Origin of the sequence: Halanaerobium kushneri, from assembly GCF_900156285.1 — a bacterium.
Lineage (GTDB): Bacteria > Bacillota > Halanaerobiia > Halanaerobiales > Halanaerobiaceae > Halanaerobium > Halanaerobium kushneri.
On sequence record NZ_FTNC01000001.1, the window covers coordinates 346,030 to 390,677 of the forward strand.

General features: G+C 33.7%; 45 protein-coding genes and 1 riboswitch (1 of these 46 running past the window's edge). Of the genes, 3 read left to right on the plus strand and 42 right to left on the minus strand.

The window, feature by feature from the left end:
* The 10 genes from BW929_RS01665 to BW929_RS01710 all read right to left on the minus strand — a co-directional run.
* Window positions 1-81, minus strand: the 5' end (the start) of a protein-coding gene (locus BW929_RS01665) for a 3-isopropylmalate dehydrogenase (RefSeq protein ID WP_076543620.1). The gene continues 987 nt to the left of window position 1, outside the view; 81 of the gene's 1,068 nt are visible here — the first part of the coding sequence; the start codon lies at window positions 79-81; the stop codon falls past the left edge of the window.
* On the minus strand, window positions 82-573 hold the full coding sequence (gene leuD / locus BW929_RS01670; protein ID WP_076543621.1) for a 3-isopropylmalate dehydratase small subunit: 492 nt from the start codon (window positions 571-573) through the stop codon (window positions 82-84).
* A complete protein-coding gene (leuC, locus tag BW929_RS01675; protein ID WP_076543622.1) occupies window positions 573-1,838 on the minus strand; it encodes a 3-isopropylmalate dehydratase large subunit in 1,266 nt (421 codons plus the stop codon). Before leuC ends, leuD begins: the two co-directional genes overlap by 1 nt.
* Before the next feature lie 92 nt (window positions 1,839-1,930).
* Window positions 1,931-3,451, minus strand: a complete 1,521-nt coding sequence (locus BW929_RS01680; protein ID WP_076543623.1) for a 2-isopropylmalate synthase — start codon at window positions 3,449-3,451, stop codon at window positions 1,931-1,933.
* A 31-nt stretch (window positions 3,452-3,482) separates the two neighbouring features.
* Window positions 3,483-4,469: a ketol-acid reductoisomerase gene (gene ilvC, locus BW929_RS01685; RefSeq protein ID WP_076543624.1), complete on the minus strand. Its 987-nt coding sequence runs from the start codon at window positions 4,467-4,469 to the stop codon at window positions 3,483-3,485.
* A gap of 30 nt (window positions 4,470-4,499) precedes the next feature.
* Window positions 4,500-4,985 (minus strand): acetolactate synthase small subunit, encoded by a 486-nt coding sequence (gene ilvN / locus BW929_RS01690; RefSeq protein ID WP_076543625.1) that lies wholly within the window; start codon window positions 4,983-4,985, stop codon window positions 4,500-4,502.
* Window positions 4,986-4,988: 3 nt separating this feature from the next.
* Window positions 4,989-6,659, minus strand: a complete 1,671-nt coding sequence (gene ilvB / locus BW929_RS01695; RefSeq protein WP_076543626.1) for a biosynthetic-type acetolactate synthase large subunit — start codon at window positions 6,657-6,659, stop codon at window positions 4,989-4,991.
* Window positions 6,660-7,064: 405 nt separating this feature from the next.
* Entirely contained in the window at window positions 7,065-8,720 is a 1,656-nt protein-coding gene (gene ilvD, locus BW929_RS01700) for a dihydroxy-acid dehydratase (RefSeq protein WP_076543627.1), read from the minus strand.
* A gap of 109 nt (window positions 8,721-8,829) precedes the next feature.
* The gene (gene ilvE / locus BW929_RS01705) at window positions 8,830-9,711 is read right to left on the minus strand and encodes a branched-chain-amino-acid transaminase (protein ID WP_076543628.1); all 882 of its coding nucleotides are present in this window, start codon (window positions 9,709-9,711) and stop codon (window positions 8,830-8,832) included.
* A 180-nt stretch (window positions 9,712-9,891) separates the two neighbouring features.
* Window positions 9,892-10,476: a hypothetical protein gene (locus BW929_RS01710; RefSeq protein WP_076543629.1), complete on the minus strand. Its 585-nt coding sequence runs from the start codon at window positions 10,474-10,476 to the stop codon at window positions 9,892-9,894.
* 133 nt (window positions 10,477-10,609) lie between these two features.
* On the opposite strand from BW929_RS01710, the gene BW929_RS15560 reads away from it, so the two are divergent.
* On the plus strand, window positions 10,610-11,380 hold the full coding sequence (locus BW929_RS15560) for a helix-turn-helix transcriptional regulator (RefSeq protein WP_076543630.1): 771 nt from the start codon (window positions 10,610-10,612) through the stop codon (window positions 11,378-11,380).
* Between the two features lie 62 nt (window positions 11,381-11,442).
* Here BW929_RS15560 and BW929_RS01720 read toward each other — a convergent pair whose 3' ends face one another.
* The 20 genes from BW929_RS01720 to BW929_RS01815 all read right to left on the minus strand — a co-directional run bounded on the left by BW929_RS01720 (window position 11,443) and on the right by BW929_RS01815 (window position 29,668).
* Window positions 11,443-13,284, minus strand: coding sequence for a type II secretion system protein GspD (locus tag BW929_RS01720; RefSeq protein WP_076543631.1), 1,842 nt, complete (start codon window positions 13,282-13,284; stop codon window positions 11,443-11,445).
* Entirely contained in the window at window positions 13,274-13,741 is a 468-nt protein-coding gene (locus BW929_RS01725) for a hypothetical protein (RefSeq protein WP_076543632.1), read from the minus strand. Before BW929_RS01725 ends, BW929_RS01720 begins: the two co-directional genes overlap by 11 nt.
* Window positions 13,731-14,285 carry a type IV pilus inner membrane component PilO gene (locus tag BW929_RS01730; protein WP_076543633.1) on the minus strand — a complete coding sequence of 185 codons (555 nt, stop codon included), beginning with the start codon at window positions 14,283-14,285 and terminating at the stop codon, window positions 13,731-13,733. The genes BW929_RS01725 and BW929_RS01730 overlap by 11 nt, the downstream gene beginning before the upstream one ends.
* 1 nt (window position 14,286) lies before the next feature.
* Window positions 14,287-14,793 (minus strand): PilN domain-containing protein, encoded by a 507-nt coding sequence (locus tag BW929_RS01735; protein ID WP_076543634.1) that lies wholly within the window; start codon window positions 14,791-14,793, stop codon window positions 14,287-14,289.
* Window positions 14,783-15,877 (minus strand): type IV pilus assembly protein PilM, encoded by a 1,095-nt coding sequence (gene pilM, locus BW929_RS01740; RefSeq protein ID WP_076543635.1) that lies wholly within the window; start codon window positions 15,875-15,877, stop codon window positions 14,783-14,785. Before pilM ends, BW929_RS01735 begins: the two co-directional genes overlap by 11 nt.
* A 24-nt stretch (window positions 15,878-15,901) precedes the next feature.
* Window positions 15,902-17,047 (minus strand): pilus assembly PilX N-terminal domain-containing protein, encoded by a 1,146-nt coding sequence (locus BW929_RS01745; protein ID WP_076543636.1) that lies wholly within the window; start codon window positions 17,045-17,047, stop codon window positions 15,902-15,904.
* Between the two features lie 24 nt (window positions 17,048-17,071).
* Window positions 17,072-17,524, minus strand: coding sequence for a prepilin-type N-terminal cleavage/methylation domain-containing protein (locus BW929_RS01750; RefSeq protein WP_076543637.1), 453 nt, complete (start codon window positions 17,522-17,524; stop codon window positions 17,072-17,074).
* Between the two features lie 5 nt (window positions 17,525-17,529).
* On the minus strand, window positions 17,530-17,979 hold the full coding sequence (locus BW929_RS01755) for a type IV pilus modification PilV family protein (protein WP_076543638.1): 450 nt from the start codon (window positions 17,977-17,979) through the stop codon (window positions 17,530-17,532).
* 21 nt (window positions 17,980-18,000) lie between these two features.
* Window positions 18,001-19,185, minus strand: coding sequence for a hypothetical protein (locus BW929_RS01760; RefSeq protein ID WP_076543639.1), 1,185 nt, complete (start codon window positions 19,183-19,185; stop codon window positions 18,001-18,003).
* Between the two features lie 5 nt (window positions 19,186-19,190).
* Window positions 19,191-19,649: a PilW family protein gene (locus BW929_RS01765; RefSeq protein WP_159437142.1), complete on the minus strand. Its 459-nt coding sequence runs from the start codon at window positions 19,647-19,649 to the stop codon at window positions 19,191-19,193.
* 5 nt (window positions 19,650-19,654) lie between these two features.
* A complete protein-coding gene (locus tag BW929_RS01770; protein ID WP_234978046.1) occupies window positions 19,655-20,008 on the minus strand; it encodes a type IV pilus modification PilV family protein in 354 nt (117 codons plus the stop codon).
* 23 nt (window positions 20,009-20,031) lie between these two features.
* On the minus strand, window positions 20,032-20,781 hold the full coding sequence (locus tag BW929_RS01775) for a prepilin peptidase (RefSeq protein ID WP_076543642.1): 750 nt from the start codon (window positions 20,779-20,781) through the stop codon (window positions 20,032-20,034).
* Between the two features lie 24 nt (window positions 20,782-20,805).
* Window positions 20,806-21,219 carry a type II secretion system protein gene (locus BW929_RS01780; RefSeq protein WP_076543643.1) on the minus strand — a complete coding sequence of 138 codons (414 nt, stop codon included), beginning with the start codon at window positions 21,217-21,219 and terminating at the stop codon, window positions 20,806-20,808.
* A gap of 66 nt (window positions 21,220-21,285) precedes the next feature.
* The gene (locus tag BW929_RS01785) at window positions 21,286-23,130 is read right to left on the minus strand and encodes an O-antigen ligase family protein (RefSeq protein WP_076543644.1); all 1,845 of its coding nucleotides are present in this window, start codon (window positions 23,128-23,130) and stop codon (window positions 21,286-21,288) included.
* Between the two features lie 30 nt (window positions 23,131-23,160).
* Window positions 23,161-24,372 (minus strand): type II secretion system F family protein, encoded by a 1,212-nt coding sequence (locus tag BW929_RS01790; protein WP_076543645.1) that lies wholly within the window; start codon window positions 24,370-24,372, stop codon window positions 23,161-23,163.
* Window positions 24,373-24,394: 22 nt separating this feature from the next.
* Window positions 24,395-25,465: a type IV pilus twitching motility protein PilT gene (locus BW929_RS01795; RefSeq protein ID WP_076543646.1), complete on the minus strand. Its 1,071-nt coding sequence runs from the start codon at window positions 25,463-25,465 to the stop codon at window positions 24,395-24,397.
* Between the two features lie 25 nt (window positions 25,466-25,490).
* Window positions 25,491-27,167: a GspE/PulE family protein gene (locus tag BW929_RS01800; protein ID WP_076543647.1), complete on the minus strand. Its 1,677-nt coding sequence runs from the start codon at window positions 27,165-27,167 to the stop codon at window positions 25,491-25,493.
* 200 nt (window positions 27,168-27,367) lie between these two features.
* Window positions 27,368-27,453: riboswitch (cyclic di-GMP riboswitch) on the minus strand.
* 8 nt (window positions 27,454-27,461) lie between these two features.
* Entirely contained in the window at window positions 27,462-28,349 is an 888-nt protein-coding gene (locus tag BW929_RS01805; RefSeq protein WP_076543648.1) for a shikimate dehydrogenase, read from the minus strand.
* 116 nt (window positions 28,350-28,465) lie between these two features.
* The gene (locus tag BW929_RS01810; RefSeq protein ID WP_076543649.1) at window positions 28,466-29,158 is read right to left on the minus strand and encodes a Crp/Fnr family transcriptional regulator; all 693 of its coding nucleotides are present in this window, start codon (window positions 29,156-29,158) and stop codon (window positions 28,466-28,468) included.
* Window positions 29,159-29,230: 72 nt separating this feature from the next.
* On the minus strand, window positions 29,231-29,668 hold the full coding sequence (locus tag BW929_RS01815; protein ID WP_076543650.1) for a Fur family transcriptional regulator: 438 nt from the start codon (window positions 29,666-29,668) through the stop codon (window positions 29,231-29,233).
* A gap of 202 nt (window positions 29,669-29,870) precedes the next feature.
* On the opposite strand from BW929_RS01815, the gene BW929_RS01820 reads away from it, so the two are divergent.
* Window positions 29,871-30,125 carry an AbrB/MazE/SpoVT family DNA-binding domain-containing protein gene (locus BW929_RS01820; protein WP_076543651.1) on the plus strand — a complete coding sequence of 85 codons (255 nt, stop codon included), beginning with the start codon at window positions 29,871-29,873 and terminating at the stop codon, window positions 30,123-30,125.
* A gap of 127 nt (window positions 30,126-30,252) precedes the next feature.
* Here the strand turns inward: BW929_RS01820 and BW929_RS01825 are convergent, their stop codons facing one another.
* The 7 genes from BW929_RS01825 to ruvX all read right to left on the minus strand — a co-directional run bounded on the left by BW929_RS01825 (window position 30,253) and on the right by ruvX (window position 35,178).
* Entirely contained in the window at window positions 30,253-30,942 is a 690-nt protein-coding gene (locus tag BW929_RS01825) for a cell wall hydrolase (RefSeq protein WP_084566044.1), read from the minus strand.
* 254 nt (window positions 30,943-31,196) lie between these two features.
* Window positions 31,197-31,418: a DUF4911 domain-containing protein gene (locus BW929_RS01830; protein ID WP_076543652.1), complete on the minus strand. Its 222-nt coding sequence runs from the start codon at window positions 31,416-31,418 to the stop codon at window positions 31,197-31,199.
* Window position 31,419: 1 nt separating this feature from the next.
* Window positions 31,420-32,649, minus strand: a complete 1,230-nt coding sequence (locus BW929_RS01835; protein ID WP_076543653.1) for a peptidase U32 family protein — start codon at window positions 32,647-32,649, stop codon at window positions 31,420-31,422.
* On the minus strand, window positions 32,642-33,286 hold the full coding sequence (locus BW929_RS01840) for an O-methyltransferase (protein ID WP_076543654.1): 645 nt from the start codon (window positions 33,284-33,286) through the stop codon (window positions 32,642-32,644). The genes BW929_RS01835 and BW929_RS01840 overlap by 8 nt, the downstream gene beginning before the upstream one ends.
* 59 nt (window positions 33,287-33,345) lie before the next feature.
* Window positions 33,346-34,368, minus strand: a complete 1,023-nt coding sequence (gene mltG / locus BW929_RS01845) for an endolytic transglycosylase MltG (RefSeq protein WP_076543655.1) — start codon at window positions 34,366-34,368, stop codon at window positions 33,346-33,348.
* Between the two features lie 87 nt (window positions 34,369-34,455).
* Window positions 34,456-34,722, minus strand: coding sequence for a DUF1292 domain-containing protein (locus BW929_RS01850; RefSeq protein ID WP_076543656.1), 267 nt, complete (start codon window positions 34,720-34,722; stop codon window positions 34,456-34,458).
* Window positions 34,723-34,770: 48 nt separating this feature from the next.
* A complete protein-coding gene (gene ruvX / locus BW929_RS01855; protein ID WP_076543657.1) occupies window positions 34,771-35,178 on the minus strand; it encodes a Holliday junction resolvase RuvX in 408 nt (135 codons plus the stop codon).
* A 123-nt stretch (window positions 35,179-35,301) separates the two neighbouring features.
* Between ruvX and BW929_RS01860 the strand changes: the two genes are divergently transcribed.
* Window positions 35,302-36,135, plus strand: coding sequence for an AraC family transcriptional regulator (locus tag BW929_RS01860; protein ID WP_076543658.1), 834 nt, complete (start codon window positions 35,302-35,304; stop codon window positions 36,133-36,135).
* 65 nt (window positions 36,136-36,200) lie between these two features.
* On the opposite strand, the gene BW929_RS01865 is transcribed toward BW929_RS01860, so the two are convergent.
* From BW929_RS01865 to tyrS, 5 genes are all read right to left on the minus strand, one after another.
* Window positions 36,201-38,000, minus strand: coding sequence for an ABC transporter ATP-binding protein (locus tag BW929_RS01865; RefSeq protein WP_076543659.1), 1,800 nt, complete (start codon window positions 37,998-38,000; stop codon window positions 36,201-36,203).
* 107 nt (window positions 38,001-38,107) lie between these two features.
* On the minus strand, window positions 38,108-39,382 hold the full coding sequence (locus BW929_RS01870) for a Gfo/Idh/MocA family protein (RefSeq protein WP_076543660.1): 1,275 nt from the start codon (window positions 39,380-39,382) through the stop codon (window positions 38,108-38,110).
* A 170-nt stretch (window positions 39,383-39,552) separates the two neighbouring features.
* Entirely contained in the window at window positions 39,553-39,813 is a 261-nt protein-coding gene (locus BW929_RS01875; RefSeq protein ID WP_076543661.1) for an IreB family regulatory phosphoprotein, read from the minus strand.
* A 117-nt stretch (window positions 39,814-39,930) separates the two neighbouring features.
* Window positions 39,931-42,567 carry an alanine--tRNA ligase gene (gene alaS, locus BW929_RS01880; protein WP_076543662.1) on the minus strand — a complete coding sequence of 879 codons (2,637 nt, stop codon included), beginning with the start codon at window positions 42,565-42,567 and terminating at the stop codon, window positions 39,931-39,933.
* A gap of 433 nt (window positions 42,568-43,000) precedes the next feature.
* The gene (gene tyrS / locus BW929_RS01885) at window positions 43,001-44,221 is read right to left on the minus strand and encodes a tyrosine--tRNA ligase (RefSeq protein ID WP_076543663.1); all 1,221 of its coding nucleotides are present in this window, start codon (window positions 44,219-44,221) and stop codon (window positions 43,001-43,003) included.
* Window positions 44,222-44,648: the final 427 nt, after the last annotated feature.

Consider the following 44,648-nt stretch of genomic DNA (forward strand, 5'->3'; position numbering starts at 1 on the left):
CAGATACTCTAAAACTTTTATTCCCTGTCGGGTAACCTCTTCTCCAATTCCGTCACCCGGTATATATGCTATATTACTCATCTATACCAGCTCCTTTTTGACATGTTCGATTAAACCGCCATCTTTAATAATTTCCTGCATAAAGGGAGGGAATGGTTCTGCCTGATAAGTCTCACCTGTGCGCATATTTTTAATTTCACCCTGATCAATATCAACTTCCAGCTCATCTCCTGCTTCGGCTGCTTTAACAGCTTCCGGTGACTCTAAGATTGGAAGACCAATATTAATCGAGTTACGATAAAAAATTCGGGCAAAACTTTCTGCTATCACACAGGAAACCCCTGCATATTTAATAGCAAGAGGAGCATGTTCTCGAGAAGAACCGGAGCCAAAGTTTTTACCACCAACAATAATATCACCGTCAGTTACCTCTTCAGCAAAATTTTCGTCAATGTCTTCCATACAGTGAGCCGCTAAATTGGCTGGATCTGATGAATTAAGATAGCGAGCTGGAATAATCACATCTGTATCTACATTATCTCCATATTTAAATACTTTTCCTTTTAATTTCATTATTTAACCTCCTCTGGACCGGCAATATAGCCTTTGATTGCTGATGCTGCCGCCACAGCTGGACTAGCCAGATAAACTTCACTTTTAGTTGAACCCATCCGACCGACAAAATTACGGTTGGTTGTAGAAATAGCTTTTTCACCTTCAGCTAAAATACCCATATGTCCACCCAGGCAGGGTCCACAGGTTGGTGTAGAAACTGCTACTCCGGCATCAATAAAAATATCAAATAATCCTTCATTCATTGCCTGTTTGTAAATCTTCTGAGTCCCTGGAAATACAAGACAGCGAACATTTTCGTTAACTGTATGTCCTTTTAATATTTCTGCTGCTACTCTTAAATCTTCCAGTCGACCATTGGTACAGGAACCAATAACCGCCTGCTGAATTTCAATTTTTTCTTCGATTTCATCCAGCCCTTTGGTATTTTCAGGCAGACTAGGAAAAGCAATCTGAGGTGTGATTTGACTGACATCTATCTCGATTACCTTCTCATATTCTGCATCTGGATCTGCATTAAGTACAGTATAATCACGCTGAGCTTTATCTTTAAGATAGGCTTCTGTTTTCTCGTCTGCTGCAATTAATCCCGCTTTACCTCCAGCTTCAATTGCCATATTAGACATTGTCATTCTGCCGTCCATAGAAAGATTTTCAATTGCTTCTCCTGTAAATTCCATCGCTTTATATAAAGCACCATCTACACCAATTTTCCCAATTGTATATAAAATTAAATCCTTACCACTAACGTGAGGCTTAAGCTCACCTTTATAAATAATTTTAATTGTAGGTGGCACCTTAAACCAGGCTTTACCTGTAGCCATAGCTGCTGCCATATCAGTACTTCCAACTCCAGTTCCTAAAGCACCCAAAGCACCATAGGTACAGGTGTGAGAATCCGCACCAATAATAATTTCACCAGGCAAAGTTAATCCCTTTTCCGGTAGTAATACATGCTCAATTCCCATCTGACCCACTTCAAAGAAATTTGTAATTTCATATTTTTTGGCAAACTTTCTGATCATATTAACCTGCTCTGCTGCTTTAATATCCTTATTTGGAGTAAAATGATCAGGTACAATTGCAATTCTATCCTTATCAAAGACTTTATCCACACCAATTTTTTCAAATTCCTTTACTGCCACTGGAGTTGTTATATCATTACCGAGCACCATATCAACTCTGGCGTTTACTATCTCTCCAGGTTTTAATTCATCCCGATCAGAATGAGCAGCCAGGATTTTTTCAATCATTGTCATTCCCATTTAGTTAATCACTCCTCTTAAATTCCTTATAATATTATAGATTTTTTTAAAATATTCTTAAACAGCCCGAGTAATCTCAGGCTGTTTTGATTTTATTTATTTTTAGTATAAACAAGATACTTATTAATTGCTTCAATGTAGGCGGCTGCACTGGCTTCTGTAATATCAGTCTGAGATGAGTGACCAGTAAAAATTTTGCCATCAATTTCGGCAGCAATAAAAGCCTCTCCCAGTGCATCTTTACCTTCTGTAACCGCATCAATCTTATAAGACATCAGTTTAATATCTTCAATACCAGTTAATTCATTGATAGTCTGGAAAATTGCATCTACCGGGCCATCGCCATTACAGGCGGCCGACTGAATAATTTCGCCTTCCTTTTTCAGTCTAACTGTAGCTGTTGGGAGTAGTCCCTTACCTGTTAATACTGATATATACTCCATTTCATATATCTTTTCGTAATCATAGAGTTCATTATCCAGAAGAGCAATGATATCTGCATTACTGACATTTTTCTTCTTGTCAGCCAGATCTTTAAACCGCTTAAAAAAGCTTTCAAAGCTCTCTTGATCAAGTTCATAATCATATTTTTCCAGAAAATCTTTTAGAGCATGACGTCCGGAATGTTTACCTAAAACCAGTTTGTTATGGTCAAGACCAATGGTTTTTGCATCCATAATCTCATAGGTAGTTCTTTCCTTGATCACACCATCCTGATGAATTCCTGCTTCATGAGCAAAGGCATTAGCTCCTACAATTGCTTTATTGGCCTGCAGAGTAATACCGGTCGAATTAGCTACTAACTTAGAGAGACGAGCAATTTGAGTTGTATCCTGAGTTATATCCAGATTATAATAATCCTGTCTGGTATATAAGGCCATCACAATTTCTTCTAGAGCAGCATTTCCGGCTCTCTCACCAATTCCATTAACTGAAACTTCTACCTGACTTGCCCCATTCTCAATAGCTGCCAGAGAGTTGGCCACTGCAAGCCCCAGATCATTATGGCAGTGAACACTAATTTCAGCCTGATCAATATTAGGAGTCTTTTCTTTAACATCCTTGATCAACTGACCAAATTCTGAGGGCACTGCATAACCAACAGTATCCGGAATATTAATTACTTTTGCACCAACATCAATTACTGCCTTAAAAAGTCGGGCCAAAAAATCAGTACCTGTGCGAGAGGCATCCTCTGCTGAAAACTCAATATTATCAGTATACTGAGCCGCATATTTAACAGCTTCCACCGCATTATTTAATACTTCATCTTCTGACATCTGTAATTTATATTCTAAATGTATTGGCGAAGATGCAATAAAAACATGAATCCTGGGGTTTTCAGCATGCTGCACAGCCTCCCAGGCTCGATCAATATCACTTTTGCGGCATCTAGCCAGAGCTGCTACTTCAACACCTTTTACATTTTCAGCTACCATTTTAACTGCATTAAAATCTCCATCTGAGGAAATAGGAAATCCAGCTTCAATCACATTAACTTTCATCTTGGCCAGCTGTTTGGCAATTGCCAGCTTTTCTTCGGGAATTAAAGTCACACCTGGAGACTGTTCTCCATCCCTTAATGTTGTATCAAATATTTTAACACCTGCCATCATATTCACCACCTTTTATCTGTCCTGCTAACTAATCAATCCAGGACATCATCTTTCTTAATTTACGTCCAACTGCTTCGATCTGAGAATTTTCGTCTTTTTCTGTTAAGGAATTAAATACAGGACGATTTGCCTGATTTTCTAAAATCCATTCTCTAGTAAACCTACCAGACTGAATATCTTTTAATACAGCCTGCATGTTTTCTTTAACATGCTCATCAATTACTCTTGGTCCAGATATCAAATCTCCGTATTGAGCTGTATCCGAAATAGAATCTCTCATAGTAGAAATTCCACCTTCAAACATCAGATCAACAATTAATTTCAGCTCATTTAAAACTTCAAAATAAGCAATTTCTGGCTGGTAACCTGCTTCAACTAAAGTTTCAAAACCGGCTTTTACAAGTGCAGTTGTACCACCACATAAAACAGCCTGTTCTCCAAAGAGATCAGTTTCTGTCTCTTCTTTAAAGGTTGTTTCAATAACTCCAGCGTGAGTACAGCCAATTCCTTTTGCATAGGCTAAACCAAGCTCATAAGCCTTACCTGTATAATCCTGATAAACAGCAAGTAATCCTGGTACACCCTTATCATCTTCATAAAGACGACGAACTAAATGACCTGGTGATTTAGGAGCTACCATAAAGACATCAATATTTTTCTGTGGTACAATCTGATCATAATGAATATTTAAACCGTGGGAAAACACCAGGGCATTTCCTTCCTCTAAATTAGGTTCAATATCATTTTTAAAGACTGTAGCCTGTTTGATATCAGGAATTAAAATTTGAATTAGATCCGCCTTTGCTGCAGCCTCTGCAGTAGTCAAAACTTCAAATCCATCCTCTTCTGCTACCGGCCAGCTTGAGCTTTCTTTTCTTAAACCAACTACAACATTAACTCCACTATCCTTTAAGTTCTGAGCCTGAGCGTGTCCCTGACTACCATAACCAATAACTGCTACTACTTTATCCTCTAAGTACTTTAAATCTGCATCTTTATCGTAATATATTTCCATTCTTATCTTCTCCTTTTATGTTCTTATATTTTATTTAGCTGCCTGTCCTCTACTTAAGGCAACTATTCCTGTTCTTACAAATTCTGCTATACCGAAATCCCTCAAAAGTTCCGTTAAAGCTTCCAGTTTATCTTCAGTACCTGTGGCTTCAATCATTAAACTATCAGGTGCTACATCAACAATCTGAGCCCTAAATGTGTCAGCAATCTGGATAATCTCTGATCGCTGTTTGCGAGTACACTTAACTCTGATTAAAATTAAGTCTCTTTCCACAATAGAATTTTTGTCAAGTTCAGTAATTTTTAAAACATTAATCAGCTTGTGCAGCTGTTTGGTTACCTGCTCTAATACTTTCTCATCACCCTGAACTACAATTGTCATCCTTGAAATCTCAGGATTTTCTGTTTTACCAACATTTAAACTTTCAATATTGAAATTCCGCCGACTAAAGAGTCCGGCAATTCTGGTTAAAACACCGGGCTTATTAAGTACGGAAACTGATAAAATATGTGTCATAAATTATCCCCCTATCATATCTTTTAAGCCGGCACCTGCTGGTACCATTGGATAGACATTTTCTTCTTCCGGAATGTGTACATCTAAAATAGCCGGTCCCTGATGCTCCATGGCTTCCTTTAAGGCACTATCAAGTTCTGATTTTTTATCCACAGACTTAGACCAGATCCCATAAGCTTCTCCCATCTTAACAAAATTAGGAGCCGGAATCTTTGTAGAAGAATATCTTTTTTCAAAGAATATTTCCTGCCACTGCCTGACCATTCCTAAATATTTATTGTTAAAAATAATTACTTTAATCGGAATATTGTAAGTCTGAGCTGTTCCAAGTTCCTGAATATTCATCTGAATACTGCCATCTCCTGCAATCAACACAACCTTTTCTTTCGGCTGTCCAATCTGAGCTCCGATTGCGGCCGGAAGTCCATAGCCCATTGTCCCCAGTCCTCCGGAAGTGATAAATTGACGTGGCTTTTTATATTTGTGGAACTGAGCCGCCCACATCTGATGCTGACCAACTTCAGTGACAATAGTTGCATCACCATTAGTGTATTTATCAATTTCTTCCATAATGTACTGAGGCTTTATAGTCTCTGAACCATCATCTTCATATTTTAGTGGATAATTTTCCTTAAGCTCTTTGATCCGCTGCTGCCAGACTCCATTTTTTTTCGCTTCTATATGAGGAAGCAGTTCTCTAAGTACTGTCTTTACATCCCCCACAATTGGAATTTCTACATCAATATTTTTCCCTATTTCTGCTGGATCAATATCAATCTGAATTATATCTGCCTGAGCAGCAAATTCATCCAATTTACCGGTTACTCGATCATCAAAACGAGCACCAACTGCGATTAAAATGTCGGTCTCCAGAGTCGCCTTATTTGCATATTGAGTACCATGCATTCCCAGCATTTCCAGGGCCAGAGGTTGATCCTCCGGATAAATACCAAGTGCCATTAAAGTTGTGGTTACAGGGATTTTGGCTTTATCGACCATTTCTCGTAATTCCTTTTCTGCCCCTGAGATAACCGCTCCTCCACCTACATATAAAAGTGGACGACTTGCATTATTGATTGCTTTAGCTGCCTTATTAATCTGCAGTTTATGTCCTTCGAAAGTTGGTCTGTAACCAGGTAGATTAACTCGATCAGGATATTTAAACTCGGTAACCGCCTGTGTTACATCCTTGGCCAGATCAATCAGTACCGGTCCTGGCCTCCCTGTACGGGCAATATAAAAAGCTTCTTTAATTGTTCTTGCCAGATCCTTAATATCTGTGACCAAGAAATTATGCTTGGTAATGGGTAGGGAAATACCCGTAATATCAGCTTCCTGAAAGGCATCTTTTCCAATTAAAGAGCTGGAAACCTGACCTGTAAATGCTACTAAGGGCACAGAGTCCATTTGAGCATTGGCCAGTCCTGTAACCAAATTTGTTCCTCCTGGTCCAGAAGTTGCAATGCAGACTCCAACTTTTCCACTGCTGCGAGCATAACCATCAGCCGCATGAACAACTCCCTGTTCATGTCTTCCCAGATAATGTTTTAAATCTGAATTGTAAAGAGCATCATAGAGATTAATAACAGCACCTCCAGGATAACCAAATACAACTTCAACATTTTCTTTCTTTAATGATTCAATAATTATTTCTCCACCATTTAATTTTGGCATAGATTCACCTCCGCTGTGATTTTGAAAAATTAAAATTATAAATAGATACAAAAATAGCCCTGAATACAATTATCCAGGGCAGAAAATTATCTAAGAATCTATAATCGAAAACCGGGTTTAAATTAACTGAAAATTAAATAAACTTCTTCTTTGTTTATTATTTAAAATAAAATTTCAGTAATTTTCAGCTTCTTTAATCCTAGATTAAAAAAACTAAACTCCTATTTCGACTAATAAAATTCTTAAATGAAGCCAACCCTTCTCTACTGCTTGCTATTCTTATAACTTCATTTAATATTCTATTTATATTTTTACTATACTAAATTATGATACTTTTATCAATCATTTTCACAAAATATCTTTGATTTTTTAGATATTTATTACATTTTAGACTATATAATACTTTTAATCAAGTACTGCTCCTTTAGAAGCTGAACCTACTAATTTTGCATAGCGCTTTAAATAACCGCTGATATCCGGGACAAATGGTTCTACTTTATCCATTCTGGCTGCTAATTCTTCCTCTGATAACTCTACTTCCAGAATAAATTTATCCATATCGATATGGATAATATCTCCTTCTTCTAAGGCTGCTATTGGTCCCCCGGCAGCTGCCTCAGGCGATACATGGCCGATTGCTGCTCCTCTGGTAGCACCTGAGAAACGACCATCAGTAATTAAAGCCACACTATCATCAAGGCCCATTCCAGCCAGAGCTGAAGTAGGTGAGAGCATTTCTCTCATTCCCGGTCCTCCTTTAGGACCTTCATTTTTAATAACTACCACATCACCGGGATTAATTTCTCTATTATTAATAGCAGCAATTGATTCTTCTTCACTATTATAAATTCTTGCTGGTCCCCGATGGGACATCATATTATCCGCTACCGCTGCTCTTTTGACAACCGAACCTTCTGGAGCCAAATTACCTTTTAAGATAGCAAGTCCACCTCGATCATGATAAGGATTATCTAAAGAACGAATAATATTATGATCTACAAAATTAATAGCTTTTAAATTTTCTTTCAGTGATTGCCCGGTAACAGTAACTGTATCTAAATTAATTAGATCACCTTTTACCAGCTCATTAATAACTGCATGAATACCGCCAGCTGAATTTAAGTTTTCCATGTGATTTTTGCCAGCTGGAGTTAAAGAACAGATATGGGGTACCTGATCACTGATCTCATTAAACTTATCTAAAGGAAGATTTATTCCTGCTTCATGGGCAATTGCCGGCAGATGCAGAGCTGTATTTGTTGAACAGCCCAGCGACATATCAACAGTAATTGCATTTTCAAATGATTTTTCTGTTAAAATATCAGAAGGTCGAATATCCTTCTCCACCAGTTTCATTACTGCTCTTCCAGCAGCTTTAGCCAGTCTAATTCGATCAGCCTTAACAGCCGGAATTGTTCCATTACCCGGTAAAGCCAGCCCTAATACTTCAGCCAGAGAGTTCATCGAATTGGCTGTAAACATCCCGGCACAGGAGCCAACTCCTGGACAGGCAGAACGGGCTATCTGATCCAGCTCTTCTTCCTCCATCTTACCGGAAGTAACAGAACCGACCGCCTCAAAGACATTGTGTAAGTCAATGGCATTACCACAGTGGCTGCCTGCTTCCATTGGTCCACCACTGATTACAATTGCCGGAATATCAAGTCGAGCTGCTGCCATCATCATTCCAGGTACAATTTTATCACAGTTTGGTATTAAAACCAGCCCATCCAGCTGATGTCCATTAACCACTGCTTCCACTGAATCTGCAATTATTTCTCTGCTGGCCAGAGAATAATGCATTCCACTATGGCCCATCGCAATTCCATCACAGACTCCAATAGTACCAAAAGTTAGAGCTGTACCACCAGCTGCAGTAATTCCGTGTTCAACAGCATCTTTAATTCTGTCTAAATGTTTATGACCGGGAATTATATCATTTGCCGAGTTGGCAATCCCGATTAAAGGTTTATCTATGTCATTATCGTCGAGTCCCAGAGCATAAAGTAATGATCTATGAGGGGCTCTTTCGATACCTTTTTTTATCTTATCACTTCTCATTCTTTTCCTCCTTAATCTACTAACTTCTTTCTGAAAAGCTTATTTATATTCATTATTTAGAATATATCTCATATATTAATACTTAATTATTAAAGGCCCACCTGACAGACTAATCAGTATAAATTTCTTTTCCAGTGGAGTTTGCAATTTCTCTAAATTTTGCAATTAGTTTGGTTGTTTTTGCACCAACTTCACCATTTCCTACTTTACGACTATCTACCTCTACCACCGGAATAACTTCGGCTGCAGTTCCACTTAAGAAACATTCATCTGCGGTAAAAATGTCATGTCTTGTAAATAGCTCTTCTCTAACTTCTAATCCCATTTCTTCAGCTATTTCAAGTACTACTTCTCTTTTAGTTCCTTTTAAAATACCCGCATATTTAGGTGGAGTATAAAGAGTCTCTCCATCAATAATAAAGATATTATCACCCGTACATTCTGCAACATAACCATCACTATTTAAAATAATAGCCTCCGGTGCATCCTGCATATTGGCTTCAATTCGCGCCATAATATTATTTAAATAATTTAAAGATTTAATTCGGGGATTAACCATTTCCGGACCATTCCGACGTGTTGGCACTGTAACAAGTTTTAAACCTGTCTCATATAGTTCTTCTGGATAAAGCTGAATAGCACTGGCAATAATTACAACTGTTGGCTTTGGACACTTACGGGGGTCTAAACCCAAATCTCCTTTTCCACGTGAAACTACTACTCTTATGTAAGCATCCCTTAATTCATTAGCTCTAATTGTTTCTAAAATAGCTGCTTCCATCTCTTCTTTACTCAATGGAATATCAAGCATAATTGTTTTTGCTGACTCATATAATCTTTCAATATGTTCATCCATCATAAAAACTCGACCACTGTAGGCTCTAATCCCTTCGAAAATACCATCACCATACAAATAACCATGGTCAAAAACTGAAACCTTTGCCTGATCTTCCGGAACAATCTCTCCGTTTAAATAAATATTTCTGCTCACTACTTTGTCCTCCTTAAATTTATTTTTATTTTTTAATAAAACTGTCAGCTTTTTTACTATAGAGATAGCATTATATTTAATATTTATTGTCTATAAATTATATAGTTTTCATTTTGAAAAGTCAAGCTTTAGGATAAGAAAAAAGCTCCCGGTTAAGGGAGCAGTAATTTTAAAAATTATTTATTCTTTTTCATTAGCAAATGAGCCTCTAATTTCAAAACCTAAATAATAAATATTATTTAAAGACTCTGTTTCATCAATTAATTCATCTGAGTTATTATAATCTCTGTCATTACTTAGACTTCTATTATAACCAAAAAACATTGTCTTATCTTCTTTGAACTCATAATTGATAAAAAGATCTAAAAGACTTCCTCTCGACTCATCTATATTTCTATAGTCATCATAAGTATATGTTTCCCACGGCTGATATGCATATTTGCTGTGTAGACTCAAATTATCAGATAGAGCCGTATCAAAGACTAAAATATATGCAGTGGTAGTATTATCATAATTATAGTCTTCTGTAGAAGTTGTAAAATCATATTCATTTCTTCCAGTCTTTATTCGTCCAATAATAGGACTAAATCTATATTCTCCTTTTTTAAGATCTCCTGGATCTAATGGTTTAATATAATCCAACTGCCAGTCAGACATCAAAATTGAATCTAAACCATAAAAACCCCCAATTTGTGCATAAACAGCACTATTTAAAAGAATACTAAATAATAAAACTAAGCCCACTACAAGTAATTTTTTTCTCATAAATACTCCCCCCTTTATTTTTTGCAGGAATTTTGTCGAAAATCCTGAATTATATTATATATTGTATAAAGTATAACATTTTATATTTTAAATTAATATTACCCAAAAGTATTATATTTTAGGAGAGATATTTATGAGTTTTAATCAAAAAGAAATAAACTGGAAACTTTTATTTGATTTTATTTATGAAACAGGTAAAATAGTTGATCTTCAATTCTATTCTTATAATTTTTTAAAAAAATTAAATAATATAATTCCTTTTTATGGAGCTAATTTTTTTCTTTTTGATGAAAATGAAGATTTATTACAGGATCCAATTTGTTTTAATATCAGTAAATTAGCACTTAATTCCTATAATGATTATTACCATAAACTTGACGACATAAGAAAAATTGCCTTTAATCAAGTTGAACCAATTAGAAGCACTGATCTAATGAATTATAAAAGTTGGAGTAAAACAGAATACTTCAATGATTTTCTGGCTAAAAATAATCTTTATTACTCATGTGGAATAGATATTCATTTTGAAAATAAACTGTTGGGAACAATAAGCCTTTTTAGAAGCCAGAAAGATAACAATTTTACTTTAACTGATTTAATTTATTTAGAATTAATAAGTAAGCAATGCTCTAACCATTTACACAAATTATTTACCATTGAAAATTTAAAAAATAAAAAGTCTAAGAGAAAAAATAGTTTATTGAAAATCGCAGCCAATAGGTACAATCTTACTAATAGAGAAAGGGAAGTTTTAAAATTACTTATTGAAGGTAAAAATAATCAGGAAATAGCTGAAAATCTTTTTATTTCAGTAAATACAATAAAAAAACACCTCAGTAATATTTTTAATAAAACTGAGGTGAATAACAGAACTGAACTTACTTCTATGATTTTTAAATTTTAATATTATCATCAAATAAATTTAAATTATCATATATCGATGCTTAATTTATTATTAAGTCTTTTTTATTCTTTATTTAAAATCGCTTCTAATTCTTCAGGAGTTAACTCCTCAAATTCCTTTTCAGACTTGTTACTATATTCTTCAAGTATTTCATCTTTAGTTTTTTCATTAGATTTATTTTTTTCGAGATTTACTTCATTTTCATTATTAACCTTTTCATTTTTATTATCTTCTGGATCTTCATTAAGATTCAAATCGGTAGAAATTAAATGTTTAGAATTATTAATTCCTTCTCCATGTTTTAATATTTTGGGCCTGACAAAAATAATTAACTCTGTTCTATCATTTTCATCCAACCTCGACTTAAATAGTTCTCCTATAATAGGTATATCTCCAAGTAATGGAATTTTGGTTACTGAACCATTTTTTTCGGTTTGAATTAAACCTCCAATGGCAAACATTTCACCATCCTGTAATCTTAATTTAGTTTTTACACTCCTAGTACTGGTAGCAGGTGGAACCTGTGAATCAGGATTAATTCTTGTAAAATTACTCACTTCAGGTTCAATACTTAACTCGACCTCATTATTTTCAGTTATCCAGGGAGTAAATAGAACTTTTACTCCAGCTTCAGCATATTCATAAGTTATACTGCTTGAACCATCATCGTTTATTTCTTTTACCGGATATGGTTCTTCATCTAAAATAGACATAGTAGCTTCTTCCCCATTTAAAGTCATTAATCGAGGATTTGCTAATGTTACAGAATTACTGTTCTGATCTAAAAGTCTAAATAGCTCTGGCCAGGTATAATTAATTCCATCAATATTTCCATCAGAATCTTTTTCAAATTCTATTGTTGAAAAGTTTTCGAGACTGTCAATACCAATCTCTCTCGATAAATCAGCTCCAATTTCTTCTACTCTAATTTCAATCATTACTTGATACTGAGGTACATTAATTTTTTTAACAAGATTCACTACATTATTCAACTTATTTTTAGCTCCATTAATTATTATCTCTTTGCGCTTTGCATTAACATGAAGCTTAATATCTGGATAAAATTTTTCCACTATTTCGGTAATCTGTTCTGTATCAACATAATCAACTCTAATATTTCTTGTTTCTGGTTCTAAACTATTATCATAAGTTTTGGCCATTGAGATTGCAGCTTCAACATCCTCTTTATTTCCACTGATAATAATTTTATTTGTTAAAGGATTTGATCTAATTGAAAGTTTAGAATTAATATTTTTTAATTTATCACTTAAATCTGATATTTCAGCATTAATAACCTGATAACTATTAATATACTTTTCTTCTTTGGCTTCCTCAGCAGCTTTTACAGATTCTGCCTGGGCAATTTCTTTTTCTTTCTTTTCCTGAATCACTGCTGACGAATCAAGTCGATTAATCATTTCCTTAATTTCATTAATCCTTGATTCTTCACCTTTTAAAATAAATTGTCTTCTAACTGAGTCAGCTGTAATCTGAGTTTCAGGGAAAATTTCTCTAACAATAGTCCCAATATTATCAAAGTCAGCAGATTCCACCTTTACAAATTCTGTTTTAATATTTGCATAAATACTATCAAGTCTTTCAGGTGCCGCAACCACGACAGTATTTTCGTCCCATTTGTAGCTTAACGCTCGAGTTTGAGTAATTAAATCAAGAGATTTTTCAAACGTAATATCTTTTAGACTAACTGTAATATTACCTGATACGTTACTGTCAGTAATTAAATTAACATCTGCAACTTCTGCAATGGCACGTAAAACATCTACAACCTCAGTATTTTTAAAAGACATATTTTCAATCTTATCCTGTGGTCCTGCCATAACCCCCAAGGAAAAAGCAAAAACAAAAACCAAAGTAAAAATAAGTAATCTCTTTTTATATTTCATCAACTTCCCCTCCAATCTTTAACCGAAGTTTAAATCCGCGATTTTGAACTATCACACTTTCTTTTTCTATAGAGATAATCTGATAATCATTTTCTTTATAATTTCCACGGATAAGTTTCATACTTCCTCCGGTATTTAGCAGTGCAACTTTTTCTTTATTACTGCTGATAATTCCATTTAAAGAAAATGGAAGTTCTTTTTTTACATCTTCAACTGTTATTTTAGGTGGTGCAAATTTAGTTGTTTGTCCACTGCCAGAATTTTGAACTGCTTTGTTCTGATTCTTTGGAACAGTATCCTGGTCTGCTTCAATTTTAGGTTCTGAAAATTCAATAAAAGGATTTCTAAATTCTTTCCCACTATAAATTTCTTGATTTTGATTTTCAGCAAGGACAGAAAAAGAAGAAATAAATATTATCAAAACTAAAATAAATATTATTAAAATATTATCCTTCATCTGTCTCAACCCCTTTACGTAATAATTTCTCATCTACAAGGCGGTCATGGTATAGAGCTTTCATCGAAATCAAAACTCCCTGCTCACTTCTGCTTATATTGACATCTCTAAATTCAAACCAGTAATTCCACTCTTTAAAATCTTCCAATAGATTACTAACTTCTCTAAAACCTCCTGTAATATTGACCGACATCGAAATATTATCCTGATTTTCCGTTGGTCGATATAATTTTAATTCTAAATTATTTGCTTTAGCAATTTCCCTAAAATCAATTAATAAATCAATAATATCTTTATCTATATATTCTCCTCTACTCTCAATTTCAGCTATAATGTTCTTATATTCTTCTTTAATTTCTGGTAATCTTCTAGCAAAAGACATTGCTATATCTAAACGATTTTCTCTATTATTTCTCTGATTCTTTAAAACAGATATTTCATTTTTTAAAGGTTGATAAAAATAAAAATAGTAAACTGCAATGAGGGCAATCACAAATGCTAAAACTAGTAATACTTTCTCTCTTCTACTTAAATTATTAAACATCTTATTCGCCCCCCTCAACTAAATCAGCAGTAATAATAAAACTTACTACCTCCTGTTTTTCAAGTGTATTTAAATTTACATTACTAAAATATGGAGATTCAATTAACGATTGTCTGAATTCTCTTAATTCTTCACCAACTATAGTTCTACCTCTAATATTTAAAGAACCCTGTTGTAAAGAAAAATTATCAATAACACCACGTAATGGTGTTATATAACCAAGAGCTTCAATGGGACCATCCCAGTTATAATTAGGTACTGTAGGAGTTTCCTTCAATTCTTTTACTACTTCTTCGTACTCTTTAAACTCCTCTTCTAAAGGTAAATAATATTCTAAACGACTTTCAATATTATTTATCTGGCTCTGCAAATACTTACTTTCTGAAATTAGAGAATACTGAATAATTCCAATCATCATGATTGGAATCAAAACAGATAATAATAATGCAACTCCAAAAAAATCAAAAGTTATTTTCTTTTTTTCCTCTTTTATTAGATTAATCCTCATCTGCTATCACCTCACTCACTCCGAGGCCAATAGCCACTGCAAGTTCATTTTTGCATTCCTCACAATATTTATCATGTTTAATCGCATAATTTGTATTAATAAAAGGATCTATTTCAATAATTTCTATATCTAAATCCTCCCTCAATAACTCTCTTAAACCTTTAAGTTTTGATCCACCACCAGTTATAAATACTTTAGTTATTTCCTGGCCTCTATTTCTTGTATTAAAATAATCAAATGATCTGGTTAATTCTGCAGACAAGGTAGAAGCCAGTTCATTTAAACGATTATCTTCACCCAGTGCTATATCTAATTGAATTTCATCGATTAATTCCTGCTGGTTTTTATCTTCAGTTTCATCAGCACCTAAACCTTCTTCAAATTTTCTTTCTTCCGCAGCATCATACTCATTGCCCTGTATTTCCATTAAAGTTTGAGTAAAGTGATTACCACCAGTATCAATTGTGCGAGATAAATAAATATTATTCTTATCAGCAATTGTAATTTGAGTTGCGGAAAAACCAATATCGATCACAGCAATAATATTATCACATAAATTTTGATATTCAAGTAATGAAATTAAAGCCATAGGTTGTGTGTTAACAACAGATACTTTAATATTATTTCTTTCAAATGGAGCTAAAAGATTATCAATAATATTTTTCTTGACTGCTGAAATTAAATATTTAACTGTATCTTCGTCTTCTTCCACCTTAAAAAAATCAATTGCAGCATTTTCAACCGGATAAGGAATTTGCTCATCAGCTTCCCATTTTAAAGACTCCTTAATCTCCTTTTTATCCATCTTAGGCATCTCAATGTTACGAATCAAAAGTTCATTACTCGGGACTGCCGTAATAATATAATTGGTTTTTTTCTTAAATTGATCTAGTATATTTTTAATTTCTGCAGCCAGTAAAGATTCGTCCTTAATCACTCCATCTGCAATTGTATCGCGAGGCAGCTTCTGCAGCTTGGTATCAAGAATCTTAAAACTTTTATCTCTGGTATTCTTAATCTGTGCTGCTTTTAAAGCATAAGTACCAACATCAATACAGGTATAAATATTATTTTTAAAAAACATTTTGCCCACCCCATTTCTACACTTTTATAATTCATTCCAGCTTATAATATTAGACACTGTATACTCTCCTGAACCCTCCTCTAAAGATATCTTCTCATTTAAACGATCATAAGCTGTTCTGTTATAGATAAAATCACCATCTTCAACTGCATTTGGATTACCCACATCAAATGTTCCCTCTGCATAAATAATCCCTTCTGTATAGGGTAAATTGCCGTTATTTTCCATGTAAATATCTCCCTCAGAATAAATAAACCCCTTAACAGAATTACTATTACCAAAAAATATGTTTCCTTTGACAATAATAGAATAAAAGTCATCGGTTCCCACGTTAATCTGAACATTATTACCAATTTTTAAATTCCCATAAATAACTAACAAACCATTTCCATCAAAATTATGATTTAGTTCAACATCACCATAAATATGAGTCTCCTTTGGAGTCCCATTATTATCTAATAAATAGCTATAATCATCTTCATCCACCACAGATAAAGTATCAATATCAGGAAATGAAGGTGTATTGCTATAATAATCCAGACCTTCAAAACTTCCAGTGTCCATAGAATTATCTTTTTCTGCAAGTGCAATATTAAAATCCGCCTCAAAATAACTTGAAATATTAGCATAGCTTTTATAAATCGGTTCCCCTGATAAATAAGTAATCTCCTTATTTTTCGTAGCTTCAATTACTGGAGCTGCAATATTACCATCTACTGTAATATTATTTCCATAAGTTATTTTATTAGCAGTAATTGCGTTTGTAAAAGCATCTAATAATATCGGATATTCTACTGATACACCTTTTTCGATATCATTACTTTTGGCAGTAGAATTAAATATTATTGTATTAGTATTAACTAACCAATTTAAAGAAAGTAGTTCTGAATTACTGAATTTTTGATTAAACTTATTTAAATCATCTTCTGAAATTGAATTATTGGTGATTTTTTCATCTGAATCTTTATAATTTAAAAAACTAAAAATTTCTGTCCCAAAAGCAACTCCACTTTCAGCAGTATAGAAAGCTCTACTTGAATCTCTATTATTTCTATAAAATGATAATTGAGAGGAAATTAGGTTAGTCATGATTCCAACTAAAATTAAAAGCGCTGCAAGAATAACAATCCCCAGTACCAGAACATATCCATTCTCATTATTAACTTTCATAATACCTCATCCTCCTCATGATAACTATTGGACTCGGGGATAAAAAACATTTGTAAAAGTAAAAACCGCTGTTTTGCTTGGATTAAAGATTTTTGCATCTAAATATAATTTATTATCATTTATAGTAAAAATAATTTCTTGAAATTCTAAATCACTAATTTTTCTAATATTAGAACCGTTATCTATAACTAAATTATTACCAGTTAAATAATAGCTCGTATTAGAATTAATAACCAATTCATTATTATTAATGATAGTTAAATCTGATATTTGAAGTGGTCTAATAGAATGAGCAAGCCGGGAATAAACTAAATCTTGAGCTCTCTGAACTTCAATTCTTTCATTATTAAAATTTAATACTTTTACGCCCTGAAAATAAGCAGAATAAATTGCAGTAGATATTATTCCTAAAATAGCAATTATTAAAATGATTTCAATTAAGGTGATTCCTTTCTGAGTAAAAAATAACTTTTTCATATTTTTCACCCTACCCTCAAGAAAGTTTCTACTGAATAATTATTATTTCCATTATTCCAGCTTATATCTATTACAACTAATCGAATATCATTTAAATAAACATCTGTAGTCTGATCTATATTGGTAAAATCGTTATACTCTATAAGATTTTGATCTAAATATTTTAAAGTCATTTCTAGATCATAATCATCAGCATATAAAGTATAGTTACTGCTTAAATTACTTTCGATCTCACTCTCTAAATTATCCAAATCACTCTGAGTTTTATATTCCCCAGTCTTAAGCACCTCGATAGTATTATTAACAATATCATGAGATTGAGATAAAACTTCACTTTGACTTATATGACCAATACTATTAGTAAAATAATTTGAAATTGGAAAAAATGCTATTGTTAAAATTACAATAGCTGCCATAACTTCCACAAGACTGAACCCACTACATTTTTTATTCATTTTATCAGCCTTCTTTCTTAATTAACTTTCTTCCCAACTCATAATACTAACTGTACTCCCATTACTACTCCCTGAAGAATTTGCGAAAATTTCATTCAAATCAATATCATATTTGTCTGCTATCTGATTGAATACCTCAATATATCCCTTATCATGAACAAATTTACCTCCATGATTCAAATTTGAATTGTGATCTGTAAATAAACTTCCTATAATTTCATAATCACCAGAATTAGTATTAATATTATTATCTGTCATCAATAGTCCTTTAAAATTATTAACTTGTGGATTAGCATTTTGAGAAAAATAAACTAAAGAATAACTATCCAAATAACTATTATTTGAATAATTAACATTAAATTGTTTTTGATTTGCATTTAAATTACCATCTACAATTAATACTCCATTTCCTTTAATCAAAACATCTTTATTTAAGGTCATGTTATTATTAACATAAACGATTTTATCTTCTAAGTCTAATACTGTTTCCCCATTAATCACATTTGAAAAATCATTCTGATAATCTGACCAATTAATTACTTCTGCTTTAGTCTGTGCATTACTAAAAAAATCTTTTATTATTTCTAACTCTTTAGTTATATAATCATCATTTTTATCTATCTCTTTGATATTATCACTTGATTTAACTGTCCCATCCGGGTTTAAAAAATTATCAGGATGATTTATTTTAGTAGAAATTACCTTTCCACCTTTTGGATCATCAATTGCACTTAAAGTTAAGTTACCAGCGTTGACATTAAGATTCCCGTTACTAGCAATTAAATAATCAAATAAACCGGATAAAGAAGACAAATTTAAAGAAATAATTATTTCTTTAAACGAATTATTTATATTTGCCTCTGATTTAATTTTATAATCATAATCTTCTGTCTCGGATTTCAAAATAAAAAGATCAAAATCATTCAAACTAAGATCCTGATTTAACTCATTTACTGAAAAATACTTATCATTATCATTCAATAAATCTTTAACAGACTCACTATTGTTTTTTAACAGATCAATTCCTCTCTCAATACCAGCCTCGGCCATATAAAAAGACCTGACATCATTTTCATATTTCTTAGTCAAAGAAATATTATTATTAATACTACCAGCAAGTGTAGTTGCAAGAATAGCAAGTACACTAATTATGATAATTGAAAGAATTAGTACTGCTCCCTCTTCATTTTTAAAAATTTCAATCACCTCATCTAAATTCTTGACTTAATAGATTTTTCTATTTTAAAAGTATTATTATCATTTTTTAACTCAAAATTATATTTGATTAAATTATTATTTTCTTCAAAACTATAATTTTCAATAATATTTTCAGTTAGATAACGTTTTGTATTTTCTTTAACATTTATTACAACTAATCTTTTATTTTCAATAAAAAATTTAAATTCTTCATTATTATCTTTATCTAAAAAAATCAATTGTTTATTTATTGACACATCAATTTGTTCAGGTTTTGTATTTCTAATTTTTTTGTCTAGATTTGCATAAATAACTTTAGTTTGCTGAAATAATTCAACTTTACTTTGATTAATACTAAAAAACTTCCACCCTGACATATTTAAACTGAACAAAACGCCTAGAATTATAGTTATTAAAACTATTGAAAGCATTACTTCTATTAAGGTGAAAGCATTTTCTTTTTTTAGATTCAACAGCATCACCCCTCAGAAACATAGGATACTAATTCTAAATCTTTATTTTGATCCCAATTTACTATTACAGTTATTTTATAAAGTGATGAATCATCTTCTGCTTCCATCTGCAAATCTATATCATAAATCTCCTTTTGATATGGATAATTATTTAAATCAATTTCATTAAACTCTTGTGCTTTTAATTTTTCTAGTTCAGTTTGAGCAATTATAATTGCCTTTTCTCTCTCATCAAGAGCACTAATCATCCTGGCACTGTTAATAAAAAAACCCGAAAAAGCAATCCCCACAATTCCTACAACTGCAATTGCTACAATAATTTCAACTAATGTAAAACCTTTATTATTAAATTTAATCATTGCCACAAAATCTCCTCCAAATATTAAAAGAAAAGTGAAAGATACCAGTCAATCAAAAAGTCTCCAAAAAAGATCATAATCACAGCACCAAAACAAATAAATGGACCAAAAGGAATTCGATCTTTTCTCTCCATTATGCCAGCTCCCATTAAAGTTAAACCAATAATAGAACCAAGTAAAGAACCTATAAATATTCCTGCCAGAGTATTAATAGTTCCTAAAAAAGCCCCTAACATTGATGCAAGCTTGACATCTCCCATACCCATTCCACCTTTAAAAATTAAAGCAACAGCCAGAAGTATTAAAGCTGGAATAATTATGCCGAGTAAAGAAGAAAAGAAAGTAAGATGATTAAAAATCATTGCTGCCAATAAGCCAATAAAAATACCGGAATAGGTAATTACATTTGGTATAATCATATATTTATAATCAATCAAAGAAATAGCAATTAAAGCGGATAATAATAATAAGATAATAAATAATTCAACAGTTAAACCAAACTTAAAATAAGCTGCTAAAAAGAAAAAGGCGGTAAGAATTTCTACCAGCGGATACTGCCAGGAAATGCTGGCACCACAATATCTGCACTTACCGCCATTAATTACAAAAGAAACTACTGGAATTAAATCAATAGCTTTTAATCTGGTATTACATTGAGGACAGTGAGATCCTGGTTTTACAATAGATTCTTTTTCCGGCAGTCTGTAGATAACTACATTTAAAAAACTACCTATTATTAAACCTAATATAAAGAAATATATTGTTAAAATCATTTTGTCACTGTCCTTTCATATTGCTTAATTACCAGAAATGTCACCTGTGTTTAAATCAATTTGTAAATCATTTATATCTCCATCAGTATTCTCAAGTGTAATAGTTGTAGCTCCACTACTTATTGTTGTTGTACCAGATGGGAGACTCCATCCATCACTCATTATGTCACTTACTGAACTATTATCTGTATATTCAGCAACAATTGTATCAAAATTAATAGATCCAGTTGTAGTATTTTCAGTAAAATACATATTAACATAGGTGCTCAGATTATCTAAAGTAGCCTGACCAGATGCATATACAGCCTTATCCCTAACTCCTGTTAATCTCGGAATTGCAATCCCTGCCAGAATACCTAATACTGCTATAACTACTAATAACTCAATAAGTGTAAAACCTTTATCTCCACCAGCAAGTATTTCTCTAAATTTCCTCATTCTTATCACTCCTTTTTTTAGTTAAAAACATATCAACAAAATTTAAATGCCCTTTATAAAATTACTTCACCTCCTTCTTCCCATTTTCCTGCCTTTTATTTCTACAGCGATTCCCAACCCCAGAATAATCCAAAATACAGGAGCCACCGAAACAACACTATCATTAAAGAAGGCAGCTACAGAATAAGCTGTAAAGGCTGCTAAAAAAGCTAAACCAGTTCTAGAATAGTAATCACTAAAATGATAATTAAAATATTTTCTAAAGTTCTTAAAAAAGAATCTGCCAAATAATAAAATTACAGCCAATAAAGAAATCAATCCTGTATTAAAAGCAATCTGCAGATAAAGATTATGCGGTTTATCGACTATTATTTTAGGATTATTAAAATATTTAAACTTACCCACTACATCATGCTGGGGAAAGAAAATAGCGAAAGTATCGGGACCATAACCTGTAAAAATTGCTTCTTTCATTAGCGGTAGAGTTCTGGACCAAATATAACCTCTTTTAGAGGCCAGCATTTCTTTACCTTCAAAACCAAAGCTTTTAACATCTTCTAAAGGATAAATATTACCTCTCATTCCAATTAAGAAAAAGCCATTTAACTCACTGCTGTAGAGGAATTCTCCACTTTTATTTCCATACTTTAATTCTAAGATTCTATTTTCAAATTTCTGTTTTGAATTTTCTAAAACTCTAAATCTGTAAGCTTTTAAATTTGGATCTGTAAAAGAAAAAAAATCTTTTCCCTTATTATTTTGGCTTTCATTATTGTTCTCTTCATTATTAATTAAAGAAAAATCTAATCTCTGATCATCCTGGTTTAATACATATATCTGATAATTATCCTCCTGGTCAAATCCAAATCTCAATCTTTCTGCAGCTGTATAGAATTTAAGATAGCCATTTTCAGACTTTAATTCTTCAATTTCTGCCTCTTCTCCCTGAAAAGCCAGCTGAGTTTCACTTCCCAGAGATAAAAATTCTTTTCTTAAAGAACCATCTGTATATATATCCATTATCGTAAAAACAATTAAAAATATTAAGAGTAAAGCTAAAACTTTTTTAACTTTCTCTAATATTTTTTTATTCAAGATCACAACCACTACCAAAGTTGAAAAGATTGCTCCTAAGATCCCAGCTCTAGATAATGATCCCAGCCAGGCTGCAAAGATAAAAGAACTTGAAATAGTTAAAAATACAATTCTTTTTTTACTTTCAGCAAAGAAATATAAGACCAAACTCAACATCAGCAGCATTGAAAAATAGCTGCCTGCATAATTGGGATTGTAAAAAGTAGCAAATAGAATATTACTGCCTTCAAATCTAAAATCCATTGCAGTCGAAAGCTCAGCAAAATTACTTCCTGGTAAAATCAACTTTTGTCCCAGAACATTCTGAAAAAAATCATAGCCGAAGAACTGGCTTAACCCAATAATAGCAATAATAACAGCTGATATCAGTAATGCAGTTAGCAAAAATTCAAATTGCTGCTTATTATTAAAAATATTAATTGTAATGACTAAAATTAACAGATAAGAAATCAAAACTGCCATTCCCTCATACCGATCTGGAAATCCCTGCAGTGATGTCAGCTGTGCCTTTGAAAAAACTGTCGATAAGATTATCATAATTAGATAAATAAAAATCGGATAATAATAAAATGTTTTTTTAAGTTTTTCTCCAGCTTCACTTTTATAATAAATATAAAAAGAGATTAAAGCCAGCAGAGTAAATGCAAGTAAAAAAATCATTTTATAATAGGAAAAAAAATCAGTATTATAATCTCTTATCCAGTAAGAAGCAACAACTTCTGATAATTCTATTTTTTTATAGCGGACTATCAGCGGTACTACTGCAGCAATTAAAATAATCGGTAAAACATATAATTTATCCTTTATTTTCTGCAATAAGCACCACCTCCATAATTTTTATAGCTCCTAAAACTGCTGATACATATCAAACATTGGAGTTACAATTGAAACAGCAACAAAACCAACCATTACCGCCAGCAGAACAATCATTATCGGTTCAATTAGAGAAATTGCACCATCAACACTTGCTTCTACCTGACGGTCATAAAAGGTTGAAATCTTATTTAACATTGTACCAATAGATCCTGTTTCTTCTCCTACACTTAACATCTGGACCACCATTGCTGGGAATTCTCCACTATCCTCCAAAGGTTCAGATAAATTACTTCCTTCTCTAACTCTGACTCTAGCAGCTGTTAAAACTTCTCCATAAACTTTATTACCCACTACATCTTCTACAATAGCCAGCGCAGTTAAAAGATCTACACCACTATCAACTAAGATAGCAAGTGTACTGGAAAAACGAGAAATATAAACTTTTCGCAGCATAGAACCCACAACTGGAATCTTTAAAATCCAGCGATCAGTTTTTTCTTTTCCAGCAGGAGTATTCCTAAACCTGGCCAAAATAAATAGCATTATAATAAAAGCTAAAAGTAAAGCCCACCAATAGTTTTGCAAAAAAGTACTGATCCCTAAGAGCATTCTGGTCGGTAAAGGTAACTCTGAACCAAAATCTCTAAACATATCAACAAATTGAGGTACAACCTGAGTTACTAAAAAGATAACAACAACAATTCCAACAGCTAAAATTACAGCTGGATAATAAAGAGCTGAACGAACCATAGAATTTAATTCGTCCTGACGATCATAATGAGCTGCTAGTTTGTTCAAAATAGTATCTAAAACACCACCGGACTCTCCAGCTTTAACCAATTGTATATAAAGCTGCGGAAAAACTGCAGGATGTTTAGCCATAGCATCCGCAAGAGAAATACCTGTCTCTACATCATCTCTTACCTGACGAATCACATCTCTTAATCGTTGATGCTCTGTCTGATCAACCAGAATATTTAGGGCATCAACCAGAGAAATTCCAGCATCAATCATTGCTGCAAACTGTTGAGAAAATACAGAAAGATCTTTAATTTTCACCTTAAGATGTTTTTTAATAAATTCTCCTACATCAATTGCCTTTCTTTTTTCACTTATTTCTGTAATATAGTAGCCTTTTTCTCTGAGTTGTCTGGCAATTACTGACTTATTTTCAGCCTCAATTGTACCTTCAACTACATCTCCTTCTTTATTCTTTGCAGTATATTGAAATTCTATTGCCATCTTTTAAACCTCCCTCCCGGGATTAAAATTCTCCACTAATTTTTTTCTTAACATAATCAGGATCATCAGATCTTCTCACTGCTTCATCATATTCTATTAATCCCTGATTGTATAAATCAACCAGATAATTATTCATCATAATCATGCCATATTTGCCACCAGTCTGCATTGCAGAAAGCAGTTGATGAGTTTTCCCTTCACGAATAATATTTCTGACAGCAGATGTCGCAACTAAAATTTCCATGGCCGCTATACGGGCATTTTCATCTTTTCTATTTACTAATTGTTGTGATATAATGCCATTTATTGAAGCTGCTAGCTGGGTTCTTACCTGCTGTTGTTGATGTGCAGGGAAAACATCAATAATTCTTTCTACAGTACTGGGAGCATCATTTGTATGCAAAGTAGCAAAAACTAAATGTCCAGTCTCTGATGCTTCTAGAGCTGTAGATATGGTTTCCAAATCTCTCATCTCACCCACAAGGATTACATCTGGATCCTGTCTTAAAGCAGCTCTCAATCCTGCTTTAAATGACATTGTATCAAAACCAATTTCTCTTTGATGTACTATTGATTTATCATGAGTATGCAAATATTCAATTGGATCTTCTAAAGTAATAATATGCGCATGCCTATTGGCATTAATCATATTGACCATTGCAGCAAGAGTAGTAGATTTACCACTCCCAGTTGGACCGGTGCATAAAATAAGTCCTTTCCTCTGCATTGACAATTTTTTTAAAATATCTGGTAAACCTAATGAATCAATATCAGGTACTTCTTGAGGAATTATTCTTAAAGCTAAACTAACTGAACCTCTTTGTTTAAAGGCATTTACTCTAAATCTTGAGTGACCAGGCAAACTATAAGAAAAGTCAATCTCACCAAGTTCTTCAAAAGTATCCCATTGCCTTTTTGTCATTAAGTCCTTTGCAATTTCTTTAACTTCACTTATTTCAAGTTTATTTGGATATTCCTCATAATAAGTGAGTTTCCCATTGTATCTAATAATGGGTTTTTCTTTAACTGTTAAATGAAGATCAGAAACCGAACGATCTTTTGCTAATTTTTTCATAACATCAAGAACATCCATCGGCATCCCTCCCTTATAAAAGATTTTAAATAATAGAACTTACTACTTCTTGATAACTGGTAATACCTTCTTTTAATTTCTGCTTACCATCATCTAATAAGGATTTCATATTATTTTCTCTAGCATATTTTTTAATCTCCAGTTCGTTTGCTCCTTCAGCTATCATTTCTTCCATATCATCATTGATTTCAAAGACTTCATGAATTGCAATTCTTCCCTTATAGCCATCTGTACATTTTTTGCATGTATCAGAAGAAGGTCGCCAAAGTTTTTCAACATTTGGGTCACCTAAAAATTTTCTTTCTTCAACTCCAGGTTGATAAGCTTCCTTACAGTCTGGACATAACTTCCGCACCAGCCTCTGAGCTACAACTCCAATCACTGTTGAAGCTACCAAATAATCTGGTAGTCCCATATCTAAAAGTCTGGTGATTGCACTACTGGCATCATTAGTGTGCAGAGTACTTAAAACCAAATGTCCTGTTAAGGCAGCTCTGATTGCAATTTCTGCAGTTTCTTCATCCCGAATCTCACCGACCATTACAATATCCGGATCCTGACGCAGTATCGATCTTAAGGTCTTGGCAAAGGTCAAACCGGTACTTGTATTGGCCTGCACCTGATTTACTCCATCCAGCTGATATTCAACCGGATCCTCAATTGTAACAATATTTTTAGTTGGTGAATTAATTTCGCTTAAGGCTGCAAATAAAGTTGTTGATTTACCACTACCAGTAGGTCCGGTCGCCAACAAAATTCCATATGGTTTTTTGATCAGTCTATTAAATCTCTCGCGATTATCAGAGCGAAAACCAAGTTTATTAATATCTAAGAGGCTGTCATCTCTATTTAAAAGTCGGATAACCACCTTTTCTCCATAAATTGTAGGCAGTGTAGAAACCCGCATGTCAATCTGCATACTCTTAAAGGTCATCTGCACCCGGCCATCCTGTGGAATTCTTCTTTTGGTAATATCAAGATCAGCAATAATTTTTAAACGAGAAATTAAAGCCGCCTGCGAGTGTTTGGGAACTGTCAGCTCCTCATGCAAAATACCATCTACCCGGTAGCGAACTCTTAAAGTGTTTTTTAAAGGTTCAATGTGAATATCACTTGCCTGTTTTTGTATAGCCTGAGTAATAATTAAATTGGTCAGCCTGACAATCGGAGCATCTTCCACCATCTGCCGCAGCTGGTCTATTTCCGGCTCTTCATTAATTTGATTATACTGATCTAACCTGTCAAAAATCTCTGAAGTATCTGTATCAACCAGAGAATATATTTGATTAACTGCCTTCATAATTTCCGAATGAGTAGCTATTGCAATATCAACTTTCATCCCTGAATTAACCTCAATGTTTTCTATAGCTACTAGATCAGTTGGATCCTGAATCGCAACTTTTAAGGTATCATCTTCAACATCATATGGTACAGCATGATGTCTTCGGGCAATATTTTCTGATATATACTGAGATAAATGTGCATTTATTAAATAATTATTTAAATGAACTCTAGGAATGTTAAGCTGAATTTCTAGAGCATCTGTTAAATCTTCTTCTGAAATGTAACCTAACTCTGTTAAAACCTGTCCCAGACGCATGTCCATTTCATCCTGAGCAGAGAGAGCATCTTCTAATTGTCTGGGAGTTATATAATTATATTCTAAAAGTAGATCTCCAATTTTTTTTCTTCTTGGACTCATAAAAATACTCCTTTTTAATAAAATATATATTATTTTGTTGAAATTTGAAAGATTTTGTTAAATTATTGCGATGATATAATTAATTTCGGCATCGATTATGAAATTCCTGCATAATTTTAATGAAAGTTTAATAATTATTTTAAAATTATCTATAAAGCAAAAAATTGCCATGATGTTTTAAACACCGGCAATTTTCCACCTGAGGCAAACATAACAATCATAGAAAATAATCCTTAGACTTATGTTTTTGCGTCACAGACTTTCGTCAGTTTTGCTTTTATTATAATATTTTATTTATTTTTTTGCTTCAATCTCCCTGACTGCTTTTTCGGCTATTTGATACCATTTCTTCTTTTTTGGCATCTCCTGTGTCCAGAGTTTAAAAGACGCTTCTGCCTGATAAATTAAAGTTGGCAGGCCATTCCCTATCTGTGCTCCTCGCTTTTCTGCTTCCTTTAAAATTTCGGTTTTTAAAGGATTATAAACCAGATCTATCACCAGCTGCTTTTCATGCAGATAATCAGGATTGATTACTATATTTTTAATATTATTACTATACATCCCAACTGGAGTTGTATCAACTACCAGATCAGCTGCTTTTAGAACATCTGCATATTCCTGCTCTTCCAGACTGCAGAAATCGAAGTTTTGCTTAGAATTTTCTTCTTTAAAAAGTTTTGCCAGTTCTGCTGCATTTTCTACTGTTCGATTGATAATTGTAATATCTTTAAGATCCAGCTGAACCATAGCTGCAATAACTGCACGGGCTGCTCCTCCCGCTCCAATTACAACTGCTCTTTTATCCTTAACCTTAAATCCAGTTTCCTCAACCTGACGCTGAAAACCAATTACATCTGTGTTATAACCGGTCAATCTTCCCCTTCTATTTAAAACAGTATTTACCGCTCCTGCAGCTCTGGCCAGAGAAGAAAAGCCATTTAAATAAGGAATAATGCTTTCTTTATGAGGAATCGTCACATTCCAGCCGGCAAATCCTAAGTTTTTAAGAGAACTAATATATTCTCCTAGATCCTGATCTTTAGTTTCCAGCATCAAATAGATTGCATTAATCCCTAAATCTCTAAAACCATTATTATGCAGAGATGGGGAAATCGAGTGACTTAGTGTTTTACCAAGTAAGCCATATAATTTTGTTTCACTATCTGGTATAAAAATACTCATCTTCTACCTCCTGAATTCTTAAATTTGTTATTCTTTTATTTAACTTAAAACACGCTGGAAAAGTATACCAGCGTGTCTCCTATGTATTGGAACACCGGGATTCAATCCAGCTTTATTTAAAAAACTGTCTGCAGACGTTCTCCCAGTGATTCAAAATCTTTAATAATAATTTTTCGTTTTTTAATTGTTATTACACCATCATCAATAAACTTATTGATCAATTTAGTAACTGTAACCCGGGAAGAGCCAATCAAATTTGCTATTTCCTGATGGGTTAAAACTAAATCAATCACCGTTCCATCTTCAATTTCTCGACCAAAATCTTCTGCCAGTCTCGAAAGCAGGCTGGCCAGTCTACCTGCAGCGTCCTGAAAAACCAGTTCTCTTACCTGACTGGTTAAAAGTCTAGTTTTTTTGGAAAGAGCCTCAATAATCTTAATTGCAAGTGAAGGCCTGTCAATAATCATCTTCTCCATTTCATTCCAGGGAATAATTAACAGACGGGCATCATCCATCACTTCGGCTGTTAAGGGATGAGGGTCTTCGTCAAAAAGTGAAAGTTCACCAAAAATATCTCCTTCCTGCAGAATTGTCAGTACTTTTTCCTTCCCTTCTGCAGAAAGCATAGAAAGTTTAACCTTACCATTTACAAGTAAATATAATTTTTTTACACTGTCATTTTCAAAAAAGATAACTTCACCTTTTTCGTAAAATTTAGCATAAGAATTTTCACATAGTAACTCCAGTTCCTCCGGGTCAAGATTCTGAAATACAATTAAATCTTTTAAGCATTTTTTAGTTTCTTCCATAACTCAACCTACCTCTCTTAATTGCTATATATATACTATTCTATAATAAAGAAAAAAAACCTTTATTCTTGCTTAATTTCTCTCCTTACATTCTTGACAATAACCATAAAATCTTAACTTATGTTCTGTAATTTCAAAATTATATTTTTCTTCCAACTCAGCTTCAAAATAATTTATATCCTGATCACTAAATTCAATCAACTTACCACAGCCTTTACAAATTAAATGATGATGATGAGCCTCCTCAAGATGAATTTCGTATTTACGAGAATCATCATTAAAATCAAGAACATGTACTATATCTAAATTCTGCATCAGCTCCAGGGTTCTATAAATAGTTGCCATGCCAATATCCTTATCCCTTTTTTTTACTGCTGAAAATAAGTCTTCGGCTGTAAAATGCCAGTTTTCTTTTGCCAGAATTGTTTCCAGAATAATCTCTCTCTGCCTGGTTAATTTATAATTATTTTCTGCTAACTTTCTCTGAAACTTTTCCTTTAACTTTTCCATATATAACACCCCATTTTAGATGACTGTTTATATTCTATCATAAATCGGGAGAGATATTAATAAGTTTTTTGAATTTTTTCGCTTAAATATCCATTTTTTACTTGAAAAAATAACTTTTGGGTATTGACTATGGGTCTGAATAATTGTATAATGTAATAAATAAGAATAATTTGTCGAAATTTGTTAAGAAAGGAGAATTAACATGAAATCTACTGGTATCGTCCGTAAAATTGATGATTTGGGTAGAATGGTAATTCCAATTGAGCTCAGAAAAACTATGAATATCAATAAAAAAGACCCAATGGAAATCTTCGTTGACGAAGAAAAAATTATTTTGAAAAAATATGAACCAGCCTGTATATTCTGCGGCAGTGCAGATGACACTATCGAATATAAAGGTAGAACAATCTGCGGAGAATGTATGGAGAATATGAAAAATCTGCAGGAAGAAAAATAATATTTTACCCAAATAACAAAAATTGGATATTAATATCTAAAAAAATAGCACCGGAATGGTGCTATTTTTTTGCTTCTATATAGTTTAATTAATAATATTTATATTTATGAAACTTTCATTTTTTGTTCTATCGTAAAAATACGTGACCACCAATTCTGGTTACATAATTACGTCGAGATATCCAGGCAGTATTTGTAGCAATATCCGGATTGTAAAAATAAATCGAACCCAGAGTTGGATCATATCCAATTAAAGCTGCTCTGGCAGCCTGCAGTTCTTCTTCGCCCGGATAATAGTTAGCCTGCCCATCCATTAAACTACTAAACTGTCCCTTCTGTAAGATAACATCTCTAATTGTGTTTGGAAACTGATTACTGACAATTCTATTTAAAATAACTGATCCGACAGCAACTTTCCCTCTAAAATCTTCACCTCTAGCTTCACCATGAATAATTCTGGCAAGTAAGATAATATCATCTCTGGATATGTTGTAGTTTAACTGTGCTTTTAACTCAGGTAGAACTTTAAAAGAACTCTCACCAAAAACGCCATCTACACTTAGTCCATTTTCTTGTTGAAATTTCTTAACTGCTTTAACTGTAACTCCTCCATAAATCCCATCTATATTTCCCTTATAAAAATTTAACTGTTTAAGTTTCTGCTGTAATACAGCTACATCTATTCCTTCGTCTCCCCTGCTCATTGCTCTACTTCCAAATTCAGTCAGTTCCAGAGCCTTCGCTTCCTCGAGATTGACAAAAGCCACCATTATGAGGAGTAACATCACCGAGATTAAAATCCTGCTTTTACTCAGCATCACTATTACCTCCCTGTTGTAAACTACTAGTTAAATGTATAATACAATCTTCCTCCTTCTTTTACTTCCAGTTCAACATCAATAATCATTATCGACTTATTAAATTATGTATGATTATCAACTTAATAATAAACAATTACTGACTGATTGTCAAATGTTCTTATTTTACATTTTAATCAGTTCTTATTTAGAATATTTAAGATTGTAGTCAATACAGGGAATAATGGATATAACCTTTTTAATAAGATAAAAAATTATTCTTCTGAAATCAATCTCACTTTAAATTCCTGCCCCAGATCAGACATTATTTCTTTAACCTCATTTTTGGTGCCCTCTGTAACATCAATCCAAATTTCACCTGGATTATCATGATCGACATTTACAATGCCAACTCCCTCGTAGGCTTTAATAATCATGTCAATATAATTAATTTCTGTAGGATCAACCTCATATCTCAGCTTTAAAGTATCCGTCATCTTAATTCTCCTTTTGCCGGCGCAGTAACGATCCAGCAGGAACTTCAATTTTAAGTGGGATTCTAATTAGCTGTTTTGGATGAGGAGCTGAATCGATTTCTGCCCCTTCTTCATCAAGTAAATAAGAGGCATTAACTGTAAAAGTTTTCTGCCCGGGTACTATAAATTCCAGCTCATCTCCCTTAAAAATCTTGTTCCTGACTTCTACAACAGCTTCCCTTTTAGAATTATCATATTCTCTAACAACTCCCATAAAATCGTAACTCCTCAAATAAGAAGAGCTTTCGTATCGCTGCCCCTCAGCTCCAGGTTTTCCATAATAAAAACCTTTTGTGTAATCTCGATGACTTATTTTTCTGAGTTCTGCCAGGAGTTCGGGATCAGCTTTAAAATTTTCAGGATCCCTGTAATACTGATCAATAAGCTGCCTGTAAGTATTAACTACTGTGGCAGCATAATGAATACTTTTCATTCTACCTTCAATTTTTAGACTGCTTAGTCCTATATCGATTAGTTCTGGTATCTCTTCTGCCAGATTTAAGTCGCGAGAATTCATAATAAAAGTTCCCTGATCATTTTCTTCAACTGGATAATATTCGCCAGGCCTCTTTTCCTCAACCAGATGATATTTCCAGCGGCAGGACTGAGCACAGTCTCCCTTATTTGCATCACGCCCGACAAAATAATTGCTCAATAGACAGCGGCCAGAATAAGAAATACACATTGCTCCATGAACAAAATACTCCAGTTCAACTCTGCCTTTTGTTTTTGCTATAATTTCTTTGATTTCCTCCCGACTGAGCTCCCGGGCCAGAATAATCCGTTCAGCACCCTGATCCGCCCAAAATAAAGCCGAAGCCCAGTTAACATTGTTGGCCTGGGTACTGATGTGAACTTCCATCTCCGGCATTTCTTTTTTAACTGCAGCAAAAACTCCTGGATCAGAAATAATTAATGCATCCAGATTGAGCTTTTTAATTTGATCTATATATTCTGGAAGTTGAGCCAACTCCTTATTGTGAGGAATCATATTCAGAGTCATATAAACCTTTTTATTACGCTGATGAGCAAATTCAATTCCTTCCTCCAGTTCTTCAACAGTAAAATTATCAGCTCCAGCTCTTAAGCCAAAGTTTAAACCTCCACAATATACAGCATCTGCACCAAATAAAATGGCAGTTTTTAATTTTTCTAAACTCCCTGCCGGTGCCAGTAATTCAACTTTATTCATTTATATCCTTCCTCCTGCTAATTGCCATCCCATCGCCTGCAGTCACTATAGTAGAATCAAGCTCTGGATGGTTCATTATTAATTTTAAATATTTTTTTAAATTATTGACTATTGTCCTGATTTTATGATGTGTTTCACCTGTTTCTAAAACCTTACCTTTATAGAGCACATTATCGGAAATTAAAAGTCCTTCTGGAGCCAGAAGCTCCATTAAATATTCAAAAAGATAAAAATACTGCCCCTTGGCAGCATCAAGAAAAATAAAATCATAATCTTTTTGTAGATACATTAGGATATCAAAAGCATCGCCAATCTTTAAATCGATTTTATCCTGAAAATTAAAACGAGCAAAATTTTCTTTTGCCTTTAAAGCTCTCTGAGAATCAATTTCGACAGCAGTTATCTCTGACCACTGAGAACTGTATTTAGCCAGTAATAATGTTGAAAAACCCTCGGCTGTTCCAATCTCAAGTATTTTATGGGGTTTTTTAATTTTTAACTGCATTTTAAGCAAATCTGCCGCATCGCGATCAATAATTGGAATATGCTTTGCTTTACATTCTTTTTCAATCTCAACAAATTCCGCTTCTATGTATTTATTTTTAGCAAATTGATTGTTAATATCGGTAATTTTCATAATCTACTTCCTTAAATTTTGCCTGCTTTTTGACTGATTGCTTAATGATTTTTCTGCTTTTAATAATTTAGTTCTTTCTGTTTTTGCAGATGCTGGTCATAACTCTCTGTAAAAACATGACTGCCGTCCTCCCGGGCAAAATAAAATAAATAGTCACTTTGAGCAGGATTAATAGCTGCTTCTACAGCAAGATCTCCGGGACTGGCGATTGGAGTTGGCGGCAGATTAGATACCTGATAGGTATTATAGGGAGAATCGATTTTTAAATCATTATATAACACTCTTTTAGTTCTTTCCGGCAAAGCATATTGAACAGTAGCATCCAACTGCAGCGGCATCCCTGCCTGCAGACGGTTATAAATAACCGAAGCAATAGTTTTATTTTCTGATTTTAGTTTCCCTTCTTCTTCAATTAAAGAAGCAATTATTAAAAGTTCATAAGCAGAATAATCCATTTTGGCAGCTGCCTCTTTAATTTGTGGCAGTCTTTTTTCTACAAAATAATTTATCAGCTCTTCAGCTATGTCACTCTCACTATAGCTGAGGGGGAAATTATAAGTTGTAGGTATAATAATTCCTTCAGCCGGATAAATCTGATCTTTACTTAAATCTGAATCAGAAAAATCCATTGGCAGTTTTAGCTCTGCAACCTGACGATTTATTTCTCTGGCCAGTAAATCTCTCTTATATTTAGGAATCTCCAGAGCTGCAAATCTATTTAAAATTTCTTGCAGAGTAAATCCCTCCGGGATAGTAATTTTAAATATTTCTTCTTCCCCACGCTGCAGTTTATCTATAATTTTTAGAGGAGTATCGGAAGTTGAAAAGCGATAATAACCTGCTCTGAGATTATCAATCCCTTTAAATCGAAGTAATAAATAGAAAATGGTTGAAGATTTAATTACTCCTTCTTTTTCCAGTTTTTCCGCAATTGCACGACCTGTCATTCCTTTTTCAATCTCAACCAGAATTTCCTGTGGATCGAGTTCATTTATAGGCTCCATTAAAGAATAAGCCCTCAGCGAAAAACTGAGTAATATAATAAAAACTAAAAATACCAGGGCTGTTCTTTTCAACTTCATATTCTTCCTCTCATAATCTAATTCTTTAGTTTCTAAAAATTCATCCAGATAAAAGCAGGTTTTTAGCTCAGCCGGCTTAATTAAAAATTACTCCATATCTTCTATGTAAGCTGCCTGAACTTTTTCAAATTCCTCTTTTTCTTCAACAGGAATAATAATTTCTTCTTCACCCTCATTTAAAATTTTAACAACTGTTGCATCAGCATTTTCGCCCGCTCTTGCATCAACAATTATTAGATATTTAACCCCATCAATAACCAGATCATCTTCTATTATAAAACGGCTCTCTCCGGTGCCATCTGATAAAACTAATTCCTTTTTATCTTCGTCAATCCAAAACTTACCATCACTCATTTTAATTACCCCTTTCTTTTAATTAACTGTTGATACTGGATAGCAATTTTACTGCTGATCAAGATAAGACTGCAGTATTAAAGCAGCAGCCATCTTATCAATCACCTTTTTTCTACCCTGTCTACTCACATCAGCCTCCAGCAAAATATTTTTAGCCTGACTTGTTGTTAGACGTTCATCCTGAATTATTATCGGAAGCTCAAGATTATTTTTTAAAAAGTTAACAAAAGCCTGAGTTATTTCCGCTCTTTTTCCGACTGAACCATCCATGTTATAGGGCATCCCGACAACTATTTTTTCTACAGCATATTTATCTATGTATTCTTTAATTTCTAAAAGCAGTTCCTGATGTCCGTGCATTTTGAGTGTTGACAGCGGCTGAGCTGTCCAGCCCAGAGAATCACTTACTGCAACTCCAACTCTTTTGTTACCGTAATCCAGTCCTAAAATTCTCAAATCTTTTGCCTCCAATTTTCTTTCTTCAATAAAATATTATATAATCATTTTAGTAAATAAGCAAATTTTTCAGCTTAAAGATAAGTGATTTAATCAATTTAATTTATTCTCTGGAGGCGAAAAATGAACAAACCTGTTATTACTCATGTAAAAAGAAATTCGGAACCATTTAATATGGATCAAAAACATTACCACAATCTATTTGAAATTTATTATCTCTTAAAAGGTGAACGCAATTATTTTATTAATCAGCGCAGCTACCATGTGAAAAAAGGGGATCTGGTCTTAATTAATAAAAATATTCTTCATAAAACCAGCACTATTGATAGGAAAAAACCTGAACATGAAAGGATTTTAATTCAGTTTGATGAGAATCTATTTTCTTCTCTGGCAGCCGAAATGAATGCAGCAGAACTTTTTGGGATTTTTGAGAAAAAAGAAAATGTTTTAAGCCTGAATCCAGAGCAGCAGCTCTGGCTGGAAGAAGAACTATTTAAGTTAACTGCCGAATCAAAAAAAGAAAGAGATGCAGAAAATGCTTTATATATAAATTTAATTATTGCTGAAATGTTAATTTTCATTAAAAGAATTCTGGCAAAATCAACCATTCAAAATCTCAAGTATCCGGACCAGAAACATAAGAAAATTTCTGAAATTGCTGCTTATATAAGTCAGAATTACAATGAAAAATTAACTCTAGGTAGACTGGCAAAAAAATTTAATTACAGCTCTGGCTATTTAAGCCGTGTGTTTAAGGAAGTTACAGGCTTTAACTTTGTAGAATATAAAAATAATGTAAGAATAAAAGAAGCAAGCAAACTGCTTTTGCAGAGTAATCTTTCTGTTACAGAAATTGCAACCAAAGTTGGTTTTAATAACATTACTCATTTTGGCAGAATTTTTAAGAATTTTACAGATTTATCACCACTTGAATACAGAAAAGTAAAAGACCTCTAATCAGAGGTCTTTAGCTAGATAAAAAACATTTTCAGAAAATAGTTTCGAATACTAAATTTATTCAGTTAAGTAGTTGAGTTTTCCAGCAAATCCTCTTTTGAATATTTAATCGCCTCCTGAAACTGTTCTTTAAAATATTTTTTATAAAGGCCATTTTTCTGCAGTAATTCTTGATGACTACCTATTTCTTTAATTGCTCCTTTCTCCAAAACTACAATTTTATCCACATTCATAATTGTAGAAAGACGATGTGCAATAATAAAAGTTGTTCTTCCTTCCATTAATTTTTCTAAAGACTCCTGGATTAAATTTTCGGATCTGGAATCAAGTGAAGAAGTGGCTTCATCAAGAATTAAAATGGAAGGGTCACTTAAAAAAGCTCTGGTAATTGTTATTCTCTGTTTTTGTCCTCCCGAAAGGCGCGCACCTCTTTCCCCGACCTCAGATTCAAAATTATTTTCCAGCTGCATAATAAAATCGTAAGCATTAGCTGCTTTAGCCGCTTTGATTATTTCTTCTTCCGCAGCATCTTTTTTCCCGTAAAGAATGTTTTCTCTAAGAGTACCGCTAAATAAAATTGCCTCCTGAAGAACTATTCCTATCTTTTCTCGCAGTGATTTTAGCTTAAATTCTCTTATGTCTTCTCCATCAATTAAGATTTTACCTGAAGATACATCATAAAAACGAGGAATCAAATTGACCAGAGAGGATTTCCCGGCTCCACTTGCCCCTACAAAAGCAGTCTTTTCTCCTTTTTCTACAGTCAAATTTATATTTTTTAAAACTTTTTCTTCCCCATTATAGGAGAAATTAACATTTTTAAATTCTATTTTTTTCTCCATATCAACGAATTCTCGGGCATTTTCTTTTTCCTGCACCTCAGGTGTTTTATCAAAAACCTCAAAAACTCTATCGATAGCCGCCATTGAATTCGAAAAAACAACATTTAGCCGAGAAAATCGTTCAATTGGCATATAGAACATACCCAGATAGGCATAAAAAGCTGTCATCTCACCAATTGATAGATTACCATTAAGAATACTTATTGAAGCAAACCAGATTATAATTACAGGTGCTATTTTAATTAAAAAACCATTTAAAGCATTGTTAATAGAAGAGAGTTTAACTCGATTCATATTAAAATTAAAAAGTTTTTTAGATTTTTTTTCGAATTTTTCTTCTTCCTGTTTTTCCATTGTAAAAGCTCTAATAACAGTTGCTCCTGATATTTTTTCCTGAACATCCCCCTGAATATTTTCGATTTCATCCTGAACCATTCTACTCGATTCTTTAACCCGCTGGCCTATAGTTTTAATTATCATTATATAAAAAGGTAGAATTGATAAACTGATCAGAGTCAGTGTTACATCCATCTTAAACATAATAATCAGCAGAAATATTAAAATAGACCCATCAATCCAGACATTTGTCATAGCACTATTTAGCATATTCTGACAGAGCTGAATATCACTGATTAATCTGGTTACAATGGCTCCTGATTTATTTTGATCAAAATAAGAAGCAGACATTCTCTGAATATGCTTAAATAGATTATAACGAAGATCAAAAACTACACTCTGAGCCAGTTTACCTGCATATTTATGTCGAATATAAACCCCTGGAATCCAGACGAAAAAATAAAGGCCAATCATCAACGAAGAATAATAGTGGATTTTACTAATATACTCAGATTTCAGACCGACAGATATATTGCCCGCATTAACAAGGATTTCATCAACAAAATATCGCATAATCTGGGGAAAAATCATTGGCAGAACAAATTTAATTGTTCCCCCAAAAGCAGCAAATAAAATATAATGCCAGTAAGGTTTAACATAGTTTAAAAATCTTTTAAATGAATTCAATTTTATCACTCCATAATTTTTATGTCTTAATAGCAATTAAGACTTCTGAAATTAATCAGAAGTCTTATCTACTTAATAGGGAGTTAAACTATATTTGCTAATCAAAATTATTTTGTTAATCTTGATGGGAATTCTACCAAATTATCTATCTTAATTGGCTGATCTTTTTCAATTGACCGTCTGGCTGCTATACCTGTTAAAATTGACATTGCCCCATCATAGCCACCTGCCTGTCGACCCAGTGGATCTGCTTCAGGATTTTCAAGGAAAATATCTTCTAATAAACGCTTATCTCCTCCACCATGTCCACCCTCTTCCACTTCTACATCAATTGTATAGGACTCTTCAAAAAGTGGAAAAACTTCCAGCCTGATATTATTATCCGGGGTCTGTCTTTCTAATTCTCCATCATGTCCGCTAATATAAGAAGCTTCGACAACATCCTGTTCAATTCTTCCCTCTGTTCCAATAAAGGCAACTTTATATCCCTCATAAGGTGCATAGTTATTAAGTGAATAACTTAAAAGTGCTCTGTTCTGATACCTGACAGTCAGAGCTCTTGTATCCCAGATATTTATTTCTGGAGAGAATACACAGCGATCTCTAAAGTAGCCGTCTTCAGCTTCTGCATCCAGATAAAGAGCAGAAAGTTTATCTGAAGAACTCATATCAAGTTCAAAATTACATTGCTCCTTAACATCACAATCCTTACATCTCATTCTATACTGAAAAGTTTCTGGTTTATAAAATCTTTTCTCACCAAAGGCAAATACTTCTTCGGGGGCTGAGTCAAGCCACCAGTTTACTAAATCAAAATGATGAGTTGCCTTGTGAACCCAGAGTGAACCTGAGTTTCTTTTTTCTCCATGCCAGCGGCGATAATAATCAGCACCATGAGTCGTATCCAGATACCAGTGAAACTCAACCATTGTCACCTCACCAATTACTCCCTCCTGCAGCATTTCCTTTACTTTAGAGCGGTAAGGTGAATAACGATAATTAAATGTAACAGTTAAATCATTACCTGTTTCTTCCATAGTATCAATTATTTCTTGATTTTTTACTTCGTTGGTGGTCATCGGCTTTTCTGTAATCACTTTTAAATCATTTTTCAGACCCTTAATTATGTATTCATGGTGATGTGAATCTTTGGTGGTAACTACAATCCCCTCGATATTCTCTTCTGCCAGCATTTTTTCAAACTGATGCGGCTTATAGGTTGGCAGCTCAAGACCCAGTTTTTCGTTAACATAGTCCATTCTTGTCTGATTTAAGTCAAGCAGAGCAACCAGTTCATTTTCTGCTGCTATTTTTTCATTTTCAACTAAGGCTTCATAATACATTGCTGAACGTGACCCGGTTCCAATTACTGCGTATCTCATTATTAATTCCTCCCAAATATGATTAATTGATTATAAGCAAATTTTATATAAAAAAAAGAATAATAACAAGACATTTATTGTTTTCCTTAGTTGATATTCAACATTTTTTGATATCTTTAGTTAAAAAAAGACAGCTGAGAAAATTCAGCTGCCTTAACACTATCATCCTGCTAGTTATTTAAGTAACTCCGCAGTAATTCTTCTATAATCTCATCGCGGTCAATAGTTCTAATCATTGTCCGGGCATCTTTGTAGCTTGTTATATAAGCAGGATCTCCAGAAAGTAAATATCCGACAATTTGGTTAATAGGATTATACCCTTTTTCCTCCAGGGCCTTAGAAACCTTACCCAGCACAAATGCTGCTTCACTTAATTCTTCTTTATTAATCTTAAATCTCATAGTTTTATCATTAAAATCTTCTGCGGCCATATATATCACATCCCGTATTTTAATTTGCCTTATATTATTATTTCTGCAGCCAGCTGCAAATTCCTTGTTTTTATCAGTAATTTTTACTTATAAAGCTTAATTTAATATTTTATTTAATCAGCCTTCAATTTCCCTCACAATTTTTTCTACTTCTGCCAGTGCCTCAGCAGTCTTTTCTGGTTTTGAACCTCCTGCCTGGGCCATATCAGGACGTCCACCTCCACCTCCACCGGCAATTCGGGCTACTTTTGAGATAATATCTCCAGCTTTAAATCCTTTTTTAATAAGATCATCAGTAACAGAGGCAACAAAAATAACCTTGTTCTCACCTTTACTGGCCAGAACAATTACAGCTGAATCAATTTTATCTTTCAGCTGATCATTTAAATTTCTTAAGGCTGAATTATCAAGTCCATCCAATTCTGCTGTCAGTAAATTTACTCCTTCTACTTCCTGCAGTTGGTCAATCAAATCGTCTTTTTTCGAACCAGCTAATTTCTGTTTTAATGCTTCCAGATCTTTTTCCAGATTTTTTTGTTCTTTCTGCAATTGTTTAACCCGCTGCAGCAAATTATCAGGCTCAGTTTTTAGTTTAGCGGCAGTCTTATTTAAAAGATCAAGTTTTGAATTAAAGTAATCAAGAGCATATTCGCCGGTTACTGCTTCAATTCTTCTTACTCCAGCAGCAATACCGCTTTCCGAAACAATTTTAAAGGCTCCGATGTCACCAGTAGCATCAACATGGGTTCCACCACATAATTCAAGGCTGTAATTACCCATTTTAACAACTCTGACTTCTTCGCCATATTTTTCACCAAAAAGAGCAGTCGCTCCCATCTTTTTAGCTTCATCAATATCTTTTATCTCAGTTTGAACAGAATAATTTTTCATTACTGCCTGATTTACTTTTCTTTCAATCTCATCAATTTCCTCTGCTGTAAGAGCAGAAAAGTGAGTAAAGTCAAAACGCAATCTATCTGGAGCTACCAGAGAACCTGACTGATTTACATGTTCACCTAAGACTTCTTTTAAAGCTTTATGAAGCAGATGAGTTGCCGAATGATGACGGGCAGTTGCCAGACGGCGGTTATGATATACTACTGCTTCCACAGCAGAACCAGGCTTGAGTTCACCTCTATTTACTTCTACCTGATGAACAAAAACATCAGCTTTTTTAATAGTATCCTTAACCTCTGCCTCAAAATTATCAGACTTAATTACCCCTTTGTCCCCAATCTGACCTCCACTTTCTGCATAAAATGGAGTCTTTGCAAGAATAATCTCACCGTTTTCCCCCTTACCAAGCTTTTCGACCTTCTGCTTATCTTTGAGCAGGCCAACAACTTTAGTCTTTTCTTTGAGGGAGTGGTAACCGGTAAAGTTATCTTCCTCAATTTGAGCTTTAAACTCTGCGTATAACTTTTCTACCTCACCACTGCTGAAAGAAGTTTCCTCTCTGGCTTCGCGAGCTCTTTTCCGCTGAGCTTCCATCTCTTTTTCAAAACCATCTTCATCAACTTTAATTCCGGCTTCGGCTGCAATATCTTCAGTCAAATCAAGCGGAAAACCATAGGTATCATAGAGGCGGAAGGCATCCTTACCGGCCAGTACTTCTTTATTTTCGGCTTCAAGTTCAGCCAGCATTTCCTCTAAAATATTTAAGCCCTGTTCCAGGGTTTTTAAGAAACTTTCTTCTTCAGATTTAAGCACATTTTTAACATGAGCCAGCTGTTTTTTTAAATCAGGAGCAACTCCCTTTACAATCTCAGCTGTTTTTTCTACTAATTTATATAAAAATGGTTCTTTAAAACCAAGTTTGCGGCCATAACGAGCAGCCCTTCTAATCAGCCGCCTAATTACATAACCCCGTCCCTCATTGGAAGGCAGAGCTCCATCTGAAATAGCAACAGAGGCTGAACGAATGTGGTCGGCAATTACTCGATAAGCAGTAACACTCTCCTGATCCTGCTGATAGGGAATACCTGTCATTTCTACTACCTGATCGATAATCGGTTTAATTAAATCTGTTTCAAAGTTGGTTTCAGTTTCCTGCAGAATTGATGCAACCCTCTCCAGACCCATTCCGGTATCTATATTTTTATTTGGTAATTCTTTGTATTCTCCCGCCTCAGTATAATTGTACTGAGTAAATACCAGGTTCCAGATTTCTAAATATCTGTCACCCTCACCACCGAGTACATCTTCTTTACTATCTCCAGCTTCTACACCGCGGTCATAATGAATCTCCGAACAGGGACCACAGGGACCAGTTCCAATCTGCCAGAAATTTTCTTTTTTCCCCATGCGGACAATTCTTTCTTCCGGCAGCCCAACCTGATCATGCCAGATTTTAAAAGCTTCTTCATCTTCTCTATAAATTGTTATCCAGAGCTTATCCTGATCCAGTTCCAATACTTCTGTTACAAACTCCCAGGCCCAGGTAATGGCCTCTTCTTTAAAATAATCGCCAAAAGAAAAATTACCCAGCATCTCAAAATAGGTGTGGTGGCGGGCTGTTTTACCGACATTTTCTATATCATTTGTACGGATACACTTCTGGCTGGTAGCAATACGCTTTTTAGGTGGCTCAAGGCTGCCGTCAAAATAAGGCTTAAAAGGAGCCATCCCGGCATTTATCCACAACAGACTCGGATCATTTTTGGGAATCAGCGGTGCACTATCCATAACTAAGTGACCCTTTGACTCAAAAAAATCAAGATAAGCCTGTCTTATTTCATCTCCACTTTTAATCATTAAAACCTTCCTCTCTATAAATTTATTTCTTTCTCTCAGATATTAATCTCCACGACGCTTTTCATTGAGAATTAATTATGGATTGTTCTCCTAATAACTGCTGCCGCTGAAATTAAATTAGTTATATTAAAGTATATTTATTTTTCTGTTCGTAATTGTATTTAACTGAAACTAGTGCTCAAAATCTTAAATCGACTGACTAAGCAGCTTTTCTAGAAAAACTTTAAGAATATGAGCAATTAATAAGACCTGAGAACAGGATGCTCTCAGCTGACCGCAGAACACGAGGTTCTATCGGGAAGGTAGTCTTATTAATTGCAAAATATGATTATTAGTTTTTCTTAAAGCTGATCTGGATGGAGAATTAAGATTTTGAGACCCTAGTTATTTTAAACTAATTTATAATGAACAGAAAAATAAATTATAGTACCATTTAAACTAATTTAATTTTAGCAAAGCGGCGTTTACCAATCTGAATTATCATTTCATCCTCAACTTTAATATCCAGATTAATCTTTTCATATTTTTCATCATTTATTGTGACAGCACCCTGTTTGATCATTCTGCGGGCCTGACTGTTAGAGTCAACAAGTCCAGTGGCAGCAACCAGTTTAACTATCCAGAGCTCGCCAGCTTCCAGATCAGATTCTGCGATCTCAATTACAGGAATATCTTCTGGCAGATTACCTTTTGAGAACACACTTTCAAATTCCTGGCGGGCTTTAACTGCCGCCTCATCATTGTGATATTCGCTTACAATCTCATGTGCAAGTTCCTTTTTTAGCTCCATAGGATTAAAATCATCCCGACTGAGCTTTTCTTTCATCTCTTCTAAGCGTTTAATTGAAACATCAGTTAAAAGCTCAAAATAACGTAAAATCATGTCATCCGGAATCGACATTACCTTTCCAAACATATCAGCAGGCTGATCATAAACTCCAATATAATTATCCAGACTTTTACTCATCTTATTAACACCATCTAAACCTTCCAGTAAAGGCATCATAAGTACTACCTGAGCCTCCTGGCCGTATTCCTGCTGCAGTTTGCGTCCAACTAAAAGGTTAAAACGCTGGTCAGTCCCCCCCAATTCAACATCAGCTTCAATTGCAACTGAATCATAACCCTGCATTAAAGGATAGAAAAATTCGTGAATCCCAATTGGTTTTCCCGAATTATAGCGCTTGGAAAAATCATCACGCTCCAGCATTCTTGCTACTGTATAATGAGCGGAAAGTTCTAATACATCAGCAAAATCCATTTCATTTAACCAGTCACCATTAAACACAACATTTGTTTTATCTGGATCAAGCACCTTAGAAAACTGTTCTTCGTATGTACGGGCATTTTCTAAAACTTCTTCTTTTGTCAGCTGATTTCTGGTTTCAGATTTTCCAGTCGGATCACCAATCATCCCGGTAAAATCACCTATAATTAAATAAACTTCATGACCCAAATCCTGAAATTGCTTCAGCTTGCGAAGCACAACAGTATGACCTAGATGAATATCCGGTGCGGAAGGATCAAGTCCCAGCTTGACTTTTAAAGGCCTGCCTTCTTTTTCTGCTGCAACCAATTTTTCCTTGAGTTCTTCTTCGGAGATAAGATCACTTACTCCTCTTTTTAGTATCTTTAACTGTTCATTAATTTCCATAAAAAACACCTGTCCCTTGCTGTCGGCAACAGGTACTTCACCTCCTGTATCCTTTGTCATTTAATTATAACAGATAGATTAATTACTAACAAGGGGTACCATAAACAGAGATTCCGCAAATGATTTTTAAAAAATAAAAAAGAGAGAATATTACTTTAAACAGTATTTTCTACACTAAAATCAGCTCAAATAAGATACAGAACCCCCTTTCCCCCATTGAAATGGAAGGTTTTTAGCATATTTGCTTTGCAGTTCTATAACCAACTGAACAAATTCAGATATTATCCTGAAGAAGCTCCTGGATAATATAGTGGTTCATTTAAGCGGATAATTCCTCTGTAAAATCTTCTTAAAAATATCTTTTTAGTATCTTTTTTAAAATCAAAAGTTCTTAAATTTCTGTAGATATATAAATGGAATAAATTAT

Bases quoted from the DNA above. Each gene is read 5' to 3' on its own strand.
- BW929_RS01725 (WP_076543632.1), bottom strand. From the start codon at position 13,741: ATGAAGGATAATATTTTAATAATATTTATTTTAGTTTTGATAATATTT.
- ilvB (WP_076543626.1), bottom strand. From the start codon at position 6,659: ATGCCAAAATTAAATGGTGGAGAAATAATTATTGAATCATTAAAGAAA.
- BW929_RS01730 (WP_076543633.1), bottom strand. From the start codon at position 14,285: ATGTTTAATAATTTAAGTAGAAGAGAGAAAGTATTACTAGTTTTAGCA.
- BW929_RS01800 (WP_076543647.1), bottom strand. From the start codon at position 27,167: ATGAGTCCAAGAAGAAAAAAAATTGGAGATCTACTTTTAGAATATAAT.
- BW929_RS01805 (WP_076543648.1), bottom strand. From the start codon at position 28,349: ATGAGTATTTTTATACCAGATAGTGAAACAAAATTATATGGCTTACTT.
- ilvN (WP_076543625.1), bottom strand. From the start codon at position 4,985: ATGACACATATTTTATCAGTTTCCGTACTTAATAAGCCCGGTGTTTTA.
- tyrS (WP_076543663.1), bottom strand. From the start codon at position 44,221: ATGGAAATTAATGAACAGTTAAAGATACTAAAAAGAGGAGTAAGTGAT.
- BW929_RS01835 (WP_076543653.1), bottom strand. From the start codon at position 32,649: ATGAATAAAGTTGAATTACTGGCACCGGCAGGGAGTTTAGAAAAATTA.
- BW929_RS01735 (WP_076543634.1), bottom strand. From the start codon at position 14,793: ATGAGGATTAATCTAATAAAAGAGGAAAAAAAGAAAATAACTTTTGAT.
- BW929_RS01815 (WP_076543650.1), bottom strand. From the start codon at position 29,668: ATGGAAAAGTTAAAGGAAAAGTTTCAGAGAAAGTTAGCAGAAAATAAT.
- leuD (WP_076543621.1), bottom strand. From the start codon at position 573: ATGAAATTAAAAGGAAAAGTATTTAAATATGGAGATAATGTAGATACA.
- BW929_RS01790 (WP_076543645.1), bottom strand. From the start codon at position 24,372: ATGGCAATAGAATTTCAATATACTGCAAAGAATAAAGAAGGAGATGTA.
- BW929_RS01775 (WP_076543642.1), bottom strand. From the start codon at position 20,781: ATGATTTTAACAATATATTTCTTTATATTAGGTTTAATAATAGGTAGT.
- ilvD (WP_076543627.1), bottom strand. From the start codon at position 8,720: ATGAGAAGTGATAAGATAAAAAAAGGTATCGAAAGAGCCCCTCATAGA.
- BW929_RS01680 (WP_076543623.1), bottom strand. From the start codon at position 3,451: ATGGCAGGTGTTAAAATATTTGATACAACATTAAGGGATGGAGAACAG.
- BW929_RS01840 (WP_076543654.1), bottom strand. From the start codon at position 33,286: ATGAAAATTACCGATATTAACAATCAATTTGCTAAAAATAAATACATA.
- ilvC (WP_076543624.1), bottom strand. From the start codon at position 4,469: ATGGAAATATATTACGATAAAGATGCAGATTTAAAGTACTTAGAGGAT.
- BW929_RS01825 (WP_084566044.1), bottom strand. From the start codon at position 30,942: ATGCTGAGTAAAAGCAGGATTTTAATCTCGGTGATGTTACTCCTCATA.
- BW929_RS01710 (WP_076543629.1), bottom strand. From the start codon at position 10,476: ATGAGAAAAAAATTACTTGTAGTGGGCTTAGTTTTATTATTTAGTATT.
- BW929_RS15560 (WP_076543630.1), top strand. From the start codon at position 10,610: ATGAGTTTTAATCAAAAAGAAATAAACTGGAAACTTTTATTTGATTTT.
- BW929_RS01850 (WP_076543656.1), bottom strand. From the start codon at position 34,722: ATGAGTGATGGTAAGTTTTGGATTGACGAAGATAAAAAGGAATTAGTT.
- alaS (WP_076543662.1), bottom strand. From the start codon at position 42,567: ATGATTAAAAGTGGAGATGAAATAAGACAGGCTTATCTTGATTTTTTT.
- BW929_RS01870 (WP_076543660.1), bottom strand. From the start codon at position 39,382: ATGAGATACGCAGTAATTGGAACCGGGTCACGTTCAGCAATGTATTAT.
- BW929_RS01750 (WP_076543637.1), bottom strand. From the start codon at position 17,524: ATGAAAAAGTTATTTTTTACTCAGAAAGGAATCACCTTAATTGAAATC.
- leuC (WP_076543622.1), bottom strand. From the start codon at position 1,838: ATGGGAATGACAATGATTGAAAAAATCCTGGCTGCTCATTCTGATCGG.
- BW929_RS01720 (WP_076543631.1), bottom strand. From the start codon at position 13,284: ATGAAATATAAAAAGAGATTACTTATTTTTACTTTGGTTTTTGTTTTT.
- BW929_RS01820 (WP_076543651.1), top strand. From the start codon at position 29,871: ATGAAATCTACTGGTATCGTCCGTAAAATTGATGATTTGGGTAGAATG.
- BW929_RS01745 (WP_076543636.1), bottom strand. From the start codon at position 17,047: ATGAAAGTTAATAATGAGAATGGATATGTTCTGGTACTGGGGATTGTT.
- pilM (WP_076543635.1), bottom strand. From the start codon at position 15,877: ATGTTTTTTAAAAATAATATTTATACCTGTATTGATGTTGGTACTTAT.
- BW929_RS01780 (WP_076543643.1), bottom strand. From the start codon at position 21,219: ATGAGGAAATTTAGAGAAATACTTGCTGGTGGAGATAAAGGTTTTACA.
- BW929_RS01830 (WP_076543652.1), bottom strand. From the start codon at position 31,418: ATGACGGATACTTTAAAGCTGAGATATGAGGTTGATCCTACAGAAATT.
- BW929_RS01755 (WP_076543638.1), bottom strand. From the start codon at position 17,979: ATGAATAAAAAATGTAGTGGGTTCAGTCTTGTGGAAGTTATGGCAGCT.
- BW929_RS01875 (WP_076543661.1), bottom strand. From the start codon at position 39,813: ATGGCCGCAGAAGATTTTAATGATAAAACTATGAGATTTAAGATTAAT.
- mltG (WP_076543655.1), bottom strand. From the start codon at position 34,368: ATGAAGTTGAAAAGAACAGCCCTGGTATTTTTAGTTTTTATTATATTA.
- BW929_RS01810 (WP_076543649.1), bottom strand. From the start codon at position 29,158: ATGGAAGAAACTAAAAAATGCTTAAAAGATTTAATTGTATTTCAGAAT.
- BW929_RS01795 (WP_076543646.1), bottom strand. From the start codon at position 25,465: ATGGATGTTCTTGATGTTATGAAAAAATTAGCAAAAGATCGTTCGGTT.
- BW929_RS01860 (WP_076543658.1), top strand. From the start codon at position 35,302: ATGAACAAACCTGTTATTACTCATGTAAAAAGAAATTCGGAACCATTT.
- BW929_RS01770 (WP_234978046.1), bottom strand. From the start codon at position 20,008: ATGATTAAATTTAATAATAAAGGTTTTACATTAGTTGAAATTATTGTA.